At 41.9% G+C, this 57,671-nt stretch carries 42 protein-coding genes (2 of these 42 cut by a window edge); 21 read left to right on the top strand and 21 right to left on the bottom strand.

Annotation, left to right across the window (positions count from 1 at the left end):
* The 4 genes from C9J41_RS14560 to hemL all read right to left on the bottom strand — a co-directional run.
* Positions 1–927, bottom strand: the start of a protein-coding gene (locus tag C9J41_RS14560; RefSeq protein ID WP_233217742.1) for a response regulator. Its footprint begins 2,460 nt before the window's first position; the window shows 927 of its 3,387 coding nt (coding positions 1–927); the start codon lies at positions 925–927; its stop codon lies off the left edge, out of view.
* A gap of 298 nt (positions 928–1,225) precedes the next feature.
* Positions 1,226–2,248, bottom strand: a complete 1,023-nt coding sequence (gene rsmC / locus C9J41_RS14555; protein ID WP_107294722.1) for a 16S rRNA (guanine(1207)-N(2))-methyltransferase RsmC — start codon at positions 2,246–2,248, stop codon at positions 1,226–1,228.
* A 145-nt stretch (positions 2,249–2,393) separates the two neighbouring features.
* The gene (locus C9J41_RS14550) at positions 2,394–3,479 is read right to left on the bottom strand and encodes an AI-2E family transporter (protein WP_107208593.1); all 1,086 of its coding nucleotides are present in this window, start codon (positions 3,477–3,479) and stop codon (positions 2,394–2,396) included.
* A gap of 347 nt (positions 3,480–3,826) precedes the next feature.
* Positions 3,827–5,137 carry a glutamate-1-semialdehyde 2,1-aminomutase gene (gene hemL / locus C9J41_RS14545; protein WP_107208592.1) on the bottom strand — a complete coding sequence of 437 codons (1,311 nt, stop codon included), beginning with the start codon at positions 5,135–5,137 and terminating at the stop codon, positions 3,827–3,829.
* Between the two features lie 325 nt (positions 5,138–5,462).
* Here hemL and clcA point away from each other — a divergent pair, with 325 nt between their 5' ends.
* A complete protein-coding gene (clcA, locus tag C9J41_RS14540; RefSeq protein WP_107208591.1) occupies positions 5,463–6,866 on the top strand; it encodes a H(+)/Cl(-) exchange transporter ClcA in 1,404 nt (467 codons plus the stop codon).
* A gap of 61 nt (positions 6,867–6,927) precedes the next feature.
* Positions 6,928–7,269, top strand: a complete 342-nt coding sequence (erpA, locus tag C9J41_RS14535; protein WP_107208590.1) for an iron-sulfur cluster insertion protein ErpA — start codon at positions 6,928–6,930, stop codon at positions 7,267–7,269.
* A 79-nt stretch (positions 7,270–7,348) separates the two neighbouring features.
* Here erpA and C9J41_RS14530 read toward each other — a convergent pair whose 3' ends face one another.
* Positions 7,349–8,569 (bottom strand): peptidoglycan DD-metalloendopeptidase family protein, encoded by a 1,221-nt coding sequence (locus C9J41_RS14530; protein ID WP_233217685.1) that lies wholly within the window; start codon positions 8,567–8,569, stop codon positions 7,349–7,351.
* A 210-nt stretch (positions 8,570–8,779) separates the two neighbouring features.
* On the opposite strand from C9J41_RS14530, the gene tyrS reads away from it, so the two are divergent.
* Together tyrS and C9J41_RS14520 are read left to right on the top strand one after the other, a co-directional pair.
* Complete coding sequence (gene tyrS / locus C9J41_RS14525; protein WP_107208588.1) at positions 8,780–9,967, top strand: tyrosine--tRNA ligase; 1,188 nt, start codon at positions 8,780–8,782, stop codon at positions 9,965–9,967.
* Positions 9,968–10,178: 211 nt separating this feature from the next.
* Positions 10,179–10,799, top strand: coding sequence for a DedA family protein (locus C9J41_RS14520; RefSeq protein ID WP_107208587.1), 621 nt, complete (start codon positions 10,179–10,181; stop codon positions 10,797–10,799).
* A 52-nt stretch (positions 10,800–10,851) separates the two neighbouring features.
* Here C9J41_RS14520 and C9J41_RS14515 read toward each other — a convergent pair whose 3' ends face one another.
* The 8 genes from C9J41_RS14515 to gltB (C9J41_RS14480) form a co-directional block, all read right to left on the bottom strand.
* Positions 10,852–11,463: a trimeric intracellular cation channel family protein gene (locus C9J41_RS14515; protein WP_045083709.1), complete on the bottom strand. Its 612-nt coding sequence runs from the start codon at positions 11,461–11,463 to the stop codon at positions 10,852–10,854.
* 98 nt (positions 11,464–11,561) lie between these two features.
* Positions 11,562–12,404 carry a vitamin B12 ABC transporter substrate-binding protein BtuF gene (gene btuF, locus C9J41_RS14510; protein WP_107287484.1) on the bottom strand — a complete coding sequence of 281 codons (843 nt, stop codon included), beginning with the start codon at positions 12,402–12,404 and terminating at the stop codon, positions 11,562–11,564.
* Positions 12,404–13,360 (bottom strand): cobalamin biosynthesis family protein, encoded by a 957-nt coding sequence (locus C9J41_RS14505; RefSeq protein WP_107287483.1) that lies wholly within the window; start codon positions 13,358–13,360, stop codon positions 12,404–12,406. The genes btuF and C9J41_RS14505 overlap by 1 nt, the downstream gene beginning before the upstream one ends.
* A 72-nt stretch (positions 13,361–13,432) precedes the next feature.
* On the bottom strand, positions 13,433–14,131 hold the full coding sequence (mtnN, locus tag C9J41_RS14500) for a 5'-methylthioadenosine/S-adenosylhomocysteine nucleosidase (protein ID WP_107246758.1): 699 nt from the start codon (positions 14,129–14,131) through the stop codon (positions 13,433–13,435).
* A 165-nt stretch (positions 14,132–14,296) separates the two neighbouring features.
* A complete protein-coding gene (locus C9J41_RS14495) occupies positions 14,297–15,709 on the bottom strand; it encodes an FAD-dependent oxidoreductase (protein ID WP_107246741.1) in 1,413 nt (470 codons plus the stop codon).
* 14 nt (positions 15,710–15,723) lie between these two features.
* Positions 15,724–20,187, bottom strand: coding sequence for a glutamate synthase large subunit (gltB, locus tag C9J41_RS14490; RefSeq protein WP_107294721.1), 4,464 nt, complete (start codon positions 20,185–20,187; stop codon positions 15,724–15,726).
* 385 nt (positions 20,188–20,572) lie between these two features.
* Positions 20,573–22,039, bottom strand: a complete 1,467-nt coding sequence (locus tag C9J41_RS14485) for a glutamate synthase subunit beta (RefSeq protein ID WP_045083715.1) — start codon at positions 22,037–22,039, stop codon at positions 20,573–20,575.
* Positions 22,032–26,579: a glutamate synthase large subunit gene (gene gltB / locus C9J41_RS14480; protein WP_107208582.1), complete on the bottom strand. Its 4,548-nt coding sequence runs from the start codon at positions 26,577–26,579 to the stop codon at positions 22,032–22,034. Before gltB (C9J41_RS14480) ends, C9J41_RS14485 begins: the two co-directional genes overlap by 8 nt.
* Before the next feature lie 647 nt (positions 26,580–27,226).
* On the opposite strand from gltB (C9J41_RS14480), the gene C9J41_RS14475 reads away from it, so the two are divergent.
* Both C9J41_RS14475 and arcB read left to right on the top strand, forming a co-directional pair.
* Entirely contained in the window at positions 27,227–28,165 is a 939-nt protein-coding gene (locus tag C9J41_RS14475; RefSeq protein ID WP_107208581.1) for a TIGR01212 family radical SAM protein, read from the top strand.
* A gap of 150 nt (positions 28,166–28,315) precedes the next feature.
* Positions 28,316–30,685, top strand: coding sequence for an aerobic respiration two-component sensor histidine kinase ArcB (arcB, locus tag C9J41_RS14470; RefSeq protein WP_107246736.1), 2,370 nt, complete (start codon positions 28,316–28,318; stop codon positions 30,683–30,685).
* 71 nt (positions 30,686–30,756) lie between these two features.
* Here arcB and arcA read toward each other — a convergent pair whose 3' ends face one another.
* Entirely contained in the window at positions 30,757–31,476 is a 720-nt protein-coding gene (gene arcA / locus C9J41_RS14465; protein WP_107208579.1) for a two-component system response regulator ArcA, read from the bottom strand.
* 713 nt (positions 31,477–32,189) lie between these two features.
* Here arcA and C9J41_RS14460 point away from each other — a divergent pair.
* The gene (locus C9J41_RS14460; RefSeq protein WP_107207324.1) at positions 32,190–32,687 is read left to right on the top strand and encodes a putative 4-hydroxy-4-methyl-2-oxoglutarate aldolase; all 498 of its coding nucleotides are present in this window, start codon (positions 32,190–32,192) and stop codon (positions 32,685–32,687) included.
* Between the two features lie 14 nt (positions 32,688–32,701).
* Here the strand turns inward: C9J41_RS14460 and C9J41_RS14455 are convergent, their stop codons facing one another.
* On the bottom strand, positions 32,702–33,169 hold the full coding sequence (locus C9J41_RS14455) for a hypothetical protein (RefSeq protein WP_107260534.1): 468 nt from the start codon (positions 33,167–33,169) through the stop codon (positions 32,702–32,704).
* Positions 33,170–33,340: 171 nt separating this feature from the next.
* Positions 33,341–35,059 carry a bifunctional isocitrate dehydrogenase kinase/phosphatase gene (aceK, locus tag C9J41_RS14450; RefSeq protein WP_107207240.1) on the bottom strand — a complete coding sequence of 573 codons (1,719 nt, stop codon included), beginning with the start codon at positions 35,057–35,059 and terminating at the stop codon, positions 33,341–33,343.
* A gap of 424 nt (positions 35,060–35,483) precedes the next feature.
* On the opposite strand from aceK, the gene thrA reads away from it, so the two are divergent.
* The 3 genes from thrA to thrC are packed head-to-tail and all read left to right on the top strand — an operon-like array spanning position 35,484 to position 40,190.
* On the top strand, positions 35,484–37,943 hold the full coding sequence (thrA, locus tag C9J41_RS14445; protein WP_107207241.1) for a bifunctional aspartate kinase/homoserine dehydrogenase I: 2,460 nt from the start codon (positions 35,484–35,486) through the stop codon (positions 37,941–37,943).
* A gap of 1 nt (position 37,944) precedes the next feature.
* Positions 37,945–38,901 carry a homoserine kinase gene (thrB, locus tag C9J41_RS14440; RefSeq protein ID WP_107246732.1) on the top strand — a complete coding sequence of 319 codons (957 nt, stop codon included), beginning with the start codon at positions 37,945–37,947 and terminating at the stop codon, positions 38,899–38,901.
* A gap of 2 nt (positions 38,902–38,903) precedes the next feature.
* Positions 38,904–40,190 (top strand): threonine synthase, encoded by a 1,287-nt coding sequence (gene thrC / locus C9J41_RS14435; protein ID WP_107207243.1) that lies wholly within the window; start codon positions 38,904–38,906, stop codon positions 40,188–40,190.
* Positions 40,191–40,328: 138 nt separating this feature from the next.
* Here the strand turns inward: thrC and grcA are convergent, their stop codons facing one another.
* Positions 40,329–40,706 (bottom strand): autonomous glycyl radical cofactor GrcA, encoded by a 378-nt coding sequence (gene grcA, locus C9J41_RS14430; protein ID WP_107207244.1) that lies wholly within the window; start codon positions 40,704–40,706, stop codon positions 40,329–40,331.
* A 316-nt stretch (positions 40,707–41,022) separates the two neighbouring features.
* Here grcA and nfo point away from each other — a divergent pair, with 316 nt between their 5' ends.
* Together nfo and ung are read left to right on the top strand one after the other, a co-directional pair.
* A complete protein-coding gene (gene nfo, locus C9J41_RS14425) occupies positions 41,023–41,877 on the top strand; it encodes a deoxyribonuclease IV (RefSeq protein ID WP_199187070.1) in 855 nt (284 codons plus the stop codon).
* A 92-nt stretch (positions 41,878–41,969) separates the two neighbouring features.
* Entirely contained in the window at positions 41,970–42,632 is a 663-nt protein-coding gene (gene ung, locus C9J41_RS14420; protein ID WP_107207245.1) for a uracil-DNA glycosylase, read from the top strand.
* Between the two features lie 71 nt (positions 42,633–42,703).
* On the opposite strand, the gene C9J41_RS14415 is transcribed toward ung, so the two are convergent.
* Positions 42,704–42,886: a DUF3545 family protein gene (locus C9J41_RS14415; RefSeq protein WP_005369686.1), complete on the bottom strand. Its 183-nt coding sequence runs from the start codon at positions 42,884–42,886 to the stop codon at positions 42,704–42,706.
* A gap of 444 nt (positions 42,887–43,330) precedes the next feature.
* Here C9J41_RS14415 and C9J41_RS14410 point away from each other — a divergent pair, with 444 nt between their 5' ends.
* Together C9J41_RS14410 and yaaA are read left to right on the top strand one after the other, a co-directional pair.
* Positions 43,331–44,758, top strand: a complete 1,428-nt coding sequence (locus C9J41_RS14410) for a sodium:alanine symporter family protein (protein WP_107207246.1) — start codon at positions 43,331–43,333, stop codon at positions 44,756–44,758.
* Between the two features lie 103 nt (positions 44,759–44,861).
* Positions 44,862–45,635, top strand: coding sequence for a peroxide stress protein YaaA (gene yaaA / locus C9J41_RS14405; RefSeq protein WP_107207247.1), 774 nt, complete (start codon positions 44,862–44,864; stop codon positions 45,633–45,635).
* An 81-nt stretch (positions 45,636–45,716) separates the two neighbouring features.
* Here the strand turns inward: yaaA and srmB are convergent, their stop codons facing one another.
* On the bottom strand, positions 45,717–46,967 hold the full coding sequence (gene srmB / locus C9J41_RS14400; protein ID WP_107207248.1) for an ATP-dependent RNA helicase SrmB: 1,251 nt from the start codon (positions 46,965–46,967) through the stop codon (positions 45,717–45,719).
* 193 nt (positions 46,968–47,160) lie between these two features.
* Positions 47,161–47,883, bottom strand: coding sequence for a tRNA1(Val) (adenine(37)-N6)-methyltransferase (locus tag C9J41_RS14395; RefSeq protein WP_107260524.1), 723 nt, complete (start codon positions 47,881–47,883; stop codon positions 47,161–47,163).
* Positions 47,884–48,280: 397 nt separating this feature from the next.
* Between C9J41_RS14395 and brnQ the strand changes: the two genes are divergently transcribed.
* Positions 48,281–49,594 (top strand): branched-chain amino acid transport system II carrier protein, encoded by a 1,314-nt coding sequence (gene brnQ / locus C9J41_RS14390; RefSeq protein ID WP_107207250.1) that lies wholly within the window; start codon positions 48,281–48,283, stop codon positions 49,592–49,594.
* A 74-nt stretch (positions 49,595–49,668) separates the two neighbouring features.
* On the opposite strand, the gene fldB is transcribed toward brnQ, so the two are convergent.
* The gene (fldB, locus tag C9J41_RS14385; protein ID WP_107207251.1) at positions 49,669–50,190 is read right to left on the bottom strand and encodes a flavodoxin FldB; all 522 of its coding nucleotides are present in this window, start codon (positions 50,188–50,190) and stop codon (positions 49,669–49,671) included.
* A gap of 214 nt (positions 50,191–50,404) precedes the next feature.
* Between fldB and xerD the strand changes: the two genes are divergently transcribed.
* From xerD to C9J41_RS14355, 6 genes are all read left to right on the top strand, one after another.
* Positions 50,405–51,301: a site-specific tyrosine recombinase XerD gene (gene xerD, locus C9J41_RS14380; protein ID WP_107207252.1), complete on the top strand. Its 897-nt coding sequence runs from the start codon at positions 50,405–50,407 to the stop codon at positions 51,299–51,301.
* Between the two features lie 160 nt (positions 51,302–51,461).
* Positions 51,462–52,190, top strand: a complete 729-nt coding sequence (gene dsbC / locus C9J41_RS14375; protein ID WP_107207253.1) for a bifunctional protein-disulfide isomerase/oxidoreductase DsbC — start codon at positions 51,462–51,464, stop codon at positions 52,188–52,190.
* Between the two features lie 114 nt (positions 52,191–52,304).
* The gene (recJ, locus tag C9J41_RS14370; RefSeq protein ID WP_107207254.1) at positions 52,305–54,029 is read left to right on the top strand and encodes a single-stranded-DNA-specific exonuclease RecJ; all 1,725 of its coding nucleotides are present in this window, start codon (positions 52,305–52,307) and stop codon (positions 54,027–54,029) included.
* A 179-nt stretch (positions 54,030–54,208) separates the two neighbouring features.
* Positions 54,209–55,307, top strand: a protein-coding gene (gene prfB, locus C9J41_RS14365; RefSeq protein ID WP_105059510.1) for a peptide chain release factor 2 whose coding sequence is annotated in 2 segments (ribosomal slippage) — positions 54,209–54,283 and positions 54,285–55,307 — 1,098 coding nt in all. Because the reading frame shifts where the segments join, the coding sequence is not laid out codon by codon here.
* 32 nt (positions 55,308–55,339) lie between these two features.
* Complete coding sequence (gene lysS, locus C9J41_RS14360) at positions 55,340–56,845, top strand: lysine--tRNA ligase (protein ID WP_005369658.1); 1,506 nt, start codon at positions 55,340–55,342, stop codon at positions 56,843–56,845.
* Positions 56,846–57,183: 338 nt separating this feature from the next.
* On the top strand, positions 57,184–57,671 hold the 5' end (the start) of the coding sequence (locus C9J41_RS14355) for a sigma-54 dependent transcriptional regulator (protein ID WP_107207255.1). 832 nt of this gene lie beyond the right edge of the window; 488 of the gene's 1,320 nt are visible here — the first part of the coding sequence; it begins with the start codon at positions 57,184–57,186; its stop codon lies beyond the right edge, outside the window.

The raw sequence follows: 57,671 nt of genomic DNA, 5'->3' as shown, positions 1-57,671 counted from the left end.
GCTACCCACGCCTGATTTGCCAGCCAGTGCTTCCCTGATACTTTCACTTTTTAACGTTGTGGGAACCCCTGTTTCTGCCGCGAAACGCAGTTTGTGATCTTGACCAATCAATAAAGTTTGAACGTAGTTCGCATTATTACCAAGGTCTTGAATAAGCTCAGAAATCGCTTTATTACTTAACTCCATAAAGACGTAACTGTGCAAATAGCCTTGCTGAATGATCGGGGCGGCGAACCATGCGGTTGTGTCGTCTGTGTTTGCAGATTGACTAAAATCGGTAAAAGTAACCGGTACTTGATCAGGTTTAGCCTGACTTTGTTTGGTTTTTGCGGTAATCGCTTCAAAGGTTTGTTTTAAAGCTGGCGATGCTAGGGCGTTGGTAAGTAAATTGACGCCAAACAACTGGTGATTGTGAACGGAGTAAACCACGTTGCCTGAACGATCAACTAACATGATATCTTTGAAGTCAGAGCGTTTTAAATACTCTTTATAAACAGCGTTGTAGCGCTTATACATCAAACGATAGCGCTCATGTCCTACATAAGTCGTTTTATTATGGGACTCATTTTTTTGGGTAAGGGTTTGCGAGAAATAATGAGCATGTCCTTGAGATGCAAGTTGCTGTGTTATGTCACCGAGTTGATGGTAAGCACCGACTAAGCCATAAAAACGACCGCCACTGTTATTCGATAATTCAGAGCGAGCGAAACTCTTCACCTCAGATTCTTTCGCTGCGAAAAAGCTATAAAGCTGCTTTTGCTTATTATCACGTAAAGAAGCTAAGTGATTGATACTTTGTTCAGCAAGATCTTTGGTATGAGAGTTTAGAAAATATAGGGCAGATAAAACCAAAGGTGTGATGCTAAGCACAATAAAGGCCAACATTAGCGTATGTTGGAGACGTTTAAATCGTTTGGTATTCTGCATTCCGGTGCCTGAATAAAATGATTATCGTTCGATTTGGATTGAGGAACAGTGACTAACGTTAAATTATAAAACGTTTTAAAAGTAACGTTTTTGACAATTTTTCCGTTCGTTAGAAATCACTAAGTCCATATATATTAATATAATACTGCTTATACTGACTTATTTGAAGTGATCAAGTACAGCGATAATGAAGCGTGTTGTAAAACACAGAATTAACGGTTTTGACGGAGTTTTGATTATAAAAAAGGGACAACAATGTCCCTCTTTAGATAAATGTTCCGTTAAAATAAATTAACGGTTATTTAGTTGCGGCGTAAATATTAAATTTATTTGTTTTTGCCGTAATGTTGCACTCACCAAGGCTTGCTTCAATTAATGGCGGATATTGTAAGAAGCTGTTGGCGACAATGACGAGCTGACCGTTATGGCTAAGGTATTGTGGTGCATCATTAATAAATAGCTCAGTTGCGGCATAAAATGTTTTTAACCCAGCATGGAACGGTGGGTTGCTGATCAAGAACTGGTAAGGGCCCGTTAACGCCTTATAGACATCGGTAGCGGTGAACTTACTCGCTTCAAGGTTATTGACCTTAAATGTTTCTTTTGCCGATTCAATGGCTAACGCACTGATATCACACAGCTCTAAATCAATAGTGGGGTATTTAGCTTTCATCACCGCGCCAATCACACCAGCACCACAGCCAAAATCTAATACTTTGCCGTGTAATTTAGGCAGATTGTTAAGCAGTAATTCTGAGCCTTTATCAAACTCACCATGGCTAAATACGCCAGGTAAAGAGCGAACAGTAAGTTGTACGCCAGCAATATCGATAGGATAACTACGGAACCAATCTGATAAATTAAAGGCTTTTGGCGTGTTATCACAACGTCCCCAGTAAAAACTGCAGCGACGTGCCGAATCATATTTGTTCAGTGGGCCATATTCTGCAAAGAGTTTTTCTGCACTGCGAACCCCTGAGCGGTTTTCACCAACGATACAAATTTCAACGCCAGTACCGAACTTATTCAGTAGCATGGTTAACAAGTAATCAGCTTCTGCTTTTGCTTTAGGCCAGTAAAGCAGGATCATATCGATATCTAATGTTTCTGTTAATTCAGCCCCGAAGTAACTACTTACATTATTAAAACGTTTGATATCTGAGTAGAAGCCATAGTTTGTGGTAAATACCGATACCGTTTGAGCGGTTTGAGATAGCTCTGATGCGAAGGTATCACTTAATTCGCCAGCGATAAGGACTTTACGGTTTTCAAAAAACTCAGATTGACGAGCAACAACCTGGCTCGCGGCGCAATAAGACATGTAACTGGCCTCAATGTAGACATCATAAATTTGGGAGCGAATTGTTCCATAATTATGTGCCGTTGAAAAGAAATCAGCAGTAGAGAGGAAGATTGAATAGAAGAAAAATGCCGCCCTAGAATAGAGGCGGCATTGTAATGATAGGTTAGTGAGAATCTTGTTGTTCTAAGAAGTCTTTAAATTCAACTTCATACATTTTAAATAACACGAGTGTTACACCAAAAATGATGGGACCGTAAATCATACCGATCAAACCAAATAATTGGATACCCCCAATGATTGAGAAGAAGATCAGTAGGGTATTCATGCTTGAACTGCCTTGCATCAGCAATGGACGGACAACGTTATCGATTGAACCTACGACAAGCACTCCCCAGCCCGCTAAGAATAATGCCCATTCCCATTGACCGACTAACAGTAAGTATAGAGATGCAGGTAGCCAGATAAGTGCGGTACCTACGACAGGGATTAATGAAGCAAAAGCCATCATTGAGCCCCAGAACAGCCCTGGGAATCCGCATAGCCACATTGCAAAACCACCGGCTAAGCCTTGCGCGACAGCGGTTAGGAATGATCCAAGTACGGCAGATTTTGCGACTTGTTCAACTTCTTCCATAATTGCATCTTCTTGACTGCGAGACAGTGGGATCACATGGCGGATCGCGGCAATCATCTTGTCGTTATCACGTAGCAGGAAGAATAGGACAAATAGCATCATCATAAAGTTTACTAATATGCTAGTGGCGTCTCCAAGAATACGTGCACTAATGTTGATTGCTTGAGAGCCGACTTGAGATGCTGTAGTTGCAATTTTCTGAATGATGACCTGAGGATCAAAATCATGGAACGGTGAGTATTTATCTATATAGAACAGTACTTTTTGAGCGTAAGGGTGAGCAAATAGTTCTTTCGGACCGCCGGATGTGATCCATTGATAACTTTCTTTAGAAACGGTTGTACCTTGATGAACAATGGATGAAAACACCACAAGCAACGGGATCACAATAATGACGGTAAGCACAAAGCAAGATAACATTGCAGCAGTATTTGCACGGGTTGGCATTAACGCTAATAAACGTTTATGTAGTGGTGCAAAGAGTAATGAAATAATAAAGGCGAGAACAATCGGCCCTAAATAAGGTTCAATGAGTTTGTAACTGGCAAATGCAGCAACAAATAAAGCAATAATAAGGAGCCAATGGCGTGGCTCGATTTTAAATGGCTGTGGCACTGTATGTTTCCTTTAATTAATAAGCGTCTTCATTACTGCTGTTATTGATAAAGATTATCATTATAATCATTGTCGCTATAACTTATCGATTATACTCTTTATCGCGGAGATGGCTTATGGGATGTTGTAATTGTGGCTGTGATGACAAAAAAAAGCGCAGACCACCGATTGCACTAATTATTTTAGTCATCATGGTACTGCTTGCGTTATATTTTTGGCAATAACCTTAGCCTTGAGCGGTGGCTATAGTTAAATACAATTTCTGTGTTTTAGATACTAAAATAATGTCATAAAAAAAGGTCACTCATTGTGACCTTTTTTATTTTTATTTATTTCAGCTTTCTGAATTATTCAGGGCTGTTTTCATGAGCAAGCGTTGCAAAAGCAAAATCAGCCGCTTCAAGTGTTGCATCAATGATTTGATCTGTGTGTGCTAGTGAGGTGAAGCATGCTTCATATGCAGACGGTGCAAGATATACCCCTTTTTCTAGCATTAAATTAAAGAAACGCTTGAAACGCTCGACATCGCACTTGGTTACATCTTCGTAGCACGTTACAGTTTCTTGCTCAGTAAAGAAGAAGCCAAACATCGCACCTACTTGATTAATTGCCAGTGGAACACCGTGCTTATCTGCTAATGCTTTAAAGCCATCAGCAAGACGTTTAGTAGTATGAGCAAGGCGTTTTTCATTACCGTCTTCAGTTAACACGCTTAAACAGGCATGACCTGCTGCCATTGCAACAGGGTTGCCTGATAGCGTACCCGCTTGGTAGACAGGGCCTGTTGGTGCAACAAATTCCATCACTTCACGACGGCCACCGAATGCGCCGACTGGCATACCGCCGCCGATGATTTTACCTAGTGTTGTAAGGTCTGGTTTAATGTTGTAATAGCCTTGAGCACCACCTTCTGATACGCGGAAGCCTGTCATTACTTCATCTAGAATTAATAGCGCGCCAAATTCATCACAGATGTCGCGTAGCCCTTCAAGGAAGCCAGGTACAGGTGGAATGCAGTTCATGTTACCCGCAACAGGCTCAACGATAATACAAGCAATCTCTTCTGGGTGAGTTGTAAACGCTTCACGTACAGAATCTAGATCGTTATAGGTTGCTGTTAGGGTATGTTTTGCAAAATCTGCAGGTACACCTGGTGAGCTTGGTTGACCTAGGGTTAATGCGCCAGAGCCTGCTTTAACGAGTAGACAATCGGCGTGACCGTGGTAACAACCTTCAAATTTTAAGATCTTATCGCGACCAGTAAACCCGCGTGCCAGACGAATAGCGCTCATGGTTGCTTCAGTACCTGAGCTTACCATGCGTACCATTTCCATCGATGGTACTAGTTTTGATACCAGATCAGCCATGGTGATTTCCATTGCCGTTGGCGCACCAAAACTTAAACCTTGTTGCGCTGCATCGATCACCGCATCACGAATCGCTGCATGGTTATGGCCTAAGATCATTGGACCCCAAGAGCCAACGAAATCGATGTATGCATTACCATCAGCATCAAAAATATAAGCGCCATCGGCACGCTCAATAAAGAGTGGTGTGCCACCAACACCAGCGAACGCTCTCACTGGAGAGTTAACACCACCTGGAATTTTTTGTTTTGCTTTGGCAAATAAATCAGCCGATTTGCTCGTTTTGCTCATTATGAGGTCCTATATAAAATAATCAGGCGTAGATCCAATCCAGATCGTTTTCTGTCCTAGAGATTGTAGGCCAGAGAAGTGTGTAGATTGTTATTAGTCCATTGTACCTAAAAGGATGCAATTTAGGGAGGGCGATTTATGGTGGTTATTTGCGTGTATTGAACAATTAATTACAGCAATACTGCAGTACAAGTCACAGTTGCAAAGCTATTTTTCAACATTAGCAGTATAATAAACGCCCATCTTAGATTACTCTTCTAAAATCAATAGTTTCATTTATCCTCCCTGCATCCTATATGCAATCTTTTGACAATACGGCCGAAAAATGACTGATAAAACGCACGGGATCCACATGCCTCCTCATCTTCAACCTCGCGTTTTTGTAAGGCAACTGCTTACTCGTGATAAAACGCCAGTCTCTGTTCTATTTTTATCAGCTCTTGTCGGCATTTTAGCGGGCTTAGTCGGAACCTTGTTTGAAATTGGTGTCAACTGGGTAACGGATCAGCGTACAGAGTGGTTACGTGATGAAATAACCAGTGTACTTCCTTTGTGGCTCGCAGCATTTATTGTCAGTGCTTTTCTTGCCTTTGTTGGTTATTACCTTGTTAGTCGTTTTGCCCCTGAAGCTGGTGGTTCTGGTATTCCTGAAATTGAAGGTGCGATGGAAGAAATGCGTCCTGTTCGCTGGTGGCGCGTGATCCCAGTTAAATTTTTCGGTGGTTTAGGTGCGTTAGGCTCGGGTATGGTACTGGGTCGTGAAGGTCCTACGGTACAAATGGGCGGTAATATTGGACGAATGATCTCTGATATTTTCCGTTTAAAAGATAAAGAAGGTCGACACTCTTTACTTGCAGCAGGTGCCGCTGGTGGTTTAGCAGCAGCATTTAATGCCCCGATGGCGGGGATCATGTTTGTACTTGAAGAGATGCGTCCGCAGTTTCGTTACAGTTTAATTTCGGTGAAATGCGTAATGATCTCTGCGGTGATGTCAAATATCGTATTTCGTCTTTTACGTGGCCAAGAAGCGGTTATATCTATGCCGCAATATGATGCTCCTGCACTGAAATCATTATGGTTATTCTTAGTGTTAGGGATGCTATTTGGTGGTTTCGGTGTCCTATTTAATCGGATGATTATTTTTGCGTTAGATAGCTTTGTTAAAATTCACCGTAATGAGCGTAAGCGTTACCTTATCACTGGCGCTTTAATTGGTGGCTGCTTCGGTTTACTTCTATTGTATTTCCCAGAATTAACCGGTGGCGGTATTTTCCTTATCCCTCACGCGACTAACGGTGATTACGGCCTCGGTATGTTAATGCTGTTGTTCTTTGCTCGTATTGCAACAACATTACTGTGTTTTGGCTCCGGTGCACCGGGCGGTATTTTTGCCCCAATGTTGGCGTTAGGGACATTGTTTGGCACTTTCTATGGCATGATCACACAAGGCATTTATCCTGATTTAGGCATTGATCCTGGACTATTTGCAATCGCTGGTATGGGGGCGCTTTTTGCTGCAACGGTGCGCGCACCAATTACGGGGATTTTGCTGGTTATTGAAATGACCAACAACTATCACCTTATTTTACCATTGATTGTTACCACTCTCGGTGCGACTATGCTTGCTCAGATGTTAGGCGGACAACCGATTTATTCGCAGTTGCTACACCGAACAATTAAAAAAGAGCGTTTACGCCATGATTCTCCAACAAGTGAGCCTAATACTTGAACAACATAGTCAGGTATTGGATAATCAGCGTAATTAACGGAAGTGTGTGAGAGGTTTTGTAATGAGCGATGCTAATTTGCCGCTAACTTTTTCTGATGTTGCAGCGAATAAAGTAAAAACACTGATCGCTGAAGAAGAAAACCCGAATCTAAAGCTACGTGTTTATATCACTGGTGGTGGTTGTAGTGGCTTTCAATATGGTTTTACTTTTGATGAAAAAGTAAATGATGGTGATATGACCATTGAAAATGGCGGTGTAACGCTAGTGGTTGATCCTATGAGTCTCCAGTACCTAATGGGTGGTACAGTTGACTACACTGAAGGTCTAGAAGGTTCGCGTTTCTTTGTTAACAACCCAAATGCAACAACGACTTGTGGTTGTGGCGCATCATTTAGTGTTTAAAATGTTAACTCGATAATCATTGAGTTAAATAAAAGCCGACAAATATTGATTGTCGGCTTTTTTGTATATAAACAATGGCTTAGTTTAATAATATGTCATTATTAACGACCAGTTTGCCTAATTGCTGAATATGATCAAGTTGTTGTTTAGCTTGCTTTTTAAACGTTACTTGCTCGTTGCCTGATAATGAATTGGCTTGCGGTAAATCTACCGTACGAGGGTTTTTATGCTGACCATTAACCAAGAATTCATAGTGTAGGTGAGGGCCTGTGACGCGACCTGTACCGCCTAAAGTACCGACAGTATCTCCCTGTTTTACTCGTTGCCCTTTTTTGACCATACGCTTAGTTAAATGCAGGTATTTGGTGACATATTTAGCGCTATGCTTGATAAAAACGTAGTTACCATTGTATTTGTTATACGCTGATTCTAATACAACCCCATCACCTGCCGCCCAAATAGGTGTGCCAACAGGAGCAACATAATCAGTGCCTCGGTGCGGCTTTACTTTTCCTGTAACGGGGTGGAGACGACGCGGATTAAAATTTGAACTTACATAGCGGAAGTTGACAGGAGAGCGCAAGAATGCTTTACGCATTGCTAGCCCGTCTTTATCGTAATATTTACCGTCGTTATTGCGAACTGCGGTAAAAGTTTGCCCCATATTGGTAAAGGTTGCGGCTAAAATCTCACCGCGATCGACTGGATAACCATCTAAATAGTGCTGTTCAAATAACACTTCAAATTTATCACCCGCTCTAATATCGAGAGCAAAATCAATATCCCAACCAAATAGCGCGGCAATTTCCATGATCTGATTGGCCGTTAATCCTGCTTTATCTGCGGCACTCCAAAAACTGGTTTTAATGGTGGCATGAGAGAAATTGATATGCGTTTCAATTTCCTTTTTATCCATCTCACTGCTAAAGGTGCTGCCATCGTGGCGCACAATCAAGGTTTCTAAATGATTACGAGGTTGGCGAAGCTCAACTAATTTTCCTTCTTTATTAAAGCCAAATTGAAGGATATTACCTGGACGAAGTCTTTCCAATTGTTTGGTATTGGCATCGGTATTGATAAGGGAATGTAGTATTTTTCCATCTAAGCCGATGTTATCAAAAGCGATAGCTAAACTTTCACCACTTTCAATAACGTGCTTTTTCCATATAAGCTCATCTGTTTTATCTTTACCTGAAAGAGGTGTCGCTGAAGCGGTTGCAATATCAATAGGGTAAGGTTTGCCAATTTTAAATTTACGCTCAACATGAGAAGCGGTTTCTTGCTGGGAACTCGGTATCATTGCAAGCCCCAGCATAGCTATGCTGATCAATATGATAAAAAAGAGGTTCTTCCGTGGAAATCGAGGTGATGAAGTTCCTTTCATACTAAATTTTTCACATATATTCCGAAAAAATAAACGGCCTTCAGTCTAACTGGTTTCAAAAAAGCCTGCTATTCAAGTAAGATAGTCGGCTTATTATTTTTGCCAATTTTGTGGGAGCGAACAAGAATGGCCAGCATTGAACAAGCACTTATTGAGATAAAACGTGGGGTTGAAGAACTTATCCCAGAAGCAGAGCTAATAGCAAAGCTAAAAGAAAACCGTCCATTACGTATAAAATTAGGTGCTGATCCTACGGCGCCAGACATCCATCTTGGACACACGGTTATTCTCAATAAGTTGCGTACTTTTCAGGAATTAGGCCATGAAGTCACTTTCTTGATTGGTGATTTTACTGGTATGGTCGGCGATCCTACCGGTAAGAACACGACACGTCCGCCACTAACGCGTGAAGATGTATTACGCAATGCGGAAACATATAAAGAGCAGGTATTTAAGATCCTTGATCCTGCCAAAACCACGATTGCGTTTAACTCGACATGGTTATCAGAGTTAGGTGCAGAAGGAATGATCCGTTTAGCGTCTAATCAAACCGTTGCTCGTATGCTAGAGCGTGACGATTTTAAAAAGCGTTACGGCGAGAATCGTCCAATCGCGATCCATGAATTTATGTATCCATTACTTCAAGGTTACGATTCAGTCGCAATGGAAACAGATGTAGAACTAGGCGGTACTGATCAGAAGTTCAACTTGCTAATGGGTCGTGAGTTACAAAAATCGCACGGTCAAAAACCACAGGTTGTACTGACGATGCCATTGCTGGTGGGTTTAGATGGCGTGAAGAAAATGTCTAAATCTGCGCATAACTACATTGGTGTTGCCGATGCGCCAAGCGATATGTTTGGTAAGATCATGTCTATCTCTGACGATCTGATGTGGAGCTACTTTGAATTGCTTTCATTCCGTCCAATGGATGAAATTGCTCAGTTTAAAGCCGATGTTGATGCCGGTAAAAACCCACGTGATGTGAAGTTCTTACTAGCAAAAGAGATCATTGCACGTTTCCATTCAGAAGAAGCGGCAGAAGCGGCATTGCAAGAATTCATCAGTCGTTTCCAAAAAGGTAACCTACCTGATGAAATGCCTGAGTTTGAATTCGAAGCCGGTCTTCCTATTGCGAATTTATTAAAAGAAGCAGCACTGGTTAATTCAACGTCTGATGCAATGCGTATGATCCGTCAAGGCGCTGTGAAGCAAGATGGTGAGAAAGTAGAAGACACGAAACTGGTACTGGCTGCTGGCAATTATGTTTTCCAAGTCGGTAAACGTAAATTTGCTCGTGTGATGATTAAATAATCACATTGCTCTCGCAGCGTTATTCAAATATGAAAGGATGCATTTGCGTCCTTTTTTTATATCTGTCAAATAATCTTAATTAATAATAACTTGGCTTTAAATCTTAATGTTTAATGGTTTATGAAAGCTTACTTTCTAGCTTTGATCATTATGCCGACGACGAGAGACAAGCTACTATAAAAGATTACTCTTCATTTTATATCGACTGGCTATGGAATCGATTCAACATATTATTACTGATCTCACCCCGCTGCTGCAGCAATACGGGTACTATATTTTAGCATTGGCAATTGCTGTTGAAGGTATGGGGATCCCAGCGCCTGGTCAGTCGTTATTGATCGTCGCGAGTTTATTGGCATCGTCAGGTAAAATGTCGTTACCTATGGTGCTATCCGTTGCTTGGGCAAGTAGCTTTATTGGTAACAGTATTGGCTACTTTATTGGACGCCAATTTGGTCATATCTTAACGAAGAAAGAATGGATTAAACCGCGAACGCTGACCAAGTTACATCAGTTTATTGACCGCTATGGCATGCTAGGGCTTGTGATCAGTCGTTTTGTTGAAGGCATTAAACAGTTCATGTGCATTGGCTGTGGTATTGCGCAAATGCCAGTGCAACTTTTCTTATTAGGTAACTTCTTAGCGGTCACGATCTGGCTATTGGTATTTGGCGTGGCTCCTGCTTATTTACATGACGAATTAGGGCCTATTTTAGCCTTCTATCATAAATATCAGATGCAATGTTGGTCTGTCGTCGTTGTACTTGCTTGTATACTTGGATGGTGGCTTATCCGTCGATTCAAACGCCGTAAAACCTCGATTGAAGAATAAGATAACCTTGTTTGTTTCGGATTAAAAACCGCCAGTGTTGGCGGTTTTTTTGTTAATTACGCAGTGCAAAAATAGGCAGAGACAGATTCCACTTAATGGCTGCGAGTCTTATGGTGAGTGTGGTAAAGATACCGATCACTGCAGCAACAGAAGGCAGTACACCTAAAGATAAGCCTATGGTGTGTACCATACCGCCTAGAATACAGGCTGTTGCATAAACCTCTGTACGTAATACCATTGGGATCTCACGTCCGAGTACATCTCGGATCACGCCGCCGCCACAGCCTGTTATCACACCCATGATCACAGCGACCATTGGCGATGCGCCATAACGTAATGATTTTTCGACACCGATAGCCACAAAGACTGCTAATCCAATCGCATCAGCGACAGGAAGAAAATACCATGGCATCCGTTTAGGGCGTTGAGTTGCGAGCATCGTGATAATACAGGTAATAAAAATCACCCATAAGTAATTGGTATCTTTGATCCAAAACACAGGGGTAGCACCTAATGCCATATCACGAATAGTGCCGCCACCAATAGCTGTTACGCTAGCTAGCACGACAACGCCAAAAGGATCCATGCGTAATCGTCCTGCCATGAGTACTCCCGAGGCTGCAAAGATTGCAGTACCAAACATATCGAGAATATAGATGAGCATGTTTATCCCTATTTAATAGAAAAGGGGGAAAGTAGGCAGGCGATTGTACTGCCTAAATGGCTAGGTACAACTATAAAATCCATCTTTAGTGAGGTTATTCACAGCAAAGGTGAGGCTTTTCTTTCATTATCCAGTAGTTGACACACTTGCTTTACGGCTTTAAGAGTGCGAAGCGTGGGGCGGTTTAACCAATCGCTATTGAGTTGATAAAGCTGATGATTATCAACCGCAGGGAGTTTACCTTGCCACTTTAACCATGGGCTATTTTCTTTTGACGTTGCATGACGTGAACCGAAAATGACGCTGGGTTGGCGAACAACAACTTGCTCTTGATTGACTTGTGGGTATGCCGCGGTGCTGGTGGCAAAAATATTTTCTCCACCGCAAATATCAAAAACAGGACTCGGCCAGTTGCCATCTGAAATCGTCAACATAGGGCTATCACTTAATTGATAAAAGTAACGTACTGGAGGCGCGTGTTGATAGCGTGCTTTAATTTTGGCGAGTTGTGTTCTAAATGTTGTAGCTGCATTAATCGATTGACTTGGATCATCAGCAAATTTACCCAGTTTGATAATCGTATCTGCAATATCGGTTAATTGCGTTGGATTTGAATAAAAGATATTAATCCCAAGTTGCTGTAAACGAGCCATTTCTCGACTTGGGTTCCCTCCTTTCCATGCCAAAACTAAATCAGGCTTTAAGGTAAGAATTCGTTCCATTTTGATGCCGCGATAATTTGCAACACGTTCTAATTTTTTCGCTTGCTCTGGGTAATCACTGTAGTCGCTAGCTGCAATGAGTTTGTTTCCCAAACCAGCGCTATAAGCGAGTTCCGTCATGTGTGGCGATAAGCTAATGATGCGTTGAACAGACTGTGATTGTTCAGCAAAGGCAGAGGTGAATGGGAATAGAACAACAATGAGAAGTAGGAAGCGCATTAAGCTAGTCCGTGAAAAATAATCAGTAAGCCGCTTTCGATAATGATCCAACACCATAAACGACTTGTCATTAATTGCTGAATTTGTGCAAGGTGTAACGATGCGGGGGCAATTTTCCCTCCGATACGCGGTCGTTCCATTTTCACTTGGTTGTACATCGCGGGACCGCCAAGGGATAAAGACAGTTTGTGTCCGGTTGCGGCTAATAACCAACCCGTCCCTGGTAGCTGCCAATTTTCACCTTGCTGCATTAAACCATGAAAAGCATTTTTGGCATTTTGGCCAAGGGTAATTAATAGTGCAAACAGGCGAAGCGGCACAATATCTAAAATAAGTGCGATACGAATCGCAGGTAAACCAAAAAAGCGGAACTGTTCACGGCTTGGTGACCAAGATCGCGCAAGGCTAATCGCTAAACGATACATAATCGCCGCAATACCACCACCTATGGCATACCAGAATAAGACGCCAATGACATTACGGCCGTAACCAAGTAATAGGGTTTCAGCACCCGCTTTACCTAGTCCAAGCAGTGATAAATTTTCAGTATTACGATTAACGTGATCGGCTAATAACTCACGGCATCTGCCTTTGTGTTCAAGGTTATAGGCTTGATTAAATTGTTTGCCTAATTTAGCAGATGTTTGCCAGTCTATTGCCATCCACAACAGGGTCATTTGGAAAATCGTTTGATACCAAACCAGTTGGCTAAAAGCGAACAATAAGATCAGTACCGTGCCTGACATTAAAAACCAAGCAAGTGAGCCTGCGAGAATACGTTGAGAGGGATTTTCTTTCGGGTGATTAACACGCTCTGCAATGAGCAGTGCGAGACGTTGCCAAATAACAATGGGGTGAAGCGGGTAGGGAATGGGTAAAACCCAATGCAATAATAACGCTCCCCACAAAGCGAGTAGGGAGCTATTAGTTGTGAGTAACGCAACAAGTGATTCCATCATCCGTGACAGCTATTCTCGTTTTAGGCTAGATGCGAAGCAAGGCCACTTAAATTAGTTACTACAATGAGGTTACTTAAGTAACTCAACCATTTTCTCAACCATGATTGATGAGCTTTTTGCTGCAAGTGGCAGGAACTCATCAAAGCTCATTGGCGATTCTTTATCTGCAACATCAGAAATGGCACGAACCACAACAAAGGGGACTTTGAATTGGTGACAAGCTTGAGCAATAGCCGCAGCTTCCATTTCAACAGCAACGACTGATGGGAAGTGAGTGCGAATGAAGTTTTGTTTTTCAGCGCTACATACAAATGCATCGCCAGTACAGATCAGACCGCGAACAGCGTGTGGCTTTTTAGGTAAAGCAGATAGTGCTTGCTCTGCTACATCCATCAGTTTTTCGTCAGAGAGGAAAGCGGCTGGCTGCTGTGCCATTTGACCGATCTCATAACCAAATGCTGTCACGTCTGCGTCGTGGTAGCGAACTTCCGTTGAGATCACAACATCACCAACATTAAGGCTTGATTCAAAACCGCCAGCAGAGCCTGTATTGATCACAACATCAGGTTGGAACGTTTCAAGTAATACGGCTGTGCCTACTGCTGCTGCAACTTTACCAATACCAGATTGTAACAAGACAACATCCGCACCATTTAGCGTACCTGTGTAGAGAGTACAACCTGCTTTGTTGTGTGTTTCGCAGTTTTCTAGTTGTGCTTTTAGGATCGCAACTTCTTGCTCCATTGCGCCAATAATGCCGATTTTCATTGATTCGTTCTCTTGTTGTTCAAGCGGTGCACCGAGGGTGCTGTTGTGTTGATTAGTGTACCATGAGCGATAGAATTTATACCAAAAGTTATCGAGCGCTAATTTTTGAACAATAAAAAAAAGCGGAAGGTTGCCCATCCGCTTTAGTTTGTTTAATTAACGTATTTAGACGTTGAGATAATCCAGTATGCCATCAGCGGCTTTACGGCCTTCATCAATGGCGGTTACCACTAAATCTGAACCACGAACCGCATCACCACCGGCAAAGATTTTCGGGTTTGTGGTTTGATAGGCAAAGTGTGCATCGAATGAGGTTTTGATCCGTCCCCATTGATCCAGTTCAACATCATATGGTGTCAGCCATGGCATCGCATGAGGTTGGAAACCAAACGCCATGATCACAGCATCGGCACCTAATACGTGCTCACTACCTGAGACTGGCTCAGGGCGACGACGTCCAGCGCTGTCTGGTTCACCTAGCGCTGTTTTCACAACTTTAACGCCAGTTACTTTGCCTGAATCATCCACTTCAATACCTAATGGCTGAAGGTTAAACATAAAGTTTACGCCTTCCTCGCGGGCATTTTTCACCTCACGTTTTGAACCCGGCATATTGGCTTCATCACGACGATAAGCACACACCACATCTTTTGCACCTTGGCGGATAGAAGTACGGACACAGTCCATCGCGGTATCACCACCACCGAGTACGACCACGCGTTGATCTTTCATATCTAAGAATGTCGATGGACTTTCTAGTTCCATTACCTTATAGGTATTAGAAATCAAAAATGGCAATGCGTCATAGACACCTGTTGCGTCTTCATTTTCCAATCCTGCACGCATGTTTTTATACGTGCCGACACCTAAGAACACCGCATCGTAGTCAGCCAGTAGCGATTCCATCGTGACGTCTTTACCGATTTCAGTATTGAGCTGAAACTCAACCCCCATTTCAGTAAAGATTTTACGACGGTTAACCATTACATCTTTTTCAAGCTTGAATGATGGGATACCAAAGGTCAGTAAGCCACCAATTTCAGGGTAGCGGTCAAATACCACGGGTTTTACGCCGTTACGAACAAGGATATCAGCACAAGATAATCCGGCAGGGCCTGCACCGATGATCGCAACTTTTTTATCTGTCCACTCGACTCCTGACATGTCAGGTTTCCAGCCCATTTCAAAGGCTTTATCGGTAATGTATTTTTCAACATTACCAATCGTCACCGCACCAAAGTCTTCGTTTAAGGTGCAAGAACCTTCACATAGTCTGTCTTGAGGACAAACACGGCCACATACTTCCGGTAAGGTATTCGTCTGGTGAGATAGCTCAACGGCTTCAATAATACGTCCCTCATTAGCCAGTTTTAGCCATTGAGGAATGTAGTTATGAACAGGACATTTCCATTCACAATAAGGGTTACCACAATCTAAACAACGATCCGCCTGCGCACCTGCCTGCTGTTTGGTAAACGGTTCGTAGATTTCAACGAACTCGATTTTACGTACATTTAGCGGTTTCTTTGGTGGGTCGATACGTTCGACGTCAATAAATTGGTAAACATTCTGGCTCATTCGGTTTCCCTCCCTTATTGCGCCTGAAGACGTAGTTCAGAAGCTGAACGACTTTGGTGACCCAGCAGGGTATTAATGTCTGCTGACTTAGGCTTCGCAAGATAGAATTTCGGGATCCATTGATCAAAGTTCGCCAAAATTTCTTGTGCTCGACTTGAACCTGTTTCTTGTAGGTGACGGTCGATTAAACCACGTAAATGTTCTTGGTGGATCTGTAGCTCGTCAAGAGGTAATGCTTCAACTAGCTCTGGATTCACGCGTCCTGCGAAATCGCCATCTTCATCTAGAATATAAGCAAAACCGCCCGTCATACCTGCGCCAAAGTTAACGCCTGTTTTACCTAAAATAGCTACGATACCGCCAGTCATATATTCACATGCGTTATCACCAGCACCTTCTACAACGGTAATGGTGCCAGAGTTACGCACAGCAAAACGCTCACCCGCTTTACCTGCAGCAAATAACTTACCGCCCGTTGCGCCATACAAACAAGTATTACCAATGATGGTCGCTTCACTTGATTTAAATGCAGAACCTTGTGGTGGACGAATAGTAATAATGCCGCCCGTCATGCCTTTACCCACATAGTCGTTTGCATCACCTGTTAATTTCAGGTTTAGACCGCCTGCATTCCATACCCCGAAAGACTGACCCGCAGTACCGGTTAAGTGCAATGTTACTGGACTTGCAGACATACCTTGGTTGCCATAACGCTGGGCTATTTCACCAGATAAACGAGCGCCAATAGAGCGGTCGGTGTTACAGATGTCAAAGTAGAAATCACCACCACTACGACTTTCAATCGCAGGTAAGATTTGATCGACTAAAGTCTGACTTAGCTCTGCGTTATCAAATGGTGTATTAGGCTCGCTGCAGTACAGTGTTTTACCTTCTTTCGGTGTTGGGGCAACTAAAATTGGGCTTAAATCAAGCTTGGCTTGTTTCGCTGTAAAGCCTTCCAATGATTCAAGAAGATCGGTACGACCAATTAGGTCTGTGAGCTTTTCTACGCCTAATTGCGCTAATAGTTCACGTACTTCTTGGCCAACACCGATGAAGTAATTCATAACTTGTTCAGGCAAGCCTTTAAAGAAGTCACGACGCAGTTTTTCATCTTGGGTCGCGACACCTGTTGCACAGTTATTAAGGTGACAAATACGCAGGTATTTACAACCTAGAGCAACCATTGGTGCGGTACCAAAACCGAAGCTTTCTGCACCTAAAATTGCCGCTTTTACAACATCAAGGCCGGTTTTCAAACCACCATCGACTTGCAGACGGATTTTGTGACGTAAGCCATTACTCACGAGTGCCTGTTGAGTTTCTGCAAGACCAAGCTCCCATGGGCTACCGGCATATTTCACCGATGTTAGTGGACTTGCACCGGTCCCGCCGTCATAACCTGAAATGGTGATCAAATCAGCATAGGCTTTAGCCACACCCGTTGCGATGGTGCCAACCCCAGGCTCAGATACCAGTTTGACCGATACCATGGCACTTGGGTTAACTTGTTTTAAATCGAAGATCAGCTGAGCTAAATCTTCAATCGAATAAATATCATGGTGAGGTGGTGGTGAGATCAGGGTAACACCCGGTACCGCATAACGCAGTTTCGCGATTTCGGTTGTCACTTTATGGCCGGGTAGTTGACCACCTTCCCCAGGTTTCGCTCCTTGTGCTACTTTGATCTGAATAACATCCGCATTCACAAGGTAGTGTGGAGTCACGCCAAATCGACCTGAAGCCACCTGTTTAATCCGTGAGTTACGTTCGTTACCAAAACGACGAGGATCTTCACCGCCTTCACCGGAGTTTGAACAACCGCCTAAACGGTTCATTGCGATAGCTAATGCTTCGTGCGCTTCTGGGCTTAATGCACCAATCGACATTGCGGCTGAGTCAAAACGCTTATAAAGCTCAGTCGCAGCTTCAACCTGTTCAACCGGAATCGATGTTGTGCCATCTTTTAGCTTAAACAAGTCACGAATAGCAGCGACAGGGCGCTCATTCACTTCTTTAGCAAAGGCTAAGTAATCTTGATAATCGCCTGATTTCACCGCTTTTTGTAGTGTGCCGACAACATCAGGGTTATAAGCATGGAATTCACCACCGTGAACGTATTTCAGTAAACCGCCATGTTCAATCGGTTTACGTTTCAACCATGCTTTACGCGATAAGTTAAAGAGATCTTGTTGGAAGTCACTAAAGTCAGCGCCTGCAATACGGCTCGAAACACCTTTAAAGCAAAGCTCAACGACTTCATCACTTAAACCGACAGCTTCAAATAGCATTGAGCAGCGGTATGAAGCAATGGTCGAGATCCCCATCTTCGACATGATCTTAAATAGACCTTTATTCATGCCGTTTTGGTAATTACTCATCACTTCACGGTAAGACTTATTAATTGCTCCCGCATCGATTAATTTACCGAGTGATTCATAAGCAAGGTAAGGGTAGATAGCGGTAGCACCAAAGCCGAGAAGGACGGCAAATTGGTGAGGATCGCGAGCGGTTGCTGTTTCAACCACGATGTTAGTGTCACAACGTAGGTTATTATCAACCAAACGTTTTTGAACCGCACCCACAGCCATTGCAGCAGGAATTGGCAATTTATCTTTATTGATCCCGCGATCTGATAAAACAACCAGCACTGCGCCATCTTTTACGACACGTTCAGTTTCATCGCATAGATCTATTAGTGCTTGCCTGAGATCTTTTTCATTTGGATTGTAGTTAATATCAATAATGCTGTTGGCATAATATTGGTCATCTAACTCAAGGAGTTGAACAAGATCAGAATACACTAACACTGGCGATCCAAACGCCACACGTTGTGCATGGCTATCGGTTTCACAGAACACGTTAATTTCGCGACCAATACAGGTAGCGAGTGACATGACATGCTTTTCACGCAGTGGATCGATAGGTGGGTTAGTGACCTGTGCAAACATTTGACGGAAGTAATCGGTGATCGGTCGTTCTTTTGATGACAATACCGCCATTGGCGCATCATCACCCATCGAGCCAGTGGCTTCTTGGCCATTTTCACCTACAACACGTAGTACTTGATCTAGCTCTTCACTGCTTACCCCAAATTGCTTGTGATAAACCGACAGTTCGTCATCAGTGAGCGATCGGCAACCTACTTGCTCATCGCCTAATTGTTCAAAGGGGGTTAAGCGTTTAACGTGACTATCCATCCATGCTTTATAAGGATGACGTCCCATTAGCTCGTTATCGATATCTGATGAATGCCAAATTTTGCCAAACTTTGTATCAATAACTAATAATTCACCGGGACCAACACGCCCTTTTTCAGCGACCTCATCTGGGGTGTAATCCCAAATGCCGACTTCAGACGCTAGGGTGATCAATTTATCTTTGGTGATCACATAACGGGCTGGACGAAGGCCATTTCGGTCAAGGTTACAAGCAGCATAACGTCCATCAGACATTACGATACCAGCGGGGCCATCCCATGGTTCCATGTGCATCGAGTTAAAATCGTAAAAAGCACGCAGTGCTGGATCCATATCAGGGTGGTTTTGCCAAGCTGGTGGAACAAGCATGCGCATGGCACGGAATAGATCCATACCACCAGATAAAAATAGCTCTAGCATGTTATCAAGGCTAGAGGAATCAGAGCCTGTTTCGTTAACAAATGGTGCAGCTGTTTTTAAATCTGGCAGCAATGGGGAGCTAAATTTATAGCCTCGTGCTCGTGCCCATTGGCGGTTACCTGTGATGGTATTGATTTCACCATTATGGGCTAGATAGCGGAAAGGCTGAGCCAACGGCCAGCGTGGCTGAGTATTGGTTGAGAAACGCTGGTGGAATAGACAAATCGACGATTCTAATCGAATGTCACCTAAATCTAAGTAGAATTTAGGTAGATCCGATGGCATGAATAAGCCTTTGTAGACAATCACTTGAGTTGAAAGGCTACAAATGTAGAAATCACTATCTTCGGTAATACGCTTTTCAATGCGACGACGAGCAATGTAGAGGCGGCGATCAATATCGCGAGGCTTCCAACCTGCAGGGGCATTGATAAAGACTTGCTCAATATTAGGTAGGGATTCTTGAGCAATAGGCCCGAGAACGGCAGGATTTACAGGCACTTCACGCCAACCTACTACCGATAATGTTTCTGTTGCCAGCTCTTCATTAATAATAGTTCGAGCTTGCTCGGCAAGTACCGGATCTTGGCTTAAGAAAATTTGTCCTACGGCAAATTCACGGGATAGGTTCCAGCCTTTTTCATCAGCAATGATACGGTAGAAATTATCTGGTTTTTTAATCAATAGACCACAGCCATCACCTGTTTTACCGTCAGCGGCGATACCACCACGGTGAGTCATGCGATCTAGTGCGGATATAGCGGTACGAACAAGTTTGTGGCTAGTTTGGCCTTCGATATGGGCAATCAGACCAAACCCACAGTTATCTTTTTCCAGTGATGGGTTATACAGTGACATTGCAACTCTCCCTTGCACCTGTTTGTCATAAACAGGTTTACTGCATCAATATGATAATCATCCTGATCATCAGTATGCTTCCTGCGATTCATCAAAGTACCCATAATTTACAAAAAGGTCAAATAGACATAACAACTAGCGCTAAATATTATGATGTATCTTAAAATAGTAATAACATCTTAAAGTTCAATTAAATATAGTGAGTAGCAAGTGTTTATCCTGATTGGAAGGGCGTAATTAAAGTCTTAATATTAATAATTAAGTATAGGTTTTCAGGGATGTGTGGGGAAATGTTGAGGCTAACATTGAATATTGAGAGTTATAACAGTAAAAAAGCCAGCTCATTTGAGCTGGCTTTGCATTAAAGATTAACTTTACGTAGAAGTTAAGAAAGCATTAATGAATCAGCTTTTGCTTCAAGGTTTGTATTACCCATAAGGTAAGCGTCAACTGCACGAGCAGACTCTCGACCTTCGTTAATACAACGTACAACCAATGATTGACCTGTACGCATATCACCTGCTGCAAATACACCGGCTTGGTTAGTCGCGAAATCTTCAGTTGCAACATTACCACGCTCATCTAATGCGATATCAAGTTGAGCGAGAACGCCTGTTGGTTCTGGGTGTAAGAAGCCCATCGCTAAGAAAGCAAGATCACAGGCAATCACACGCTCTGAACCTTCAACTTCATCAAACCCTGGGCGCTCACCTGGTTTTGCTTCTTGCCAAACGATATCAGCAATACGTAAGCCTTTCACATTACCGTTATCATCAGAGATAAACTCTTTGGTTAAGATGTTCCAGTAACGATCACAACCTTCTTCATGTGACGTTGATGTTTTCATGATCATTGGGTATGACGGCCATGGCTGATTAGCTGGACGCTTTTCAGGTGGAACAGGCATGATCTCAACTTGAGTAATACTTGCAGCGCCGTGACGATTTGATGTACCCACACAGTCAGAACCTGTATCACCGCCACCAATAACCACTACATGTTTACCTTTGGCATGGATTTCTTCGGTTTTTAAATCCATATCGTTGGCACGACGGTTATTTTGCGCAAGAAATTCCATCGCAAAATGTACGCCATTTAGTTCACGACCTGGGATTGGCAGGTTACGAGGAACGGTTGAGCCGCCTGTAAGTAGAACGACATCAAAGTCTTGGCGTAATTGCTTAGCATTGATATCGACACCAATGTGCGCATTAACTTCAAATTTAACGCCAGCTTCTGCCATTAGGTTGATCTTACGATCAATGATATCCATACCTAGCTTAAAGTCAGGAATACCAAAGCGAAGTAGACCACCGACTTTTTCATCACGCTCAAACACTGTCACAGTGTGACCTGCGCTGTTTAGTTGCTCTGCTGCTGATAAGCCAGCAGGGCCTGAACCGATAATTGCAATGGTTTTACCGGTTCGAGAACGTGGTGTTTTAGGCTTGGCATAACCTTCACGGTAAGCTGTTTCAACAATTGTTTTCTCGATATTACAAATCGTGATGGGATCTTGGTTGATACCTAACACACAGCCACTTTCACAAGGGGCAGGACACACACGACCCGTAAATTCTGGGAAATTATTCGTTGAACTTAGGATGTTCCACGCTTCTTCCCAACTATCGCGGTAAACCGCATCATTAAATTCAGGAATAATATTCCCAATTGGACAAGAGTTATGGCAGAACGGTACACCACAATCCATGCAGCGTGATGACTGTTCATTGATCTTGTCACCAAATTCATCGTTTAAAACGAATTCTTTGTTATCTTGAATACGAACACTCGGGTCCAATTTTTTTGGCAATTCACGGCCAAATTCTAAAAATCCAGTTGGCTTACCCATTGATTGCCTCCAACGCTTCCTTGTCTTGAGCTTCAGCTTTACGCTTTAGTAATACGGCTTTGTAATCCCTTGGCATAACTTTCACCATCTTCTTCAAGTTAGCTTCGAAGTTAGATAGGAAAAGCTCTGCAACCGTACTACCAGTCAATGCTACGTGCTTCGTTAGCATATTTAGTAATAATTCTTGGTCTTCTTTTTCGATTGGATCTAAATCGACTAACTCTGGGTTTAATTTGGTTTCAAAGTCATCGAACTGATCCCAAACATAAGCAACACCACCACTCATACCAGCAGCAAAGTTACGACCTGTTTGACCCAGGATAACGGCAACACCACCTGTCATGTACTCACAACCGTGGTCACCGACACCTTCAACCACAACTTGTGCGCCTGAGTTACGAACACAGAAACGCTCGCCAGCAAGACCGCGAATATAAGATTCACCAGAGGTTGCACCGTAGAAACACACGTTACCCACAACGATGTTATCTTCAGCAACGATGTCAGATTTCGCATCAGGGTAGAGTACTAGCGTACCGCCTGATAGGCCTTTACCCCAGTAATCGTTCGCATCGCCTTCAACTTCAAATTTCACGCCTTTAGCAAGGAATGCCCCGAAGCTTTGACCTGCTGAACCAAAGAACTTCACGTTCATCGGCTGTGGTAAGCCGCTATCTTTGTATACTTTCGAAATTTCATTCGACAGCATAGTACCTGCACTTCGATCGGTATTGATGATAGGCAATTCAGCGTTGACTGCTTTACCTTCCGTCAGTGCTGGTTGTGCAAGTTCAATCAATTGACGGTCTAGTACGTTATCCAAACCATGATCTTGGGGACGTTGGTTGTAAATACCATCTTCAGCACGTGGCTTTTCAACGTAAAGTACAGGGCTAAGATCGAGGTTCTTGTATTTCCAGTGACTGACATTATCACGGACTTTCAGCTTGTGAGATTGCCCTACCATTTCTTCAATAGTGCGGAAGCCAAGCTCTGCCATTACTTCACGTAAACCTTCAGCCATGTATTGGAAGAAAGTCACAACGTCTTCTACGCGACCATCAAAGCGTTCACGTAATGTTTTGTTCTGTGTTGCGATACCAACAGGACAAGTATTCTTGTGACACTTACGCATCATGATACAGCCTTCAACAACCAGTGCAGCTGTTGCTACGCCCCATTCTTCAGCACCCAGAAGAGTGGCGATAGCAAGGTCACGAGGTGTTTTCATCTGACCATCAGACTGAACAACGATACGGTTACGTAAACCATTCTTCAGTAGCGTCTGGTGCGTTTCTGCCAGACCTAATTCCCACGGTAGACCTGTGTGGCGAATAGATGACATTGGTGATGCACCTGTACCGCCATCAAAACCTGCAATAAGAACAACATCGGCTTTGGCTTTAGCAACGCCTGATGCAATCGTACCTACACCGGCTTCTGATACCAGTTTAACGTTGACACGACCTGCGCGGTTGGCATTTTTCAAATCGTAGATCAGCTGGGCTAAATCTTCGATTGAGTAAATATCATGGTGAGGCGGTGGAGAAATTAAGCCAACCCCTGGTGTTGAGTGGCGTGTTGCGCCAATCCAGTCATCGACTTTATCACCTGGAAGCTGACCACCTTCACCGGGTTTCGCACCTTGAGCCATTTTGATTTGCAGCTCATCAGCGTTAGTTAGGTAGTAAGAGGTGACACCAAAACGACCTGATGCCACCTGCTTGATAGCAGAACGTTCCCAATCACCGTTGTCTTTCTTCTCAAAGCGAACTGGATCTTCACCACCTTCACCTGAGTTAGATTTTGCGCCGATGCGGTTCATCGCAACAGCCAGTGTTGAGTGCGCTTCGTAAGAAATCGAACCAAAGCTCATTGCACCTGTGGCAAAACGCTTAAGGATATTCTCGATTGGTTCTACTTCTTCGAGTGGAATAGAGCCTGCAGGGTTTTTGATGAAATCAAGTTGGCTACGCAGTGTTGCAGCGTTATCACCTTGATCATCAACCGCTTTCGCATATTGCTTAAATTGCGCGTAATCTTTTTCACGTGTTGATTGTTGTAGCAGTGAAATGGTTTCAGGGTTAAACAAGTGTTTCTCACCACGTTGCTTCCACTGATATACACCACCTACATCAAGTACTTGTACTGGGATTTCACGAGTAGGGTAACCAACACGATGACGGACTAAGACTTCTTGCGCGATATCATCAATCGTTAGACCTTGAATACGCGTTACAGTACCGGTGAAGTACTTATCAACCACAGATTTACTGATACCAAGTGCTTCAAAAATTTGTGCGCCGTGGTATGACTGTAGGGTTGAAATACCCATCTTAGAGAAGATTTTCAGCAGACCACCGTTAACCCCTTTACGGTAGTTATCAAATAAGGTGTCTGTTGGTACTTCTGGATCAAGCTTACGCTTACGTTGAAGATCTACTAGCGTTTCAGTCACAAGATATGGGTTAACTGCATTAGCACCATAACCAACTAGGGTTGCGAAGTGGTGTGTTTCGCGAGCATCGCCAGTTTCAACCACGATGTCACATTTCGCGCGAAGACCTTTACGGATCAGGTGGTGGTGAACCGCGCCAACAGCCAGCATTGCAGGAATAGCTGCATGGTTAGAATTAACCGCACGGTCAGTTAGAATAATGATTGAATAACCATCAACGACTGCATCTTCTGAATACTGACAAATACGTTTAAGTGCACGCTCTAGTTTGCCATCTTCGCCACTTGCATTAAATACAATATCCAATGTTTTCGATTGAAGATGTTCATTATCAATCTCACGGATTTTCTCAAGTTCAGCATTAGAAAGAACAGGAGATTCAAGTTCAACTTTTTGGCAATGCGCAGGTGTTTCAGCTAGCAGGTTTTGATCCTTACCGAGGTAAGTATTCAATGACATTACCATGCGCTCACGAATTGGATCGATTGGTGGGTTGGTTACCTGCGCAAACAACTGCTTAAAGTAGTTAGATAAATGCTGTGATTGGTGTGATAGCACGGCTAGCGGCCAATCTGCACCCATCGCGCTTAATGGCTCATAACCTGTTTTTGCCAGTGGAACAATAATGTCATTCACTTCTTCTGAGCTCACACCAAACGCTTGTTGATGATGCAGTAAGCGCTCAGGTGTTGGCTGATGATGCATATTATCAGCTTCAGGAAGCGTCTTTAGGCTTAATAGATTGTCTTTAACCCATTGCTCATACGGTTGTGCTGTCGCAATGCTGTCTTTTACTTCTTCATCAGAAATAATACGACCTTGCTCTAGATCAGCAACGAAGATACGACCCGGTTGTAGACGACCACGGAATTGGACGTTTTCAGGCTCAATTTCAACCACGCCTGATTCAGATGCCATCACAAGGAAGTCATCTTTAGTCACAGTATAACGTGATGGACGTAGGCCGTTACGGTCCAGTGTTGCACCTACTTGAACACCATCGGTGAAACAAACAGAGGCTGGGCCATCCCATGGTTCCATGATATTGGCGTGGTACTGGTAGAAAGCACGACGCTTAGGATCCATGTTTTTGTTTTCTTGCCACGCTTCAGGGATAAGCATCATTAAAGCGTGTGGCAAACTACGACCAGAAAGCACAAGTAACTCTAGTGCCATATCGAAGTTAGATGAATCTGAGCTACCTTCCTGACAAATCGGCAGTAGCATATCGATTTCTTGCTGACTAAATAAATCAGACTCAAGAATCGCTTCACGGGCTTTCATCCAGTTCAAGTTACCACGAACGGTATTGATTTCACCGTTGTGAGCAATGTAACGGAAAGGTTGTGCTAAGCGCCAACGTGGGAAGGTGTTGGTTGAGAAACGAGAGTGAACTAATGCAAGTGCGGTCACCATCGTTGGATTTTGTAGATCAAGGAAGTACTGAGGTACTTGCTCTGTAGTTAATTGGCCTTTGTAAACCAAAGTTTTGTATGACAGAGAGTTGATATAGAAGTCATCGCCAATGTTCGAAACACTTTCCAGACAAACACGTACAGTATAGTTACGTAAAACATAAAGTTTACGCTCTAGTACGGCTGGATCTAAGTTTGCGCCACCAGTGATGAAGACATGCTCAAATTGTGGTTCTGTGCTCAATGGATCTTCACCGATCATTGAGTTGTCAACTGGAAGTACACGGTAGCCTATCACTTCAAGATCAAGGCGTTTAGCGTTACGCTCTAAGATCTCACGACATTGCTGGCGTTTATGCTCATCTTTTGGAAATAGCACAACACCGACGCCATATTTATCGAAGGCGGGTAATTTAATACCGAGTGTCAGTGTTTCTTCTAATAAGAACTCGTGGGGCTTTTGCAGCAAAATGCCTGCACCATCACCACTGCATGGATCACAACCTTGACCGCCACGGTGCTCCATACGCGCTAGCATATCGAGAGCCTGAGTAACAATCTGGTGAGACTTACGGTTTTTTAGGTGGGCGACAAAGCCGATACCACAGGCATCGTGCTCCATTTCAGGCACATAAAGTCCCTGATCGTTCAGCTCTTGATCTGTCATAGATACATCCTTCCAGTTGCATCAAGCCATATTCCTAAGGCTTGGTTATCCCTAATTTATTGTCACAATCCTGCGGTATTGAAATGAACTATCCTGTTCTACCCAACATGATTGAGTGTCTGCACAAAGATAAAATCGTCCTGTATTGGCAAACTTAATTTTGTTGTTTCGTTTTGCTATGAACGAACACACTGTATTTCTTGAGAAAGGGCGACACAAATCACTTTACAGTAGGGTGATGGCATCGCTTTTATTGTTCAGAAATTGCACACAAGTGTAACTATCCTACAATTTTGATACATTAATTACCAATAAAAATTAACATTTAGCTATCATAATATTGCTGTTTTGTTGCATTGTTAAACATGAAAAAGGCTTTTTAACGACGATAATTATTCGCAATTGCGTTTAAATGCAAAAAACGTTTGGTGATCGATTGTTTACAAAAAGGCAACAATACGTAGTTAGGGAAACTTTTTTGTATTTTATTTACGATTAAGTGTCTTTTTTGTTGAGTAAAGGAAAGGGCTTTGTTTGTTTTAGCACAAATTTATTACTTGTAATTGATGCTATCTTGCGACTCTTTTTAATATTGCTCGCTATTCATCGCGGTGTTTACAGCTATTTATTTGCAATCAGGTAAAGCAATGCAACTGCACGAACTCGTTAATACATTTGGTCAAGACTTACAGCGCCGTTATGGTGAAAAAGTCCATAAGTTAACTTTGCATGGCGGTTTTAGCTGTCCTAATCGTGATGGAACGATTGGTCGGGGAGGGTGCACATTTTGTAATGTGGCCTCTTTTGCAGATGAAAAGACTCAGTTTTTACCTATTAAACAGCAATTAGCAGAGCGTGCCGATGAAATTCATCGTGCAAAACGTTATTTAGCTTATTTTCAGGCTTACACCAGTACTTATGCTGAAGTTCAAACGCTAAAGAAAATGTATGAAGAGGCGTTAAAAACGACGGATATTGTGGGGTTATGTGTCGGTACTCGACCTGACTGTGTGCCTGATGCGGTATTAGAGTTACTGTCTGATTATGTACAACAAGGCTATGAGATTTGGCTCGAGTTAGGTTTACAAACGGCAAATGAAAAGACATTAAAGCGGATTAACCGAGGTCATGATTTTGCATGTTATGCCGCTATCACTCAACGTGCACGGGCATTAGGGATCAAGGTTTGCACTCATTTAATTGTTGGGCTGCCAGGTGACACCAAACAAGATAACCTTGATACGATCAGTAAAGTGGTGGCGGTAGGCGTGGATGGGATAAAATTGCATCCACTACACATAGTTGAAGGCAGTAAAATGGGGCAAGCATATAAAGCCGAACGTTTAGACCCTATTAGCCTTGAAGAGTACACCAACATTGCGAGCGAAATGATCCGATTAACTCCTGCTGATGTGATTTATCATCGGGTTTCAGCCGCGGCACGTAGGCCAACCTTACTGGCACCAATGTGGTGTGAAAACCGCTGGTTAGCGATGACTGAAATTGGACGTAACTTAGATACTTATGGTGGGCAAGGGAGTCTAATTAATGACGCTTTTGTATATCAACGCCCACAATTAAAATAGAATACAAAACAAAGCCTACGTGATGTGGGCTTTTTTGTATGTGAAGGTTATAGTTTCAGCTTTTTATTCTGGCGCAATTGATATCAGCGCTTATGATTAACAAGCTTACACGTCGCTTTGACGGCATCTTTCTTCTTTTGGTATTCAGTGATGAAACAAGTCAAAATGTTAGCTCAGTTTTATGTCGATCTTCTGGTTAAATTAGGGATCGTTCGTTTTAGCCTACTCCTTGCATTAGCATTGGTTGCATTAGCCGTTGTTGTTCAAGTTAGTGTGACGTTAGTACTACATGGCACCGTGAATGATATTGATATCGTGCGATCGGTGACATTTGGTTTATTAATAACGCCTTGGGCTGTTTATTTTCTCTCTGTTGTCGTCGATCAGTTAGAAGACTCACGTCAACGCTTATCGAAGTTAGTCACTAAACTAGAAGAGATGCGCTCGCGAGACATGGAGTTAAATAAACAGCTTCAAAACAATATTGCGCAGTTAAATTTAGAAATAGAAGAAAGGGAAAAAGCGGAAGAAGCACGTGAAGAAGCGATGCATGATCTCGAAAATGAGGTTTATCAGCGAGAAAATGCCCAAGTAGCGGTGGCAGAGCAAAGTGCATTATTAAAGTCTTTCTTAGATGCGTCGCCTGATTTGATTTACTACCGTAATGAAAAAAACCAATTCTCAGGTTGTAATCGTGCAATGTCAGAGTTAGTGGGTAAAACAGAAAAAGAACTAGTGGGGTTAACACCCTGGGATGTTTACCCTGAAGAAGTCGCTAAAAGAATTATTAAAACAGACGAAGAGTTGTTTAACGAAAATAGTGCCATGACAGATGAGCAGTGGTTAGTTTATCCAAATGGTAAACGTGCGCTATTTGAACTTCGTAAAGTGCCATTTTATAACCGCAATGGACGTCGTCTTGGTCTAATGGGCTTTGGCCGTGATATTACCGAACGTAAAAAATATGAAGATGCGTTAGAAAAAGCCAGTAGCGACAAAACCTCATTTATTTCAACCATTAGCCATGAATTACGCACCCCACTCAATGGTATTGTTGGCTTAAGTCGTATGTTACTCGATACAGATCTTACTGATGAGCAGCGTGGTTACTTACGTACCGTACATGTTAGTGCGATCACCTTAGGAAATATATTTAATGATATTATTGATTTAGATAAATCCGATCGCCGTCGTTTAGAGTTGATGCCAAAACCATTGGATTTCAACGAGTTCATTGATGAAATGGGGAATATTTCTCAGTTAATGGCTGAGCAGAAAGGATTGCGTTTTGACCTAGAGTGCTTAACTGAACTGCCAAAAAATATTGAAGTCGACAGCACGCGATTGCGTCAAGTGTTGTGGAATCTTATCGGTAATGCGACCAAGTTTACTAAACAAGGTGGCGTGATTTTATCGGTTAGCAGTGAAATTCATGAGCACGATGCTGATGTTATCTTTGAAGTTGAAGATAGCGGTGTTGGTATTCCTAAATCTGAAATCGATAATATTTTTGCCATGTATTATCAAGTGAAACAAGGTGACGATAATATTCATGCTGTAGGAACAGGGATTGGACTTGCCGTATCTCGCCAGCTCGTTCAGCTAATGGGGGGAGATATCACTGTTCATTCTGAAGTGGGTGAAGGTAGTACCTTTACGGTAAAAATTCGCGTTCCGCTAGTAGAAGATGTTATTGAAGAAGAAATCGTGACTGAAGTAAAACCAGAGCTTACTGGTTTAAGTATCTTCATGGTGGAAGATATTGAGTTAAATATCACGGTCGCTAAATCCTTGCTTGAAAGTTTAGGTCATGAAGTCACTGTTGCAATGCGAGGTGATGAAGCCTTAGCGATGTTTAAACCAGAAGATTATGATTTGGTCTTGTTAGATATTCAATTACCAGACATGACAGGCTTTGATATTGCGCAGAAACTACGAGAAAAATACCAGGATTTGCCAGCATTGGTTGCTCTAACGGCTAATGTTATCAGTGATAAAAGCGAATACCTTGAAAAAGGGATGGATGAAGCGATTAGTAAGCCATTAAGCGTGAAAGCTATCACTAGCGTGATTGAAAACCTCGTTCTAAGTTGTAGTTATGAGGAAGATGAAATTAACGATTTAACCGATACTAACAGTGATGGAACAGGGCCTAGCGATAAAATGATCGACAAGTTGCTCGACTTGGAGATGTTGACCTCTTACGTTGATATTGTAGGGACTAAACCTGTTTATGCGAGCATCGAAATGTTTGAAAAAATGATGCCAGATTACATTGCGATTTTAGATTCGAATATGGTCGCGAAAGATCAAGATGGGATTAAGTTTGAAGCGCATAAAATTAAAGGTGCAGCAGGTTCTATCGGTTTAAAACACATTCAGCAAGTCGCACAAAAAGCACAGTCTCCTGAACTTCCTGCTTGGTGGGAAAACATTAATGACTGGGTTGATGAAATTAAAAATGGTTACCAAAACGATATTGATGTGCTGAAAACATGGTTAAAACAGTACGAGAAATAGAGTGATGGTATTGCATTTAAAATAAAAAAGGCTCCTTAGGAGCCTTTTTATTATGGTCTGAACTTCACGAATTACTCTTCGCCAAGATCACCACAGAAACGGTAACCTTCACCGTGAATTGTTGCAATGATCTCTGGTGTATCAGCAACAGATTCGAAGTGTTTACGGATACGACGAATAGTTACATCGACGGTACGGTCATGTGGCTTAAGCTCACGACCTGTCATCTTCTTAAGAAGATCTGCACGAGTTTGGATCTTGCCTGGGTTTTCACAGAAGTGAAGTAGGGCGCGGAATTCAGAACGTGGAAGCTTGAATTGATCACCGCTTGGGCTTACTAGTGAGCGACTGTTGATTTCAAGAGACCAACCGTTGAACTCGTAACGCTCAACCAATTTCTTATCTTCAGTAGGAAGACCTTGGTTCATAGCACGAGTCAATAAGTTACGTGCACGGATAGTAAGTTCACGAGGGTTGAAAGGTTTAGTGATGTAATCATCAGCACCAATTTCAAGACCTAGGATCTTATCAACTTCGTTGTCACGACCTGTTAAGAACATTAGTGCCATATCGCCTTGCTCACGAAGTTCACGAGCAAGTAGAAGACCATTTTTACCTGGTAGATTAATATCCATGATCACTAGGTGAACAGGATTGTCAGAAAGCATTTGGTGCATTTCTGCGCCATCGTTAGCTTCAAAAACTGTGTAACCTTCCGCTTCAAAAATACTTTTTAGGGTGTTACGTGTTACGTGCTCGTCTTCTACGATAAGAATGTGAGGGGTTTGCATTGGCAGTACCTAATATCAAAAAACAAATCTGCATGAACAGAGTAAGTTAAATTCTATAAAAAAAATTCACATATAGGCAAAGTATTAACAAGAATACTTATTTGTTACGAAATCGCTGCCTATGTTGGTACACCATCCTTTTCCCGATAATTAAAACTATCGGAATACCTCATATATTGAGGTGTTGGCTACACTCTCCCTAATTGATGCAGCGATTGTATTCACTTAACAGCTCTCTAACAATGTTGTGCGTTTGTTTAGTATAGCTATTTATATGTTTGTTGATTTATATCAAACAGAATGAGCAAAGATAGATTATTCACTCTTAGTTTTAACAATATCGTCGAAGCTATAGTGGGTTGATTACTTCCAAGTTAAATATTCATGAAAAACATACCGATTGTGTGTTTTTCAGGCTATAACTTACATTAACTACAACATGTTATTTACGTTATGTTTTTAATTGTAACATTGACGTCGTTATGTTGCATGTTTTATATGTGATGAATCTAAACCTGATTCGATATTAGATTGACGCTAAAAGTTGTTAATACGTCTTCTACATAGCTATTTTGTTTATAACGTTACCTTGTTTCAAGTCGTGTTGATTTCTGCGTTTAACCATTAAGGGGTAGGTAACATTGTTAATTTACTTTTTGATGTTAGACAAGATGAGTATTGATGACGTTAACTGATACTAAGAAGAGTGAATGATGAAAGATTTACTACCGGATTTATGCGATCACTATGAACAAGATATCCATTTTTTGCCAATAGGATGTCATGATTATGGTGGGAAAAACATTTTTTACGGCCAATGTGTCACGCTCCGATGTTTTGAAGATAATAGCTTAGTACGTGACATATTATCTCAAGACGGCACTGGTAAAGTGTTATTCATTGACGGTCATGGTAGTTGTCGACGAGCGTTACTTGGTGATCAATTAGCATTGTTGGCGATTAAGAATCATTGGCAAGGGATCATTGTTAATGGTGCGGTTCGTGATATAGCAACATTAGCGACATTAAATTTAGGTGTAAAAGCATTAGGGGGATGTCCGATTAAGACAGTGAAGCGTCAAATGGGAGAGCTCAATGTGACATTAAATCTCAGTGAAAACCTAGTTTACCCTGGTGATTATATTTATGCCGATTTAAATGGAATTATCTTGTCTAAGCACGCGTTGGATTTATCTGTCTTAAGTGACTAATAGCTAACTTTTACTTAGAAGCTAAATCCTAATCCAAACTCAATGACTTGTTCGAGTTCTTCATAATCAACAGTCGCTCTAAGGTTTAGTTGATCTGATACATCATATTGACTACTGACCTCTATCCCTAACTTTGTATTCTCTTTAGTCGTTGCCGTATTTATTTCACTTTGTAGGCTGACTTTGGGCGTGAGATTATATTTAACACCTGATGCAATACCTCTAGACCCTCGCTGGGTTACTGTACCTGATGTTAATTGGGTACTTAAATAAAGTTGAGTATTTTTGGTAATGGTATAAGCGTATCCGCTGTCAATTTGCCAAACATCAAATGCTTGTTGATGACGTGATTGTGACGAGAGAAACCACCCTGATGATTGTTCTTTATTGCGATTATAAGTGGGTTCGAAGTCATCGAATTCAGAGGCAAATACAGGCTGAATCCCTAATAATACAATCATCCCTAATAATAATCTCGTCATACCATTATCTCTAATTATTATTTTATGTTACTAACTTTAGGGTATTGGTAGATAAAATGCATTTCAGATTTAAGAAATAGACACCCTGTTTTACATTATATGAGCCAGTACGCTTATTTTATGTAACTAGTGTTTTAATTATTACAATGTGATGATGTTTTTTGTTGATTGTTAATGCTGATGAAATCGATATTCAGATGGATAAGGGAACACATCGGGATAATTTTCCTCCGTAATATTCTGTTGTAGCTTTTGCCAATAGCTCGCTTCAAACAAATCACTATGTAGCTCGTCAAATAATGCGCGTACTTTGGGGTTTATTAATAAAAAGGTACGAAACTCTTCAGGAAAGACATCATTGATTCCTACGCTATACCAAGGCTCTGCCGCCAGTTCATCTTCTGGGTATCGAGGTGGTGGAATTTTACGAAAATTCATCTCTGTCATGTAGGTGATTTCGTCATAATCGTAAAACACTACACGCTTATGTCGAGTCACACCAAAGTTTTTAAATAGCATATCACCTGGAAAAATGTTGGCTGCGGCTAACTGCTTTATAGCGTTGCCGTATTCATTAATAGCAAAGCGTAGATCACCATCGTCTGCTTTTTCTATATAGAGGTTAAACGGCACCATGCGTCGCTCCATATATAAATGTTCAATCATAATCGTATCATCAGTTAGCGTAATGATAGAGGGAGCGATAGACTGTAGCTCTTGGATTAATGCTTCGCTAAAACGCTCTCGAGGAAAACAGAAATTACGATACTCCTGGGTATCCGCCATTCGACCAACACGATCATGTCCTTTTACTAGCTGATACTTTTCTTTGACAGTGTTGTGGCTTATATCTTTTTGAGGTGCAAATTTGTCTTTAATGATCTTAAAGACAAAATCATAAGATGGCAGAGTAAATACCGACATCACCATGCCTTTTATGCCGGGCGCTACGACAAATTTGTCATCAGTTGTCGCCAAATGGGCTAAGAATTCACGGTAAAGCTCTGTTTTTCCATGTTTTTGGCAGCCAATCGCAGTATAAAGTTCAGCAAGGGTTTTATTGGGAATTAACTGTGAAAGGAAACGAACTAATGCAGCTGGCGCAGGGGCATAAACCATAAAATATGAGCGTGCAAAACCAAAAATAATACTGACATCGTTAGCGTCACAAATACACGCATCAAGATAAATTTCATGACTACTGTCGTTTAAAATCGGAACGACAAAGGGACAGAAATCGCCATTAGAGAATGTGAGTTTTCCGATTAAATAGGCGGCTTTATTTCGATAAAAAGGCTCACGAATAAGCTCAAGCGTTGTATCTTGATCGAACTTATTACCCAGATCCCGTTGTAAGTGTTTAAGTAATAGTTGGATATCTCTCGATTTATCTTGCCAAGTTAACGTAAAGGGCGTGTCATCAAGTATTCTTTCAAACATCGCACTCAGTGTTGTTTTAACACGATAGTGGCGCGTTAGTGATGTTGGGTAAGGGGGAACACGATCTTCTTGTGAAGTATGAACAAACAATTTATCGCGATTAATATTTCGGTGTTTGAATATACGGCAATATACCGAATTGAAGAAGCTCTCAGCAATATCGTAACGAGGATAGTCTAAGAGTAAATCTTGGTAGGCCATTTTCACAGCCATTAAAAAATCATGATTGGCGTAACGTTCACCTAGCATAATTTGAATTTGGTTTGTGACTAATTCAACATGATGATCATAAAAGCTGATGCGCTTCTTTAAAGCATTATGAACAAGTCCCCAATGCTGTTTTTCAAAACGTTCTTGTGCTTCAGCTGTTACATCGAGAAAGCGGCCGTACATGGCATCAAAGCCTTGTAAGATGGTATGGGCAATTAATGATTCCATGGCAGCGCTCATTTGGTACTCCTCCCGATGCAATATATTCACGCCTAACTATGCAACGTAGTCCGCATGACTGCAAATAGAATAGTCGCTTTTGTTAATTAAAATGGCTGATAATTGATTCATTTTGCCGTCTATTGTGTTGTGCAATTGTAAAGATATTATTGACTCTAATGTATGATTGCTGTAAACGTAAGCTATTAGCAAAAAAGAATTTGTAGACCAATGAAGAATGTATTCAGCTCTCACGCCATTACACGCATTATTATTACCATTAACATCTTCGGTGTTGGTGCGGGCTGATATACGCAAGGATTAACAATAAGCCCGCAACTCATATTGAGCTGCGGGTTTTTTTTTAACGATTTTAAATTCACATATTTGAGTATATCTAGATGCGATAACTAGATAGATCAGGATAGTCACTCGGGAGTAGGGAATGCGAGTATTTAAATTTGGCGGTTCATCATTAGCCGATGCAGAGCGATTTTTAAGAGCAGCAGATATTATTGCGAGTAATGCTCAGCAAGGTGACGTTTCTGTTGTGCTATCAGCACCAGGGAAGGTAACAAATAAATTAGTTTCAGTGATTGATAACACCGTGAAAACGGGTGAATCATCGCTACAGTTGGCCGATCTCGAACAGGTATTTACTGAATTGTTCAGTGGCTTAAAAGCCTTAGAGCCTCAGTTTGATAAAGCCGCTTTAGATGCAAAACTGGCGAGCTCTCTAGGACAACTAAAAGAGTATGTTCATGGTATTAAACTATTAGGTTTATGTCCTGATAATGTGTATGCGACGATCATCAGTAAAGGTGAACGTCTTTCTATTGCAGCGATGAAAGCTTTACTTGAAGCGAAAGGTCAGCCTGCAAGCCTTATCGATCCGGTTAAATATCTCTATGCTGAAGGTGATTACCTTGAGGCGCATGTCGATATTGAAATTTCAACGCAGAATTTCCGTCGTGATCCATTACCTGCCGGGCATGTTTGTATTATGCCTGGCTTTACCGCAGGTAACAGCAAAGGTGAGCTAGTAACACTGGGTCGTAATGGTTCTGATTATTCTGCTGCAGTGCTTGCTGCATGTCTACGTGCGGATTGTTGTGAAATTTGGACAGATGTTGATGGTGTCTATAGCTGTGATCCTCGTTTAGTCCCTGATGCACGCCTACTGAAATCTTTAAGTTATCAAGAAGCGATGGAATTATCTTATTTCGGTGCTTCTGTTCTTCACCCTAAAACTATCGCCCCTATCGCCCAATTTCAAATTCCATGCTTGATTAAAAATAGCTTTAGCCCACAAGCGCCAGGGACACTAATTGGTCAAGATACTGGTGAAGATCAATTAGCCATAAAAGGGATCACAACTCTAAAAGATCTTACGATGGTGAACGTGTCTGGCCCAGGTATGAAAGGGATGGTCGGTATGGCTGCCCGCGTATTTGGTGCGATGTCATCTGCTGGCGTATCGATTGTATTGATCACTCAATCATCATCTGAATACAGTATTAGTTTCTGTATTGAAACGGCAGATCATGTTCAAGCTGAAAAAGCGTTAAACGAAAGTTTTGAACTGGAATTAAAAGAAGGTCTGCTTGAGCCTGTTGAATTTTCAGATAACGTATCGATCGTAACTTTAGTTGGCGATGGTATGCGTACATCTCACGGCGTAGCATCGCGTTTCTTTACTTCTTTAGCGGAAGTGGATGTCAATATTGTTGCGATTGCGCAAGGATCATCTGAGCGTGCTATTTCAGCGGTTATTCCACAAAATAAAGTCCCAGAAGCTGTTAAAGCGTGTCATGAGAATTTGTTTAATAGCCAGCATTTCCTAGATGTTTTTGTGATTGGTGTTGGCGGTGTTGGTGGTGAGTTGATCGATCAGATCCAGCGTCAACAAAGTAAACTTGCCGATGACGGTATCGTGATTCGCGTCTGCGGAATGGCGAACAGCAAAGGGTTACTCCTGAGCCGTGATGGCTTTGACCTAGATAACTGGCGTGATCAAATGGGAGCGGTGAATGAGCCACTCAATCTTGCTCGTATGATCCAGCTAGTTCAGCGTAATCACATTATCAACCCTGTGATCATTGATTGTACGTCAGATCAAACCATTGCGGAGCAATATACTGATTACCTTGCTGCAGGCTTCCATGTTATTACACCGAATAAGAAAGCAAACACGGCTAGCATGGCTTATTACCAACAATTACGCCAAGCGGCACGTTTAAGCCGTCGTAAGTTTATGTATGACACTACGGTGGGTGCAGGTTTACCTGTTATTGAAAACTTGCAGAACCTATTAGCCGCAGGTGATGAACTACAGCGCTTCTCTGGCATTTTATCTGGCTCAATGTCATATATCTTCGGTAAATTGGATGAAGGCATGAGCTTTAGCGAAGCAACAACCGTTGCACGTAATAATGGCTTTACTGAGCCCGATCCTCGTGATGATTTATCAGGTATGGATGTGGCACGTAAGCTGTTGATCCTTGCCCGTGAGTCTGGTTTGGAGCTAGAGCTTTCAGACGTGGATGTTGAACAAGCACTACCACCAGGTTTTGATGCTTCTGGCTCTGTAGATGACTTCATGGCGCGTTTATCACAAGCGGATGCATATTTTACTCAATTAGCTCAAGAAGCGGCAAAAGAGGACAAAGTACTGCGTTATGTTGGTGAAATCGATAACGGCCATTGCTCGGTGAAAATTGTTGCGGTGAACCCTGATGATCCAATGTTTAAAATTAAAGATGGTGAGAATGCCTTAGCTTTCTACAGCCGTTACTACCAACCGATCCCACTGGTATTACGTGGTTACGGTGCGGGTACGGAAGTAACTGCCGCGGGTGTCTTTGCCGATTTAATGCGTACATTAGGCTGGAAACGAGGAGTATAAGATGAGTGTTGTTGTTTATGCTCCGGCATCGATTGGTAATGTGAGTGTTGGTTTTGATGTTTTAGGCGCGGCAGTATCGCCAATTGATGGCACCTTATTGGGCGATCGAGTAAAAGTGGCTGCGGGTCAAACACCTTTTAGTTTGCAATGCGTTGGTGCCTTTGTTGATAAACTGCCGCAGCAGACAGAAGAGAATATTGTCTATCGTTGCTGGCAAGTATTTGCACGAGAGCTGGATAAAAAAGGGGTCACGTTACTCTCAGTTGATGTGACATTAGAAAAAAACATGCCGATTGGATCTGGCTTAGGTTCAAGTGCTTGTTCGATTGTTGCCGCATTAGATGCACTTAACCGTTTCCATGATCAACCGCTTAATGAAACAGAGCTATTAGCGCTCATGGGTGAGATGGAAGGCGAGATCTCAGGGAGTCTTCACTATGATAACGTCGCACCGTGCTTTCTTGGTGGATTGCAGTTCATGGTGGAAGAGCTTGGGATCATAAGCCAGAAAGTCCCTTGTTTTGATGATTGGTATTGGGTGATGGCTTACCCTGGGATTAAAGTTCCAACGGCTGAAGCGCGTGCAATTTTACCGGCACAATATCGTCGCCAAGATGTGATCACTCATGGTCGTCATTTAGGTGGTTTTATTCATGCCTGTCACTCAAACCAACCGCTGTTAGCTGCGAAGATGATCAAAGATGTCGTGGCTGAACCTTACCGTGAAAAGCTGTTACCTGGCTTTGCGCAAGCACGTCAGCATGCGTTAGATGCAGGGGCGATTGCGAGTGGTATTTCAGGCTCTGGACCAACCATGTTTAGTGTTTGCACCGATTTAGAGGTCGCTAAACGACTTGCACGTTGGCTCGAAGAACATTATGTTCAAAATGATGAAGGATTTGTTCATGTTTGTCGATTAGACAGCTTGGGCGCAAAAGTAACAGGAAGTGAGCTATAACAATGAAATTGTATAATCTAAAAGAACATCAAGAGCAGGTTTCATTTGGTCAGGCTGTACGTCAAGGATTAGGACGTAACCAAGGTCTATTCTTTCCATCAGAACTCCCTCAATTTAGCGATATTGATGCATTGCTAGAGATGGATTTTGTCACACGTAGTAGCAAGATCCTTTCCGCGTTTATCGGTGATGAGCTAAGTGAAGAAACTGTTAGCCAAATGGTTGATAGTGCATTTCAGTTCCCAGCACCTATCAATAAAGTAAAAGACGGCGTGTATGCGCTAGAGTTGTTCCATGGCCCAACATTAGCATTCAAAGATTTTGGTGGTCGTTTTATGGCGCAATCACTCGCAGCAGTAACGGCTGATAGTGAAAGTGATATCACGATTTTAACCGCGACATCAGGCGATACAGGTGCCGCTGTTGCGCATGCTTTTTATGGCATGGATAACATCAAGGTTGTGATTTTGTACCCGAAGGGCAAGATTAGCCCATTACAAGAAAAGATGTTCTGTACTTTAGGTAAGAACATTACAACAGTTGCGGTAAATGGCACATTTGATGATTGCCAAGCATTAGTGAAACAAGCATTTGATGACGCTGAGTTGCGCAAAGAAGTGGGGTTAAACTCTGCTAATTCCATCAATATTAGCCGATTAATGGCGCAGATCTGTTACTACTTTGAAGCTGTTGCTCAACTGCCTAAAGCGGAACGTGAGCAATTAGTTATTTCAGTACCAAGTGGTAATTTTGGTAATTTAACGGCAGGCTTATTAGCTAAATCGTTAGGTTTACCTGTTAAACGCTTTATTGCGGCAACGAATGAAAATGACACTGTTCCACGTTATTTACAAACGGGTGAGTGGTCTCCAAAAGTCACTGTTCCAACTATTTCAAATGCGATGGATGTTAGCCAACCGAATAACTGGCCACGTATTGAAGAGCTTTGTCAGCTAAAAGGTTGGGGATTAAATGAATTAGGTTATGGTGCTGTTACGGATGAGCAAACAGCTGAAACCTTAAAGCAAATGAATGAAGAAGGCTATTTATGTGAGCCTCATGGCGCGATTGCTTATCGTATTCTTAACGAGCAATTAAATGATGGCGAAACAGGTTTGTTCCTTTGTACTGCGCATCCAGCGAAATTTAAAGAAGTGGTGGATGAGATCTTAGATAAAGATATTCCATTACCTGCACCTTTAGCGAAGCATAATGCGATGGAATTATTATCTTTAGAACGTGATAATGATTTTGAAGCCGTGAAGGCGGTATTACGTTCAGTACAGTAATAACGAATAGTATTTAGCGCTAAAAAGGAGCCGAGGCTCCTTTTTTTATTACTCTGTTATTACAGATAATAAAAAACGGCACATTGATCGTGCCGTTTTTTTATTGTTACGTACTTAATAAGGCAAGCTAGCAGGAAATTATAGGCTGCTAGTGAAAGTACGTGCGATAACGTCTTGTTGCTGTTCACGAGTTAGTGAGTTGAAACGTACAGCGTAACCAGAAACACGGATTGTTAGCTGTGGGTATTTTTCTGGGTGCTTAGCAGCATCTTCTAATGTTTCACGCTTAAGAACGTTTACGTTTAGGTGCTGACCGCCTTCGATTTTTGCTGGTGCTTCGATAGCTAGCTCACGGTATTCGATGTCACCTAGATCTGATTGAGCAATAACTTGGTCAGCTTCAAAACCAGATAGTGCACATACACAACGAGCTTCGTTTGTTTCGCTGTCTAGGATCCAAATAGTGTTTAGTAGATCGTCGTTTGCAGCTTTAGTAATTTGAATACCAGTAATCATAACTTATCTCCGAGAAAGTGGTGTTAATTTAATCTTTTTGCTGAGGCTTTAACGCTATAACTCAGCGCGGCTACTTGTGTATTGATCTAGATCAAATTACAACAAAAAACCTTAAATAAAGTAGGGCTGTTTTATTGAGCTAAGTCAATCTAACGCCATTTTAAGGGTTAATCAACAACAAATTTTAAGCGATAAAAAATAGTTTAGTTTAATGATGTTGTATTTTTACAACATTATTGAGATGTAATTGTAATTGTAATGTTTGTTAAATGTTTCTCTTTGGCTTGAAATGCCAAATAATATGAATAAGGTGAAAATTGTTATGAAACTGATTGGTGCTCATGTTTCTGCTGCTGGTGGTGTATTTAATGCGCCAGTAAATGCTGACAAAATTGGTGCGAATGCTTTTGCCCTGTTTACTAAAAACCAGCGTCAGTGGGTGGCTAAGCCGTTAGAGGCCGATGTGATAGCGGCATTTAAAGCGCGTTGTTCTCAATTAGAATTTAATGCCAATGCTATTTTGCCACATGACTCTTATTTGATTAATTTAGGTGCACCAGAGGCTGAAAAGTTGGAAAAATCGCGTGCTGCTTTTATTGATGAAATGTCGCGTTGTAAACAGCTTGGATTGCACCTTTTGAACTTCCATCCGGGGAGTCATTTAAAAAAAATTTCTGAAAAAGAGTGTTTAAAATTGATTGCTGAGTCCATAAATCTTGCGCATAAAGAAGTCAGTGATGTGGTTGCAGTGATCGAAAATACCGCGGGACAAGGTTCAAATTTAGGTTGGCGGTTTGAACATTTGGCAGAAATTATTGATCAAGTTGAAGATAAAACACGGGTAGGTGTCTGTATTGATACCTGTCATACCTTTGCGGCGGGATATGATTTACGCACTGAAACTGCAACTGATCGAACTTTTGCTGAATTTGATGACGTTGTTGGAATGCAATATCTCCGAGGTATGCACTTAAATGATTCCAAAGGTGATTTAGGGAGTCATTTAGATCGCCACCATAGTCTAGGTGAAGGAGCGATCGGTTGGGATTGTTTTCGTTATATCATGCAAGATGATCGTTTTAATCATATGCCTCTTATTTTAGAAACGATTAATCCTGATATTTGGCATCAAGAGATTGCGACATTGCGAGATTTTGCCGCTCAAAAATAAGTGGCTATAAATGAAGGCGTCGATTATTTATCTCGCTTGTGATCTGATTTTGATATTCTTACTGAGTAAATTCTATTGATGAGGAAGTATTTATGACCGCTAGCTGGTCTACATTTATCGAGCAACAACGAGCACAAGCGTATTTTTCTGGGATTGAACAGGCGGTTGACGCTGCTCGTGCATCAGGAAAAGTGGTATTTCCTCCTCAACAAGATATCTTTAATGCATTCACCTCTACGCCATTAGAGAACACCAAGGTCGTGATTTTAGGACAAGATCCTTACCATGGGCCAAAGCAAGCTCATGGATTAAGTTTCTCTGTACTTCCAGGAGTTAAAACGCCACCGTCATTGGCGAATATGTATAAAGAATTAGCCACTGACATTGAAGGCTTTGTAGTACCTGAACATGGTTATTTACAGCCGTGGGCAGAGCAAGGTGTTTTATTGCTTAATACCGTCCTAACAGTAGAGCAAGGGAGCGCGCATTCTCACGCTAAGATTGGTTGGGAAACATTTACCGATCGTGCGATTGAGTACATTAATGATAATACAGAGGGAGTGATCTTTTTACTGTGGGGCGCCCATGCTCAGAAAAAAGGTAAAAAGATAGATACCGAGCGTCATCATGTTTTACATTCAGCGCATCCTTCACCGTTATCTGCATACCGGGGGTTCTTTGGTTGTCAGCATTTTTCTAAAACCAATCAGTTACTCGCTGAAATGGGGAAATCAGTGATTAATTGGCAGCTATAAGTGAATTTATTTCTAAAAACAAAACGCCAGCAAAATGCTGGCGTTTTGTTTTTTTAGTCTGGAACTGTCTGTTAAAAGTCGAATTCATCGGCATTGTAACTACCGCACATATCCATATCTTGAAGTTCACGACGAAGTCGTTGACGATCTTTTAAGGCTTCGATTTCACGCCATTTACGTTTTTCAGGTTTTGCTCGAGAGCGACGAGAGACGGTTTCTGTGGTGAACATATCATCAAATGCAAAGCTATCCATAAAGCACCTCTTCCTATGATCTAGCTAAATATAAGCTACAAGGTCATTAATTATCACACTATGGGGTAGAGTAAAATTGAACTGTTTCTCATTTGTTGCTTAAAGATGAAATTTTTATGTGCTAAAAGTCAAATATATCCTTTTTATGACCGAAAATGTAAGAAAACAACTCGCGATTAGGATTTATTTATGTTTGGATTTAGTGGGAAGTTTTTAGATATTTACTTAAAAAATATACCCTTAGTGTATTTCATGTGATAATGAATGAAATTTTTTTGATATATCCCCTCATAATAGACTTACAAAAATAAGAGAGGGAATATCCATGTGTAATCACTCTGTTTGGTTACTAAATTGTAATGATTTAGTTTGCGCTGCTTGGGTGGATACCACATCCATTGCCATTATTTATTCGATACGTACGGTGTTGTAGAAGGAACCCACTTGTCTAGCCAAATTACCTTTTTAAATGACTTACTCTGGGGCTCGGTATTAATTTATTTACTGATAGGAGTCGGTATTTACTTTACCTACCGTTTGAGCTTTATCCAGTTCCGTCATTTTGGACATATGTTTAAGGTGATGAAAAACAGTCGCAAATCAGACAGTGCCGGAATTTCTTCCTTCCAAGCATTATGTACGAGCTTAGCGGCTAGAGTCGGCACAGGTAATATGGCGGGAGTCGCCGTGGCCTTAACTTTGGGTGGCCCCGGCGCGATCTTTTGGATGTGGCTGATTGCTATGCTTGGTATGGCGACTGCTTTTGCAGAAAGTGCATTAGCTCAGCTTTATAAAACCCGCGATAATGATGGTAATTATCGTGGTGGTCCTGCGTATTATATGGAAAAAGGATTAGGCATGCGCTGGATGGGCGTTATGTTCTCGGTCTTTTTGATCATTGCTTTTGGCTTAGTGTTTAACTCGGTTCAAGCTAACTCGATAAGTCAGGCGGCTCATGTCGCTTTTGGCTGGTCACCGATATATGTTGGTATTGGGCTTGTGATCATGACTGGAGTGATCATCTTTGGTGGTTTGCGAACGATTGCAAGAACCGCGGAAATTTTAGTTCCTGCAATGGCATTATGTTATCTGGTGCTTGCCCTTTATATTATGGCGATCAACATAGAAAAACTGCCTGATATTATCATGATGATTTTTCGCAGTGCTTTCGGTCTAGAAGAAGCGGCATCGGGAGCACTGGGATATACCATCGCGCAAGGAATGATTAATGGGTTAAAGCGTGGCTTATTTTCGAATGAAGCTGGCATGGGATCGGCACCGAATGCGGCAGCCTCTGCAACACCTTATCCGCCCCATCCTGCCTCGCAGGGATATGTGCAAATGCTGGGGGTATTTATGGATACAATGGTGATCTGTTCATCCACTGTCGCGATTATTTTGATGTCTGGCGAATATGTTCCCCATAGTGAAGTGACAGGGATTGAGTTAACTCAGCGTGCCTTGAGCTCGCAAGTCGGCGATTGGGGCTCTGTGTTTATTGCCGTTGCAATTTTCTTCTTTGCGTTTACATCGCTCGTTGCTAATTATTCCTATGCTGAAACCAACCTTATTTTTCTTGAGCATAACCATAAAATTGGCTTGAATATTTTTCGTGTTGTGGTGCTCTTTATGGTGATGTTTGGGGCGTTAGCTGATCTGCCAACGGTATGGGCAATGGCCGATGTCTCAATGGGAATGATGGCACTGATTAACTTAGTCGCGATTGTTTTACTGTCAGGCACTGTGGTGAAGTTGGCTACTGATTACAATAAACAGTTATCGCTGGGTAAGGTGCCGACGTTTGATAGTAATGATTACCCAGAGCTTCATGCCCAGTTAGAAGAAGGCATTTGGGATAAGAGTAAATCATAGTGAACGCCTATTACTGAAATAACCAAAGCCACTTAGTTTCTAAGTGGCTTTTTTGTTGTTTAGTGATAATCTTTTCAAGTCAGACTTTAAAGGAAAAAGCCTTATGTTAATTGTGGTTTCCCCCGCTAAAACCCTTGATTATGAATCGCCATTGGTAACATCAACCTATACTTTGCCAGAGCTAACGGATCACTCTGCTGAACTGATTGATGTATGTCGTGAGTTAACGCCAATGGATATTGCGAGCTTAATGAAAGTGAGCGATAAAATTGCAGGTTTGAATGCAGCTCGTTTTGCTGAGTGGCAGCCACAATTTACGCAAGACAATGCTCGTCAGGCAATATTGGCTTTTAAAGGTGATGTTTATACTGGTCTTGCGGCTGAAACCATGACGGAACAACAGTTTGCTTATGCTCAACAGCATTTACGTATGCTTTCGGGTTTATATGGTTTATTGCGTCCATTAGATTTGATGCAACCTTACCGCTTAGAGATGGGGACGAAATTAGCGAACCCTCGCGGTACTAATCTGTATCAATTTTGGGGTGATATCATTACCGATAAATTGAACCAAGCATTAGTAGAGCAGGGCGATGATATTCTGATTAACCTTGCATCTAACGAATATTTTAAATCGGTGAAACCGAAGAAGTTGAATGCTCAACTTATCACACCTGTTTTTAAAGATTGTAAGAACGGTAATTATAAAGTGATCAGCTTTTACGCCAAAAAAGCCCGTGGCATGATGGCGCGTTACATTCTTGATAATCAAATCACATCGATTGAAGCTTTAAAAGAATTTGATACCGCGGGTTATTATTTTGTTGAAGCAGAATCAACAGCGAAAGAATTCGTATTTAAGCGTGAAGAACAATAGTAATAAATAATTATTTTTAAATGAAAAAGGCCAACTCGTGAAAGTTGGCCTTGTTGTTTTATCTATGTGGTAAAAGAGAAATTACGATTTAGCTTGGCCTTTTTTTGCCGCTTGTTTGATTTTCTTTTTCGCTTTCGCTTCTTTTACTTTTTTACTCACTTTTTTCTTTTTCTTGGCAGTGCTTGCTTTTTTGGTCTGTGGACGTAGGCCATGAATAAAGCGTTCAGGCACTTCTTCTTTCATGTAGCGGCTGATACGTTCAATCATGCTTTGATCATGTGCTTCAACCAAGGAGATTGCCGTTCCTTTCTTACCCGCTCGCGCTGTACGACCAATACGGTGTACATAAACTTCAGCTGTACGAGGTAGATCAAAGTTGATCACATGGCTAACATCAGGTAAATCAATACCACGTGCAGCAACGTCTGTCGCAATTAATACGTTCACAACACCATCACGAAAACGAGTGATCATGTTTGTACGTGCAGCCTGTGCCATTTCACCTTGGATCCAGTTACAAGGGATGCCCATGGCTTCTAGTTGACCACGAAGTACAGCTAGGCGCTCACGTGTTTTGACAAAGATGATCGTGCGTTCAGCTTGCTCTTTAATGATGTTTTCTAACAGAGCAAGCTTGTGATCCATATTGTCACAACGAAGGTACATTTGGTGGATCTTTTTACGTTCGCGGCGAGAAGGATCTGCATTTACTTCAACAGGCTCATTCAAAATTGTTTCTGAAAACTCACGTACACCTTTACCTTCTAAGGTAGCGGAGAACAATAAGCTTTGACGACGCCAGCGACACTCATGGTTAAGACGCTCAACAATTTTACCAAAGCCCATGTCTAACATGCGATCGGCTTCATCAAGGATCAAACACTCGATAGCACGACAGTCAAATTTCTCAGCTTCAATGTACTCCATAAGACGACCTGGTGTTGCTACCACGATATCCTGAGTTTTACCCAGCATTTCGGCATGTTCGTCATATGAGATACCACCTGTGATGGTAAATACTTTTAGTGTTGTATATTTTGCTAATGCTCTTGCTTGATCGGCAACTTGAATGGCAAGTTCACGCGTTGGCGTTAAGATCAGAATACGTGCAGGTCCCGGTCTTTTACGTGGGAAATCTTGCAAGTGTTGGATCATCGGTAGAAGAAAGGCTGCTGTTTTTCCGGTCCCTGTTGGCGCAGAAGCCATTACATCTTTACCGTCAAGGGCATGAGGGATAGCCTGCGCTTGAACCACTGTTGGGCGGCTATAGCCGATTTCTTCAATTGCTCGTAACAGCTCGCTATCTAACTCTAATTCGGAAAAGTCTCTCACCAGTTATCTCTCCCAAGACAAATGCTATGTGTCATTATCGTATGCCAATTACAAAGAATAACAACAAGGGTATTAATATTTAAGGGGCGGCATTATAGCCACTCTTGGCGTAAGTGACACCGATTAAAACATAAAAACTTTAATCATTGATGATTATTACAACGTTTACAGGGGATATAAATGTCGTATTCGGTTACATTTTCAGATAGAAATCTTTCGTTAATGCTTTGAATTCAATTGAATAATCACCATTATTATGAATGCAAAGGTGAGATGAATAACAGGTTTGTTTCTTTTTACTCAATTGTAGAAGTAATCGAATCGGTGCTTTTTTCTCGGTGCTTTGGACATCACAACGTTCAATACAATGTAAATGATATTCAGCAGCGGCTTCAATTAAACGCTGTCCTTCGTAACTTGGCAAGATAATACTGGCGATCCCTTCTTCTGTAAGAAGCCATTGAAGCGTTTTAAGTAGCTGTTGATGGCTAAATGTATCGGTATGTCGAGCAGTAGCACGGTGTGATTGCTCTGCTTGCTGACCAAAATTGAAATAAGGGGGGTTACACACAATCGCATTAATACTATTAGGGGGCTGTGTATGTCGCCATTCTGTGACATCTTGTTCAATACACTGTAAGCGTGGATGCCAAGGTGAATTTGTGAAATTTTGGCGTGCTGCCGCTGCGGCTTGTGGATCGATTTCGATAGCTTCGATAGTAATAGGTAAAGCTAACGTGCTTGTCCGCTGTGCAGCCATGAGTGCTAATAAACCACTGCCTGTACCAATATCCACCACTCTACCTTGTCGAGGCATAGCTGCCCATGCTCCTAGCAATACACCATCGGTGCTGATAGGCATTCCGCAGCCTAAATCATTGACGTGAAATTGTTTAAAGCTAAAGCCGCGTGACATGGCTATTTTCCCTTTTCTTGTGTTTTGAGCTAAGTAGTTTGAGCTAAATATGGAATAAACGATTAACCGTAATGGTTATAACACTAATCATCACAACGGCTTGGTTATTGCGCTTTTATTGTTTTGACATAGTTAACTACTATGTTTGCTTTTTTTTTATATTTTAATCTTTTGTGTTTAGTTGGTTTTATATTCTATTCTTGTTGTCTTTATTGGTTTTATATTTTGGTTTTAATGCTTTGTTTATGTATTATGTGGTGTTTATTTCTACACTATTGCCAAGAATGCTGTTTTTATCCATTATGTTTTCGTTGGTTATATATGTTTAATTTTGTAATCAACGTGGATAATTATAAAAACACAACACGTAACCCATAAGAAGAGTGGAAGGTGCAGTTTGAAAAAGACACTCAAAGTAACAGACATTATAGCGTTAGGTTTTATGACTTTCGCTTTCTTTCTTGGTGCTGGGAATATTATTTTTCCACCATTAGCAGGTCAACTTGCCGGTGAAAATATGCTTTCGGCCATGTTTGGCTTTTTAGTTACAGCCGTTGGTCTACCTTTAATTGGCATTATTGCCGTTGCAATGGCAGGTGGTGGCTGGCAGGGGTTAACCCGTGATTTACCCTCAAAAATAGCAACGTTAATGGCGGTGCTGATTTTTATTATTATTGGTCCTGCTTTTGCTGCGCCGCGAACAGGTTTAGTCGCTTATGAAATGGCAGTAAAACCATTTATGGCGGCAGATGCTGGTCAAGCAAGCTTAACGACTTTTTCTGTGATCTTTTTTGCAGTCGCCCTCTTTTTTGCTTGGTCTCGTGGCCAGCTGATCGACATGATTGGTAAGTTCTTAACACCTGCACTGTTTATCGTATTGGCTATACTGGCTATTGCAGTATTTGTAAATCCACAAGGTTCGATTGTTGCAGCGCAAGGTGAGTATGTAACACAGGCGTTTACGAAAGGTTTCCTTGAAGGCTATAACACCATGGATACTTTCGCGGCCTTGATGTTTGGTATGCTGATTGTGGATGTGATCCGCAGTAAAGGTGTTAGTGATGAAAAAACAACCTGTACCTACCTGATCTACGCCGGTCTTATTGCAGCAGCAGGCTTAGCCTTTGTATATATCTCATTATTTTACTTAGGCGCGACCAGTACAGCGATTGCACCTAATGCGGCTAATGGTGGCGTTATCTTAACTGGCTATGTGATGGCGTTATTTGGTGCGCCGGGTCAGGTGATCCTATCTGCAATTGTATTACTTGCCTGTTTAACGACAGCGATCGGTTTGATCAGTGCATGTGCAGATTACTTCAGCTCTTTGACGTCACTGTCTTACAAAAAGTGGGCGGTGATTTTGGCGGTAATTTGTGCGGTGGTAGCCAATGTGGGTTTGAACCAGTTGATTGCGTTATCTGTACCTGTGTTATTTGCTTTGTATCCAGTCGCGATTGCACTGGTCGCATTAACCTTAGTACGTAAATGGTTACCGAATCCACGTTTAGCATACCGTGTTGTGTTGTTGGTTTCTTTTATCTTTAGCATGATTGATGTGGCGAAATACTTGAAGTTTGATGTATCAATGTTCAGTGATTTACCACTATTTAATTATGGTATGGCTTGGGTATTACCGACTTTGATTGCGCTTGCGATCACGCGCTTTGTCGGTGGCAAAGCGATGGGGCCACAAGATAAGTTAGCGTAAATTCACTGTTGAGATAGAGATAGAAAAGGGATGCCATGTGCATCCCTTTTTGTTGATATATGCAATGTGATTGCTCACAAGGTTTCGGCGTACTCAAGCATAATTTGCTCACACCACTGGGTGATACGTTGATCGGAATGTTCGTATTGTGAGTCTTCATCCAGCGCAAGACCGACAAAGAATTGTTTATCGTCAGTAAGGGCTTTTGATGCTTCAAATTGGTAGCTATCATCATTGGGCCAGTAGCCAATAAATTGAACGCCTGCTTCTAATAGCTTGTCATGCAGCATTCCCATCGCATCAAGGAACCACTCGGTGTAACCTTCTTGATCGCCTAAGCCAAACAATGCAATGGTTTTATTGGTTAAACGTAATCCATCAAGCTGCTGCCACACGGCTTCCCAATCTTCTTGCAGTTCACCAAAGTCCCAGGTTGAAATACCTAAAATAAGCATATCAAACTGGTTCATCTCATTGATGTCTGCTTCTTTAATATTACGCAGTTCAATCAGCTCGGGACCAATACAATCACGGATCTTTTCTGCTGCCATTTCGGTATAGCAGGTGGTTGAGCCATAAAACAAACCGATTTTCATGCTGAGTATCCTAGTATTTTTATTTATTGTTTGAGTGTACCTGTAATGACCTTACAAGCTCAATAAAGTGAATAAAAGCATCCGATATTTTTTCACTTATTGTCTGTTGTAATAAGCCTCGTTACTTTTGCTTTAAAATATCCTATGATGAATGAAAGTACTGTGTTTTTATCCATGTGTTGAAGCTTTGCTAACACAGATTTTGGAGTGAAAAATGGAAAACGATGACGTTATTATCGAACGTTTTCTGGATGCGATGTGGATGGAGCGAGGATTATCTGAAAATACCTTGTCGTCTTACCGCAATGATTTAACCAAGCTATTACGCTGGTTAAAACAAGAATCACGTAATGTCATCAGTGTTTCAGTTGATGATTTACAGCGTTATCAACAATGGTTATTTGATAAAGATTATAAGCAAACCTCACGTGCACGTATGGTTTCTGCTATTCGCCGTTTATTTCAATATTTACATCGTGAAAAGATGCGTGATGACGATCCGAGTGCGATGCTAGTGACACCTAAATTACCCAAACGCTTACCCAAAGATTTAAGTGAAGCACAAGTGGATGCGTTATTAGAAGCACCCGATGTTAATGATCCGATTGAACTGCGCGATAAAGCGATGCTTGAATTGTTGTATGCAACAGGCTTGCGTGTAACTGAGCTTGTGACATTAACTATGGAAAATATTAGCTTGCGCCAAGGTGTCGTTCGCATTACTGGTAAAGGTGATAAAGAGCGATTAGTCCCGATGGGAGAAAATGCTGTCGATTGGATTGAACAATTTATTGATACGGGGCGTCCGCAACTACTGGGAGAAAAAAGCTCTGATGTGTTATTTCCGAGTCGTCGAGCAAGACAAATGACCCGTCAAACGTTTTGGCATCGGATTAAACACTATGCTGTTTTAGCGGGAATTGATGCAGAAACATTATCACCTCACGTGATGCGTCACGCCTTTGCAACGCACTTATTAAATTACGGTGCTGATCTTCGTGTGGTACAAATGTTGCTTGGACATAGTGACCTATCAACCACACAAATTTATACCCATGTTGCAACGGAAAGGTTAAAACAATTACACCAAACTCACCATCCTCGCGCATAATTGTGAGAGAGTGTTAGGTAAATTCGTGAATACTATTTGCGTTCCGTTAGAGTTGACTTATTCTTGCCTAGCAAATGAGAGTAGAAAGTTTGAAACTATTTTACGATGAATTAGGTCTCATAAAGATTGAGAGTATCATCATTAATTAAGGATAAATTAAATGCACTTTATCAGCCGAACAATTGTGGCAACAGCGGTTGCTTTAACGGCTTTTTCAGCGGCAGCGAAGCCAGATGAAGCGGCGATTAGTCAGCAACTTGCGAAAGTCGGCTTAACCCCTTCATCGATTGAAGCGTCTCCGATTTCAGGATTAAATGAAATTATGACAGAGCGTGGCATTGTTTATGCTTCTGATGATGGTAAGTATTTTGTCGTTGGTCACTTATACGAAAATAATGGTGCGCAGCCTGTTAACTTAACAGAGCAAAAAATGGCAAAAATGAACAAGGATAAAATTGCAGCGATGGAAAAAGACATGATTGTCTATCCTGCAAAGAACGAAAAATATGTCGTTACCGTGTTCACCGATACAAGCTGTGGCTATTGTCGTAAATTACATAATGATATCAAAGGTTATAATGATGAAGGCATTACTGTTCGTTATTTAGCCTTCCCTCGTGGTGGTGAGCGTTCTGGCAACTTTAATCAAATGAGTGCGATCTGGGGTGCTAAAGATCGTGCAAAAGCGATGGATGATGCGAAGAGTGGCAATTTTGATACAAGTAAGATCACACCTCGTCCAGATTTAGTGCGTGCACAATACGAGCTTGGTGTTGCAATGGGTGTGAACGGTACGCCTGCTATTATTCTCGCTGATGGTACGATGATCCCTGGTTATCAGCCGCCTGCAGCATTACGTCAGCTACTTGATAGCCAACCAAAAAGCTAATTTAGCGTCGTAGATGATGGAATAATAGAAAGCCTGAGCATTATGTTCAGGCTTTTTTGTTATAGGCTATTTCGTTACTATGAAAAGATAATAATACTGATAAGAAGCCTGATTATGATTGAAATTAAACGTCGCCCTTTAGCAGATACTGAGGGGTTCTCAGATCAAATCCCTCCGATCTTACAACGTATTTATGCTAGCCGTGGGATCAAAAATGATGCTGAGTTAGAGCGTAGTGCCAAGGGGCTACTTAATTACAATCAGCTTCATGGTATGACTAGCGCAGTTCAGTTGTTAGTGGATGCGCTTTTGCAAAACACACGAATTATCATTGTTGGTGATTTTGATGCTGATGGCGCAACAAGTTCAGCATTATCTGTGCTAGCGCTTCGTATGCTCGGCTGTAAAAATGTTGATTATTTAGTACCTAACCGTTTCGACGATGGATATGGCCTGAGCCCTGAAGTGGTTGAACAAGCCATTGAACGTGGCGCAGAGCTGATTATGACCGTGGATAACGGAGTTTCTTCGATTGCTGGCGTTGCGGTAGCGAAAGAAAAAGGCTTGACCGTATTAGTTACCGATCACCATTTGCCAGGCGATTGTTTACCGATCGCTGATGCGATTGTTAACCCAAATCTTAATGAGTGTGGGTTTCCATCTAAAGCGCTGTGTGGTGTCGGGGTAGCTTTCTACCTCATGCTGGCACTGCGCGCTGAATTACGTCAGAGAGGTTGGTTTGAACAGCAAGGTATCGCCATGCCTAATCTGGCTGAATTACTGGATTTAGTCGCACTGGGAACTGTTGCTGATGTCGTTGCACTTGATGGCAATAATCGTATTTTAGTGCATCAAGGCTTACAACGTATTCGTGCGGGTAAGTGTCGACCTGGTATTCAAGCGCTAATTGAGGTTGCCAATCGCGATCCGGCGCGTTTAGTGACCAGTGATTTAGGGTTTGCCTTAGGGCCTCGCATTAATGCCGCAGGACGATTAGATGATATGTCGTTTGGGGTTGAACTCCTGTTGTGTGACAACATTCAATCAGCGCGTCGTATGGCATCAGAGCTAGATGGCTTAAATCAGACTCGAAAAGAAATAGAGCTGGGCATGAAAGATGAGGCCTTAGCGATTTGTGAGCGTTTGAAGTTTAATCAGCAAGATATGCCTTATGGTTTAGTGCTCTTCCAGCGCGATTGGCACCAAGGTGTGATTGGTATTTTAGCCTCACGTATTAAAGATAAATATCATCGTCCTGTGATTGCTTTTGCCGATGCGGGGAACGGTGAAATTAAAGGCTCATGTCGCTCAATTCCTGGATTACATATGCGTGATGCGCTAGATCTGGTCGATACCCAAAATCCTGGGATGATTTTGAAATTTGGTGGTCACGCGATGGCGGCAGGACTTACTATCCCTGAAGATAAATTAGATACTTTTAGTAAAGCTTTTGATGCGGTGGTTCGTAATGTACTTGATGAAGAAGCGCTAAAAGGGGTATTGATGACAGATGGTGAGTTAGGCAGTCATGAATTAAACCTAGATGTGGCTGAAATTCTTCGTGCTGGTGGTCCTTGGGGACAACAATTTCCTGAGCCAGCCTTTGATGGTACTTTCCGATTATTGCATCAAAAGTTAGTGGGCGGGAAACACCTTAAGATGATGGTAGAGCCGCTAAGTGGCGGTAGCGTAATTGATGCGATTGCTTTTAATGTTGATGTGAAACGTTGGCCTGATGCATCGGTTCAACAAGTTGAATTGGTTTACCGTTTAGATGTTAATGAATACCGAGGCAATCGCAGTGTGCAATTGATGATTGAACATTTGAACGCGAAATAAGTATTATTTTCATTTTTTGATAACGAATATCTTAGTGGCGAGGTTTTCAAGGCTGATTAAGCCTAGAATCTCGCCATTTTATTATTAATTTTCTTATAACCTTTCTCTCCCTCTGTATATTCTATCTACAATTCGATAGAATCTTTCGGTTATGTCCATTTCGACAATGAAGAGTGGCAATGTTCGAGATTAATCCTATTAAAAACCGACTTGAGGATGTGTCAGCACGTACTGATACCCTTAGGGGGTACCTTTGACTACGATGCTAAGAAAGAGCGTCTAGAAGAGGTAAACGCAGAATTAGAGCAACCAGATGTATGGAATGAACCTGATCGCGCACAAGCGTTAGGTAAAGAGCGTGCATCACTGGAAGCGGTAGTTGAAACCATTGACTTACTAGATCAAGGCGTTGAAGACGTTGAAGGTTTATTAGAGCTGGCGGTGGAAGAAAACGATCAAGAAACATTTGATGAGATTGAACCTGAGTTAGCTGAGCTTGAAGCTAAGTTAGCTAAGTTGGAATTTCGTCGTATGTTTGCAGGCGATCACGATGCGTCTGATTGTTACCTTGACCTTCAAGCAGGTTCAGGTGGTACAGAAGCACAAGATTGGACTTCAATGATGCTACGCATGTATTTGCGTTGGGCTGATGCCAAAGGTTTTAAAACCGAAATCATTGAAATCTCTGATGGTGATGTTGCCGGTCTGAAATCGGTTACCGTTCGAATCAGTGGCGAGTATGCTTATGGCTGGTTACGTACTGAAACAGGTGTTCACCGTTTAGTGCGTAAGTCACCGTTTGATTCAGGTGGTCGTCGTCATACTTCTTTTGCTTCAGCATTCGTTTATCCTGAAATTGATGACAATATCGTGATTGATATTAACCCATCAGATCTACGTATTGACGTATACCGTGCATCAGGCGCGGGTGGTCAGCACGTTAACACCACGGAATCTGCGGTACGTATTACCCACCTTCCAACTAACATTGTGGTGCAGTGTCAGAACGATCGCTCTCAGCATAAAAACAAAGATCAGGCAATGAAGCAGTTAAAAGCGAAATTGTTTGAATATGAAATGCAGAAGCAAAATGCTGAAAAGCAAGCCAGTGAAGATACCAAATCCGACATTGGTTGGGGTAGTCAAATTCGTTCATACGTATTAGATGACTCCCGCATTAAAGATTTACGTACTGGGGTGGAAAATCGTAACACCCAAGCAGTACTGGACGGTGATTTAGACCGTTTTATAGAAGCAAGCCTGAAATCAGGTCTTTAACCGAATTCCGGTAAAAATTTAAGGGTTACCCCATGACTGATCAATTACAAGATGAGAATAAGCTGATTGCTGAGCGTCGCGCTAAATTAGATATGATCCGCGAAAACTGCAAAGCAAATGGCCACCCCAATGATTTCCGTCGCGATAGCTTAGCGGCAGATCTCAATGCAAAATACGGTGAAATGACCAAAGAAGAGCTTGAAGAAGCGGGTCATGTATTTGCAATCGCGGGTCGTATTATGGCTAAGCGTGGTCCTTTCTTAGCTATTCAAGATGTATCTGGTCGTATTCAAGCTTACGCATCAAAAGATGTGCAGAAAGAGCTAAAAGAGAAGTATTCAGGCTTAGATATCGGTGACATTATCGGTATTAAAGGTGCTCTTCATAAGTCAGGTAAAGGTGATCTTTACGTGAATATGGATGAGTACGAGCTGCTAACAAAAGCACTGCGTCCTTTACCTGAAAAATTCCATGGCTTAACTGACCAAGAAATGCGTTACCGTCAGCGTTACGTTGATCTTATCGTTAACGATGATTCACGTCATGCTTTTGTGGTTCGTTCAAAAGTGGTATCTGCGATCCGTAGCTTCATGGTAACGAAAGGCTTCATGGAAGTTGAAACACCAATGATGCATGTGATCCCAGGTGGTGCAACAGCACGCCCATTTATCACACACCATAACGCACTCGATATCGATATGTACCTACGCGTTGCACCAGAGCTTTACCTTAAGCGTCTAGTGGTTGGTGGTTTTGAGCGTGTATTCGAAATCAACCGTAACTTCCGTAACGAAGGTCTATCTCCTCGTCATAACCCTGAATTCACCATGATGGAATTCTACATGGCGTACGCAGATTACAACGATCTGATGGATCTGACAGAAGAAATGCTAAGCAGCATTGCGATTGACGTTCTTGGTTCTTCTAAAATGCCATACGGTGAGTTTGAAGTTGAATTTGCAGGTCCATACACACGTATGAGCATGCTAGATGCTATCAAGCAGTACAACCCAGAGCACGCAGAAATCCAAGCATTAACTTACGAAGGCGTTGCTGATCGTGAGCTAATGGTGAAGATTGCTAAGTCTGTACACGTTGATGTTGAAGATTTCTGGACTTGTGGTCAGTTGCTAGAAGAGATCTTCGGTGAAACCGCTGAACCTCAACTAATGCAACCAACTTTCATTACTGAGTACCCAGCAGATATTTCTCCACTTGCTCGTCGTAACGATGAAAATCCATTCATTACAGATCGTTTTGAATTCTTCATCGGTGGTCGTGAAGTAGCGAATGGTTTCTCTGAGCTTAACGATGCACAAGATCAAGATCAACGCTTCAAAGCGCAGGTTGATGCTAAAGATGCGGGTGATGATGAAGCAATGTACTACGATGCAGATTACATTACTGCGCTAGAGCACGGCTTACCACCGACAGCGGGTCAAGGTATTGGTATCGATCGCCTAGTGATGTTATTTACCAATACACACACAATCCGTGACGTGATCCTATTCCCAGCAATGCGTCCTCAAAGCAACTAGTTCTAAGCTCTGATATAAAAAACCACCGCTAAGCGGTGGTTTTTTTTGCTAAAAACAAAACTGAATAACCATTTCCTTATATTTAATGGTGCTATTTTTTAATTTGTTGCATTAAAAATGAATGTGATTTTTAGAATAATTCATTAAGATTGTGATGTATTTCGATAAAATGTAACTTTTAAGATAAAAAATAGATGCATACTTTGAATTTAATAGTAAACATGTTGCTCACTGGTGTGGCGTACATATAGTATTGTTAAGTATTTGGTGCGGTTACTATTAATACACATTAAAACAACAGTCGTGCTACGTAATAACGTTATCAAGGGCGATTAGGGATGGATAAACGAAATAAGATCGGGGCAGCGAATTCAATTGTTGTCTTTGGCGGAGTAAATCAAAAGTGGCTTCCATCAATGGAGGCGGCTGGGTGGTCATGTCACCGTTGTTATGATTTACGCGCAGCAGAATCTTTATTGTTAGAAATGGGCCCCTGTGTAGGTGTTGTAGATCTAAGTAATGATGATTTCAGTTTGCATAGCTTAGCCGCACTTGTGAATCGTAATAAGCAAGTACGCTGGATAGCGATTGTGCGTGATGAACAATTAAATAATGAAGCAATAAGTCAATTAATTGTGAATTTTTGCTTAGATTATTTTTCTACTCCTGTTCCTTGTGAGCGACTAAAGCAAACCATTGGTCACCAAAGTGGAATGCTAGCATTAGAACGTCAAGTTTGGCCTCAGTTAGGCCAGTTTGGGCAACAAGGCTTGCAAGGCAATACGCCAGTGATGAAGAAACTTCGTGATCAAGTTAAGCGTGTTGC

Origin of the sequence: Photobacterium sp. GB-50, assembly GCF_003026755.1 — a bacterium.
Classification (GTDB): Bacteria; Pseudomonadota; Gammaproteobacteria; order Enterobacterales; family Vibrionaceae; genus Photobacterium.
The sequence above is the reverse complement of the archived record's forward strand: the minus strand, read 5'-3'. Positions and strand labels throughout refer to the sequence as shown.

Excerpts from the sequence above, each read along its gene's own strand:
- rsmC (WP_107294722.1), bottom strand. The coding sequence starts at position 2,248 with ATGTCTTATTGCGCCGCGAGCCAGGTTGTTGCTCGTCAATCTGAGTTT.
- hemL (WP_107208592.1), bottom strand. The coding sequence starts at position 5,137 with ATGAGCAAAACGAGCAAATCGGCTGATTTATTTGCCAAAGCAAAACAA.
- clcA (WP_107208591.1), top strand. The coding sequence starts at position 5,463 with ATGACTGATAAAACGCACGGGATCCACATGCCTCCTCATCTTCAACCT.
- erpA (WP_107208590.1), top strand. The coding sequence starts at position 6,928 with ATGAGCGATGCTAATTTGCCGCTAACTTTTTCTGATGTTGCAGCGAAT.
- C9J41_RS14530 (WP_233217685.1), bottom strand. The coding sequence starts at position 8,569 with ATGATACCGAGTTCCCAGCAAGAAACCGCTTCTCATGTTGAGCGTAAA.
- tyrS (WP_107208588.1), top strand. The coding sequence starts at position 8,780 with ATGGCCAGCATTGAACAAGCACTTATTGAGATAAAACGTGGGGTTGAA.
- C9J41_RS14520 (WP_107208587.1), top strand. The coding sequence starts at position 10,179 with ATGGAATCGATTCAACATATTATTACTGATCTCACCCCGCTGCTGCAG.
- C9J41_RS14515 (WP_045083709.1), bottom strand. The coding sequence starts at position 11,463 with ATGCTCATCTATATTCTCGATATGTTTGGTACTGCAATCTTTGCAGCC.
- btuF (WP_107287484.1), bottom strand. The coding sequence starts at position 12,404 with ATGCGCTTCCTACTTCTCATTGTTGTTCTATTCCCATTCACCTCTGCC.
- C9J41_RS14505 (WP_107287483.1), bottom strand. The coding sequence starts at position 13,360 with ATGGAATCACTTGTTGCGTTACTCACAACTAATAGCTCCCTACTCGCT.
- mtnN (WP_107246758.1), bottom strand. The coding sequence starts at position 14,131 with ATGAAAATCGGCATTATTGGCGCAATGGAGCAAGAAGTTGCGATCCTA.
- C9J41_RS14495 (WP_107246741.1), bottom strand. The coding sequence starts at position 15,709 with ATGAGCCAGAATGTTTACCAATTTATTGACGTCGAACGTATCGACCCA.
- gltB (WP_107294721.1), bottom strand. The coding sequence starts at position 20,187 with ATGTCACTGTATAACCCATCACTGGAAAAAGATAACTGTGGGTTTGGT.
- C9J41_RS14485 (WP_045083715.1), bottom strand. The coding sequence starts at position 22,039 with ATGGGTAAGCCAACTGGATTTTTAGAATTTGGCCGTGAATTGCCAAAA.
- gltB (WP_107208582.1), bottom strand. The coding sequence starts at position 26,579 with ATGACAGATCAAGAGCTGAACGATCAGGGACTTTATGTGCCTGAAATG.
- C9J41_RS14475 (WP_107208581.1), top strand. The coding sequence starts at position 27,227 with ATGCAACTGCACGAACTCGTTAATACATTTGGTCAAGACTTACAGCGC.
- arcB (WP_107246736.1), top strand. The coding sequence starts at position 28,316 with ATGAAACAAGTCAAAATGTTAGCTCAGTTTTATGTCGATCTTCTGGTT.
- arcA (WP_107208579.1), bottom strand. The coding sequence starts at position 31,476 with ATGCAAACCCCTCACATTCTTATCGTAGAAGACGAGCACGTAACACGT.
- C9J41_RS14460 (WP_107207324.1), top strand. The coding sequence starts at position 32,190 with ATGAAAGATTTACTACCGGATTTATGCGATCACTATGAACAAGATATC.
- C9J41_RS14455 (WP_107260534.1), bottom strand. The coding sequence starts at position 33,169 with ATGACGAGATTATTATTAGGGATGATTGTATTATTAGGGATTCAGCCT.
- aceK (WP_107207240.1), bottom strand. The coding sequence starts at position 35,059 with ATGAGCGCTGCCATGGAATCATTAATTGCCCATACCATCTTACAAGGC.
- thrA (WP_107207241.1), top strand. The coding sequence starts at position 35,484 with ATGCGAGTATTTAAATTTGGCGGTTCATCATTAGCCGATGCAGAGCGA.
- thrB (WP_107246732.1), top strand. The coding sequence starts at position 37,945 with ATGAGTGTTGTTGTTTATGCTCCGGCATCGATTGGTAATGTGAGTGTT.
- thrC (WP_107207243.1), top strand. The coding sequence starts at position 38,904 with ATGAAATTGTATAATCTAAAAGAACATCAAGAGCAGGTTTCATTTGGT.
- grcA (WP_107207244.1), bottom strand. The coding sequence starts at position 40,706 with ATGATTACTGGTATTCAAATTACTAAAGCTGCAAACGACGATCTACTA.
- ung (WP_107207245.1), top strand. The coding sequence starts at position 41,970 with ATGACCGCTAGCTGGTCTACATTTATCGAGCAACAACGAGCACAAGCG.
- C9J41_RS14415 (WP_005369686.1), bottom strand. The coding sequence starts at position 42,886 with ATGGATAGCTTTGCATTTGATGATATGTTCACCACAGAAACCGTCTCT.
- yaaA (WP_107207247.1), top strand. The coding sequence starts at position 44,862 with ATGTTAATTGTGGTTTCCCCCGCTAAAACCCTTGATTATGAATCGCCA.
- C9J41_RS14395 (WP_107260524.1), bottom strand. The coding sequence starts at position 47,883 with ATGTCACGCGGCTTTAGCTTTAAACAATTTCACGTCAATGATTTAGGC.
- fldB (WP_107207251.1), bottom strand. The coding sequence starts at position 50,190 with ATGAAAATCGGTTTGTTTTATGGCTCAACCACCTGCTATACCGAAATG.
- xerD (WP_107207252.1), top strand. The coding sequence starts at position 50,405 with ATGGAAAACGATGACGTTATTATCGAACGTTTTCTGGATGCGATGTGG.
- dsbC (WP_107207253.1), top strand. The coding sequence starts at position 51,462 with ATGCACTTTATCAGCCGAACAATTGTGGCAACAGCGGTTGCTTTAACG.
- recJ (WP_107207254.1), top strand. The coding sequence starts at position 52,305 with ATGATTGAAATTAAACGTCGCCCTTTAGCAGATACTGAGGGGTTCTCA.
- lysS (WP_005369658.1), top strand. The coding sequence starts at position 55,340 with ATGACTGATCAATTACAAGATGAGAATAAGCTGATTGCTGAGCGTCGC.